This window comes from Aliiruegeria haliotis, from assembly GCF_003003255.1.
GTDB classification, from domain to species: domain Bacteria; phylum Pseudomonadota; class Alphaproteobacteria; order Rhodobacterales; family Rhodobacteraceae; genus Tropicimonas; species Tropicimonas haliotis.
Genome location: NZ_PVTD01000016.1, coordinates 1 through 57,671, shown reverse-complemented (window position 1 = coordinate 57,671; position 57,671 = coordinate 1). Strand labels below are relative to the sequence as shown.

The 57,671-nt window shown below is 62.5% G+C and carries 48 protein-coding genes and 1 pseudogene (1 of these 49 running past the window's edge); 26 read left to right on the top strand and 23 right to left on the bottom strand.

Features of this window, described 5'->3' with window-relative positions:
- On the bottom strand, positions 1-14 hold part of the coding region annotated (locus tag CLV78_RS22290) for a transposase (protein ID WP_146136761.1) (this coding region is incomplete at its 3' end). 364 nt of the annotated region lie to the left of the window's left edge; 14 of 378 annotated nt are visible.
- A gap of 344 nt (positions 15-358) precedes the next feature.
- A complete protein-coding gene (locus tag CLV78_RS22285) occupies positions 359-1,111 on the bottom strand; it encodes a FadR/GntR family transcriptional regulator (protein WP_146136760.1) in 753 nt (250 codons plus the stop codon).
- Between the two features lie 278 nt (positions 1,112-1,389).
- Between CLV78_RS22285 and CLV78_RS22280 the strand changes: the two genes are divergently transcribed.
- The 6 genes from CLV78_RS22280 to CLV78_RS22255 all read left to right on the top strand — a co-directional run bounded on the left by CLV78_RS22280 (position 1,390) and on the right by CLV78_RS22255 (position 8,026).
- Positions 1,390-2,940 (top strand): sulfatase, encoded by a 1,551-nt coding sequence (locus CLV78_RS22280; protein ID WP_106208168.1) that lies wholly within the window; start codon positions 1,390-1,392, stop codon positions 2,938-2,940.
- Positions 2,937-4,034 carry a mandelate racemase/muconate lactonizing enzyme family protein gene (locus CLV78_RS22275; RefSeq protein ID WP_106208167.1) on the top strand — a complete coding sequence of 366 codons (1,098 nt, stop codon included), beginning with the start codon at positions 2,937-2,939 and terminating at the stop codon, positions 4,032-4,034. The genes CLV78_RS22280 and CLV78_RS22275 overlap by 4 nt, the downstream gene beginning before the upstream one ends.
- Positions 4,035-4,100: 66 nt before the next feature.
- On the top strand, positions 4,101-5,057 hold the full coding sequence (locus tag CLV78_RS22270; protein ID WP_106208165.1) for a tripartite tricarboxylate transporter substrate binding protein: 957 nt from the start codon (positions 4,101-4,103) through the stop codon (positions 5,055-5,057).
- A gap of 75 nt (positions 5,058-5,132) precedes the next feature.
- Entirely contained in the window at positions 5,133-5,597 is a 465-nt protein-coding gene (locus tag CLV78_RS22265) for a tripartite tricarboxylate transporter TctB family protein (RefSeq protein ID WP_106208163.1), read from the top strand.
- A 3-nt stretch (positions 5,598-5,600) separates the two neighbouring features.
- Positions 5,601-7,121: a tripartite tricarboxylate transporter permease gene (locus tag CLV78_RS22260; protein ID WP_106208161.1), complete on the top strand. Its 1,521-nt coding sequence runs from the start codon at positions 5,601-5,603 to the stop codon at positions 7,119-7,121.
- A complete protein-coding gene (locus CLV78_RS22255; protein ID WP_158263638.1) occupies positions 7,118-8,026 on the top strand; it encodes an aldose 1-epimerase in 909 nt (302 codons plus the stop codon). The genes CLV78_RS22260 and CLV78_RS22255 overlap by 4 nt, the downstream gene beginning before the upstream one ends.
- A gap of 112 nt (positions 8,027-8,138) precedes the next feature.
- Here CLV78_RS22255 and CLV78_RS22250 read toward each other — a convergent pair whose 3' ends face one another.
- The 4 genes from CLV78_RS22250 to CLV78_RS22235 form a co-directional block, all read right to left on the bottom strand.
- Positions 8,139-9,476 carry a hypothetical protein gene (locus tag CLV78_RS22250; protein WP_106208156.1) on the bottom strand — a complete coding sequence of 446 codons (1,338 nt, stop codon included), beginning with the start codon at positions 9,474-9,476 and terminating at the stop codon, positions 8,139-8,141.
- 371 nt (positions 9,477-9,847) lie between these two features.
- Positions 9,848-11,362, bottom strand: coding sequence for a sulfatase (locus CLV78_RS22245; protein WP_106208154.1), 1,515 nt, complete (start codon positions 11,360-11,362; stop codon positions 9,848-9,850).
- A gap of 23 nt (positions 11,363-11,385) precedes the next feature.
- Positions 11,386-12,348: a DUF4432 family protein gene (locus tag CLV78_RS22240; RefSeq protein WP_106208152.1), complete on the bottom strand. Its 963-nt coding sequence runs from the start codon at positions 12,346-12,348 to the stop codon at positions 11,386-11,388.
- On the bottom strand, positions 12,345-13,889 hold the full coding sequence (locus tag CLV78_RS22235; RefSeq protein ID WP_106208150.1) for a sulfatase family protein: 1,545 nt from the start codon (positions 13,887-13,889) through the stop codon (positions 12,345-12,347). Before CLV78_RS22235 ends, CLV78_RS22240 begins: the two co-directional genes overlap by 4 nt.
- 90 nt (positions 13,890-13,979) lie before the next feature.
- Here CLV78_RS22235 and CLV78_RS22230 point away from each other — a divergent pair, with 90 nt between their 5' ends.
- From CLV78_RS22230 to CLV78_RS22210, 5 genes are all read left to right on the top strand, one after another.
- Positions 13,980-14,759 carry a helix-turn-helix domain-containing protein gene (locus CLV78_RS22230; protein WP_106208148.1) on the top strand — a complete coding sequence of 260 codons (780 nt, stop codon included), beginning with the start codon at positions 13,980-13,982 and terminating at the stop codon, positions 14,757-14,759.
- 37 nt (positions 14,760-14,796) lie between these two features.
- The gene (locus CLV78_RS22225) at positions 14,797-16,053 is read left to right on the top strand and encodes an ABC transporter substrate-binding protein (protein WP_106208146.1); all 1,257 of its coding nucleotides are present in this window, start codon (positions 14,797-14,799) and stop codon (positions 16,051-16,053) included.
- A gap of 76 nt (positions 16,054-16,129) precedes the next feature.
- Complete coding sequence (locus CLV78_RS22220) at positions 16,130-17,026, top strand: carbohydrate ABC transporter permease (RefSeq protein WP_245925248.1); 897 nt, start codon at positions 16,130-16,132, stop codon at positions 17,024-17,026.
- A gap of 4 nt (positions 17,027-17,030) precedes the next feature.
- Positions 17,031-17,858, top strand: a complete 828-nt coding sequence (locus tag CLV78_RS22215; RefSeq protein WP_106208144.1) for a carbohydrate ABC transporter permease — start codon at positions 17,031-17,033, stop codon at positions 17,856-17,858.
- Positions 17,859-17,868: 10 nt separating this feature from the next.
- Positions 17,869-18,963, top strand: coding sequence for an ABC transporter ATP-binding protein (locus CLV78_RS22210; protein WP_106208142.1), 1,095 nt, complete (start codon positions 17,869-17,871; stop codon positions 18,961-18,963).
- 451 nt (positions 18,964-19,414) lie between these two features.
- Here the strand turns inward: CLV78_RS22210 and CLV78_RS22205 are convergent, their stop codons facing one another.
- The gene (locus tag CLV78_RS22205; RefSeq protein ID WP_106208140.1) at positions 19,415-20,347 is read right to left on the bottom strand and encodes a LysR family transcriptional regulator; all 933 of its coding nucleotides are present in this window, start codon (positions 20,345-20,347) and stop codon (positions 19,415-19,417) included.
- Positions 20,348-20,439: 92 nt separating this feature from the next.
- Between CLV78_RS22205 and CLV78_RS22200 the strand changes: the two genes are divergently transcribed.
- From CLV78_RS22200 to CLV78_RS22185, 4 genes are read left to right on the top strand one after another with little or no spacing between them, the layout of a single operon-like run.
- Complete coding sequence (locus CLV78_RS22200) at positions 20,440-21,990, top strand: sulfatase (RefSeq protein ID WP_106208138.1); 1,551 nt, start codon at positions 20,440-20,442, stop codon at positions 21,988-21,990.
- Positions 21,983-22,978: a Bug family tripartite tricarboxylate transporter substrate binding protein gene (locus tag CLV78_RS22195; RefSeq protein ID WP_106208136.1), complete on the top strand. Its 996-nt coding sequence runs from the start codon at positions 21,983-21,985 to the stop codon at positions 22,976-22,978. The genes CLV78_RS22200 and CLV78_RS22195 overlap by 8 nt, the downstream gene beginning before the upstream one ends.
- A gap of 24 nt (positions 22,979-23,002) precedes the next feature.
- Complete coding sequence (locus CLV78_RS22190; RefSeq protein WP_106208134.1) at positions 23,003-23,512, top strand: tripartite tricarboxylate transporter TctB family protein; 510 nt, start codon at positions 23,003-23,005, stop codon at positions 23,510-23,512.
- A 9-nt stretch (positions 23,513-23,521) separates the two neighbouring features.
- Complete coding sequence (locus tag CLV78_RS22185; RefSeq protein ID WP_106208132.1) at positions 23,522-25,021, top strand: tripartite tricarboxylate transporter permease; 1,500 nt, start codon at positions 23,522-23,524, stop codon at positions 25,019-25,021.
- Positions 25,022-25,477: 456 nt separating this feature from the next.
- On the opposite strand, the gene CLV78_RS22180 is transcribed toward CLV78_RS22185, so the two are convergent.
- Together CLV78_RS22180 and CLV78_RS22175 are read right to left on the bottom strand one after the other, a co-directional pair.
- Positions 25,478-26,308 carry an aspartate dehydrogenase gene (locus CLV78_RS22180; protein WP_211301057.1) on the bottom strand — a complete coding sequence of 277 codons (831 nt, stop codon included), beginning with the start codon at positions 26,306-26,308 and terminating at the stop codon, positions 25,478-25,480.
- A gap of 5 nt (positions 26,309-26,313) precedes the next feature.
- A complete protein-coding gene (locus tag CLV78_RS22175) occupies positions 26,314-27,546 on the bottom strand; it encodes a urate hydroxylase PuuD (protein ID WP_106208130.1) in 1,233 nt (410 codons plus the stop codon).
- 99 nt (positions 27,547-27,645) lie between these two features.
- Here CLV78_RS22175 and CLV78_RS22170 point away from each other — a divergent pair, with 99 nt between their 5' ends.
- Positions 27,646-28,578 carry a LysR family transcriptional regulator gene (locus CLV78_RS22170; protein ID WP_106208128.1) on the top strand — a complete coding sequence of 311 codons (933 nt, stop codon included), beginning with the start codon at positions 27,646-27,648 and terminating at the stop codon, positions 28,576-28,578.
- Here CLV78_RS22170 and uraH read toward each other — a convergent pair.
- A complete protein-coding gene (gene uraH, locus CLV78_RS22165; RefSeq protein WP_106208126.1) occupies positions 28,563-28,916 on the bottom strand; it encodes a hydroxyisourate hydrolase in 354 nt (117 codons plus the stop codon). The two genes, CLV78_RS22170 and uraH, sit on opposite strands and share 16 nt — an antisense overlap.
- 147 nt (positions 28,917-29,063) lie before the next feature.
- On the opposite strand from uraH, the gene puuE reads away from it, so the two are divergent.
- The 4 genes from puuE (at position 29,064) to CLV78_RS22145 (ending at position 33,796) form a co-directional block, all read left to right on the top strand.
- The gene (gene puuE, locus CLV78_RS22160; RefSeq protein WP_106208124.1) at positions 29,064-30,476 is read left to right on the top strand and encodes an allantoinase PuuE; all 1,413 of its coding nucleotides are present in this window, start codon (positions 29,064-29,066) and stop codon (positions 30,474-30,476) included.
- A complete protein-coding gene (locus tag CLV78_RS22155; protein ID WP_106208122.1) occupies positions 30,473-30,958 on the top strand; it encodes an ureidoglycolate lyase in 486 nt (161 codons plus the stop codon). Before puuE ends, CLV78_RS22155 begins: the two co-directional genes overlap by 4 nt.
- Positions 30,959-31,015: 57 nt before the next feature.
- On the top strand, positions 31,016-32,458 hold the full coding sequence (locus tag CLV78_RS22150) for a uracil-xanthine permease family protein (protein ID WP_106208120.1): 1,443 nt from the start codon (positions 31,016-31,018) through the stop codon (positions 32,456-32,458).
- Positions 32,459-33,043: 585 nt separating this feature from the next.
- Positions 33,044-33,796, top strand: a complete 753-nt coding sequence (locus CLV78_RS22145) for a sulfite exporter TauE/SafE family protein (protein ID WP_106208174.1) — start codon at positions 33,044-33,046, stop codon at positions 33,794-33,796.
- Between the two features lie 139 nt (positions 33,797-33,935).
- Here CLV78_RS22145 and CLV78_RS22140 read toward each other — a convergent pair whose 3' ends face one another.
- From CLV78_RS22140 to bhcA, 7 genes are all read right to left on the bottom strand, one after another.
- Complete coding sequence (locus CLV78_RS22140) at positions 33,936-35,420, bottom strand: nucleobase:cation symporter-2 family protein (RefSeq protein ID WP_425427977.1); 1,485 nt, start codon at positions 35,418-35,420, stop codon at positions 33,936-33,938.
- A 74-nt stretch (positions 35,421-35,494) separates the two neighbouring features.
- Positions 35,495-37,774 carry an NADP-dependent malic enzyme gene (locus CLV78_RS22135; protein WP_106208116.1) on the bottom strand — a complete coding sequence of 760 codons (2,280 nt, stop codon included), beginning with the start codon at positions 37,772-37,774 and terminating at the stop codon, positions 35,495-35,497.
- 20 nt (positions 37,775-37,794) lie between these two features.
- Positions 37,795-38,781: a type I glyceraldehyde-3-phosphate dehydrogenase gene (locus CLV78_RS22130; protein WP_106208114.1), complete on the bottom strand. Its 987-nt coding sequence runs from the start codon at positions 38,779-38,781 to the stop codon at positions 37,795-37,797.
- A 70-nt stretch (positions 38,782-38,851) separates the two neighbouring features.
- On the bottom strand, positions 38,852-39,820 hold the full coding sequence (bhcD, locus tag CLV78_RS22125) for an iminosuccinate reductase BhcD (RefSeq protein WP_106208112.1): 969 nt from the start codon (positions 39,818-39,820) through the stop codon (positions 38,852-38,854).
- A 96-nt stretch (positions 39,821-39,916) separates the two neighbouring features.
- Positions 39,917-41,080 carry a 3-hydroxy-D-aspartate aldolase BhcC gene (gene bhcC, locus CLV78_RS22120; protein WP_106208110.1) on the bottom strand — a complete coding sequence of 388 codons (1,164 nt, stop codon included), beginning with the start codon at positions 41,078-41,080 and terminating at the stop codon, positions 39,917-39,919.
- Positions 41,081-41,094: 14 nt separating this feature from the next.
- A complete protein-coding gene (bhcB, locus tag CLV78_RS22115; protein ID WP_106208108.1) occupies positions 41,095-42,045 on the bottom strand; it encodes a beta-hydroxyaspartate dehydratase BhcB in 951 nt (316 codons plus the stop codon).
- Positions 42,046-42,058: 13 nt separating this feature from the next.
- Entirely contained in the window at positions 42,059-43,249 is a 1,191-nt protein-coding gene (gene bhcA / locus CLV78_RS22110) for an L-aspartate--glyoxylate aminotransferase BhcA (protein WP_106208106.1), read from the bottom strand.
- Between the two features lie 168 nt (positions 43,250-43,417).
- Between bhcA and bhcR the strand changes: the two genes are divergently transcribed.
- Positions 43,418-44,266: an HTH-type transcriptional regulator BhcR gene (gene bhcR, locus CLV78_RS22105; RefSeq protein WP_106208105.1), complete on the top strand. Its 849-nt coding sequence runs from the start codon at positions 43,418-43,420 to the stop codon at positions 44,264-44,266.
- Here the strand turns inward: bhcR and CLV78_RS22100 are convergent.
- From CLV78_RS22100 to CLV78_RS22090, 3 genes are all read right to left on the bottom strand, one after another.
- Positions 44,247-45,119, bottom strand: a complete 873-nt coding sequence (locus CLV78_RS22100; protein WP_106208103.1) for a bifunctional allantoicase/(S)-ureidoglycine aminohydrolase — start codon at positions 45,117-45,119, stop codon at positions 44,247-44,249. The genes bhcR and CLV78_RS22100 overlap by 20 nt on opposite strands.
- A 441-nt stretch (positions 45,120-45,560) precedes the next feature.
- Positions 45,561-45,992 (bottom strand): MaoC family dehydratase, encoded by a 432-nt coding sequence (locus CLV78_RS22095; RefSeq protein WP_106208101.1) that lies wholly within the window; start codon positions 45,990-45,992, stop codon positions 45,561-45,563.
- A 14-nt stretch (positions 45,993-46,006) separates the two neighbouring features.
- A complete protein-coding gene (locus CLV78_RS22090; protein ID WP_106208099.1) occupies positions 46,007-46,477 on the bottom strand; it encodes a heme-degrading domain-containing protein in 471 nt (156 codons plus the stop codon).
- A gap of 367 nt (positions 46,478-46,844) precedes the next feature.
- On the opposite strand from CLV78_RS22090, the gene CLV78_RS22085 reads away from it, so the two are divergent.
- The 5 genes from CLV78_RS22085 (at position 46,845) to CLV78_RS22060 (ending at position 55,058) form a co-directional block, all read left to right on the top strand.
- Entirely contained in the window at positions 46,845-48,935 is a 2,091-nt protein-coding gene (locus CLV78_RS22085) for an FAD-dependent oxidoreductase (RefSeq protein ID WP_106208097.1), read from the top strand.
- Between the two features lie 154 nt (positions 48,936-49,089).
- Positions 49,090-50,661 carry an acyl CoA:acetate/3-ketoacid CoA transferase gene (locus CLV78_RS22080; protein ID WP_106208095.1) on the top strand — a complete coding sequence of 524 codons (1,572 nt, stop codon included), beginning with the start codon at positions 49,090-49,092 and terminating at the stop codon, positions 50,659-50,661.
- Positions 50,658-51,425: an enoyl-CoA hydratase/isomerase family protein gene (locus CLV78_RS22075; protein ID WP_106208093.1), complete on the top strand. Its 768-nt coding sequence runs from the start codon at positions 50,658-50,660 to the stop codon at positions 51,423-51,425. The genes CLV78_RS22080 and CLV78_RS22075 overlap by 4 nt, the downstream gene beginning before the upstream one ends.
- Positions 51,426-51,427: 2 nt before the next feature.
- Positions 51,428-52,954, top strand: a complete 1,527-nt coding sequence (locus CLV78_RS22070) for an aldehyde dehydrogenase family protein (RefSeq protein WP_106208091.1) — start codon at positions 51,428-51,430, stop codon at positions 52,952-52,954.
- 517 nt (positions 52,955-53,471) lie between these two features.
- Positions 53,472-55,058, top strand: coding sequence for a GMC family oxidoreductase (locus CLV78_RS22060; RefSeq protein WP_211301056.1), 1,587 nt, complete (start codon positions 53,472-53,474; stop codon positions 55,056-55,058).
- A 519-nt stretch (positions 55,059-55,577) separates the two neighbouring features.
- Here the strand turns inward: CLV78_RS22060 and CLV78_RS22055 are convergent.
- From CLV78_RS22055 to CLV78_RS24660, 3 genes and pseudogenes are all read right to left on the bottom strand, one after another.
- Positions 55,578-56,348 carry a 3-ketoacyl-ACP reductase gene (locus CLV78_RS22055; RefSeq protein ID WP_106208087.1) on the bottom strand — a complete coding sequence of 257 codons (771 nt, stop codon included), beginning with the start codon at positions 56,346-56,348 and terminating at the stop codon, positions 55,578-55,580.
- 24 nt (positions 56,349-56,372) lie between these two features.
- Positions 56,373-57,530 (bottom strand): acyl-CoA dehydrogenase family protein, encoded by a 1,158-nt coding sequence (locus CLV78_RS22050; RefSeq protein ID WP_106208085.1) that lies wholly within the window; start codon positions 57,528-57,530, stop codon positions 56,373-56,375.
- Between the two features lie 9 nt (positions 57,531-57,539).
- Positions 57,540-57,671 (bottom strand): annotated as a pseudogene (locus CLV78_RS24660) (electron transfer flavoprotein subunit alpha/FixB family protein); the annotation flags it as partial.

The following is a 57,671-nucleotide window of genomic DNA, read 5'->3' as shown; positions in this document are numbered from 1 at the left end:
GCCCAACTGCTCATGTGCTCGAGTTATCATGCTGGATTCGCAAGATGAATCCCTCAACTCATTTGTGAAACAAAGCCGGATCTCGCGGTAGAATCTACTTTCGCTGGGGTTACCCGCCTTTGTTCGTGAAAGTGGCCACGAGGGACGGATCTGCGAATGGGGCTTGAGCCTGAACTGTGCGCGGGGTCGACGCCTGCCGCTCATGGAGGAAGATGAAGGTCGCAAGGCGCATTGACGATCCGCATGAACCGGGTGTCAGGGATGCGGCCAGCGCTCTATGTCGTCGGAGGCACCGTACCTCAAACCCACGCGAAGCGCTCTTCGGGAGCGGCAAGGAAGAACCAGGTTCAGTTCAGCCTCACGGCGATGACACTGAACTGGGGAACCGCTCGCTCCCTTTTGTGGGTTCTTTCTCGACTGGCGAAAATAGCCACTTTACGCGTTCCAGGTGGCGTTCCATGGCGATCGCTGCACCGTCGCCATCTCGCATGCGCAGGCACTGGTAAATGACCTCGTGATCTTTGATCGCAGCATCGCGGTTCTCCGGCTGCCGAGCGAGCCTGCTGGGCGCGTCGTCCAGCAACCGGAACCAACGATCCCAGAACGCGTTGATCAGCAGGGCGTAGTACGGATTGTGAGTGCTCTCGGCAATTGTAACGTGAAACTGGCGATCGAAGGTATGCCTTCTGACGAACGGGCGCTGTTCCCGCTTCATGCCGTCCACGGCCTCCCCAATCAAGCTGATCTCCGCATCCGTGGCGGTGAGCGCGGCAAGGCGAACGGCAGCACATTCGACGACCTTCCGTACCGCGATCAGATCAAATGGCTCGGAGGTCCAGTCGTCCAGGTCGAGGTCGACGCCCACGTTGGCGCGAGCTTTTGCCTCGGTCACATAGGCGCCAGACCCGACACGAATGTCCACGACGCCACGGAGTTGCAGGGACACCAGCGCTTCGCGGACCACACCGCGGCTGACGCCATGCTGTTTGACCAGTTCACGCTCCGATGGAAGCCGCTCGCCGGGGGCAAATTCGCCTGTGTCGATTCTGTTTTTTATCTGCTCGGCAACGGTGAGAAACAACCGACTGCCATCCTTGCGAAGCTCTTCCACCGGGGGCGTTCCTCTCTCAGGGGCTCCCGGAAAGATAAACCAATCGTCGTCAGCGCTCAACTGGTCTGTCCAAATGAACCAATTTTTTCATATTGGTCCGTTTTTTCTTGAATTGGTTTGTCCAATATGCAAGAGAAGGTGCGACACTTCGGGTCTGACCGAGGGTCGCAACGACATTGGTTAGGCCAGGTGGGTTGCGTCTTCAGGGTATATGCCGGGTTGGGGCGGGCGCATTGGCCGGTGCAGGTCGGATGCGGAGAAAAAGCGGGAGGGGAATTGTGCGTACGGTCTTCTTTTTGATGGACTCCCTGTCCCGCCACTCGCTGGGCGCGTATGGATTCCAGTCGGTTCGCACGCCAAACTTCGACAGACTCGCACGGCGGTCCGTAACCTTCGATACCCACTATGTCGGTTCTATGCCCTGCATTCCGGCCCGGCGCGACATGCACACAGGACGGTTGAACTTCCTGCATCGGAGCTGGGGTCCGCTGGAACCCTTTGACGATTCCTATGCCGAGATCCTGCGCAGCAGCGGAACCTACACCCACCTTGTGACCGATCACTACCACTACTGGGAGGATGGGGGTGTCTGCTACCACCAGCGGTTCAACTCCTACGAGTTCGTTCGCGGGCAGGAAAAGGATGGCTGGGTGCCGATGGTGGAAATCCCCAAGGAGGATTGGCGCGCGCAGTATAGCCGAATTCAGTTTGATGAATTCCGGAATGGCAACTCAAAACTCATAAACTATTCAAATCGTACCAGGATCCAGGAGGAACCGGACTATCCGCTGGTGCGGGTGCTCGATGGGGCAATCGACTTCCTCAACCGGAACCGCATGGCCGACAACTGGTTCCTTCAGGTCGAGTGCTACGACCCGCACGAGCCATTCACCGCACCCGAGCGCTTCCGCAAGGACTATCCAACGGGATATGACGGGCCGATCCTCGACTGCCCCCGCTATGATCGCCTAAGCGATGAGGCGCCGGAGGAAGTGGCCGAGATGCGGGCCAACTACGCAGCACTCATCGCCATGTGTGACGAAAACCTCGGGCGGCTGCTGGACTATTTTGATGAACATGATCTTTGGAAGGACACGGCGCTCATCGTGACTTCGGACCATGGCTTCCTGATTGGCGAGCATGACTGGTTCGGCAAGAACCGGATGCCGTTCTACGAGGAAATCAGCCACATACCACTGTTCCTCCACCACCCGGATTTTGCCGACCAAGCCGGCACGCGGCGGTCTGCGCTGACCCAGACTATGGACGTGATGCCGACGATCCTCGACACATTCGGCCAGCCCGTCCCGGCGGATGTGCAGGGCGCCTCGCTTCTGAACGTGCTGCGCGAGGATGTGCCGGGTCGCGAGGCATGCCTCTTTGGCATGTTCGGCGCGGCGCTTAACATCACCGACGGGCGCTACACCTATTTCCGCTATCCCAACTCCATCCCGGAACAGGAACTGTTCGAGTACACGCTGATGCCGACGCATTTGCGCTCGCGTTTTGCGGTCAGGGAGTTCGATGGTGCTGAACTCGCCGGGCCCTTCGCATTCTCCAAGGGCGTGCGGCTCTTGCGGTTGCCGTCCAACATGGGCGCTGCGGACGGGCTCCTGAAAGGTGCGACGATCGAGGATTGCCACACGGTTCTCTACGACCTCCAGAGCGACCCGGGTCAGACGATGCCCGTTGACGATCCGGAGGTCGAGGCGCGGCTGCTGCGATCGATGGTGCGGCTGATGGCGGACCATGACGCGCCAGCCGAGGCGTATCGGCGGTTCGACCTCGTCGAGCTCGCGGCGGAGATGCAGGAGGAAACCGCGGCATGAGGATCACCAAAATGGTCTGCCGGCTGGTCCGGCGCGACTTCCCCCCTGGGGTCAAGAACGCCCGGCGCGCGATGACCAAGAAGACCGTGGCGCTGGTGTTCCTCGAATCCGACACCGGGCTACTTGGTGTCGGTGAGGCCTGGACGGAGTTCGGCAGCCCGGAGGCGCTTGTCTCGATCTGGGAGGACGACATCAAGCCGATGGTTGTCGGGCAGGACCCGTTCTTTCTTGAGGCAATCTGGTCGGATGTGATGTCCCGCACGGAAGAGAGCAACCGCCGTGGCATCGTCGGCGCGGCGATGAGCGCGGTGAACATGGCGCTGTGGGATCTGGTCGCCCGCGCCATGGGGCAGCCGCTCTACAAGGCGCTCGGGGCGTCGCGCGACAAGGTCTACACCTACGCCAGCGCCGGACTCTACGCGGATGGAAAGACACCGGAGGATCAGGGGCGGGAAGTCGCGGGCTGGCTGTCGCAAGGATTTACCGGCGCCAAGATCAAGGTCGCCGGCGGGCCGCTTGCGGTGGACGTGCAGCGGGTGGCGGCTGTCCGGGAAGCGATTGGCCCGGACGCCCGTTTCATGATCGACGCAAATTACATGCTCACCACGACCGAGGCACTGCGGTACCAGCGGGCGATGGCGCCCTACGATCTCTACTGGTTCGAGGCACCGGTCTCTCCGCGCTCTGTTGACGGTATGGCGCGGATCAATCAGAGCGGACCAGCCCCGCTGGCGGGCTGCGAGAACATCTTCGGTGTCGATGCATTCCGGCGCTACCTTGAAACCGGCGCGGTGTCTTTTGCGCAAGCCGATCTCAGCATCTGCGGCGGCATCAGCGAAGCGCGGCGCATCGCGGCACTGGCCGAGGCCTGGCACGTGCCCTTCACGCTGCACGCCGCCGGAAGCTGCGTGCTGATGTCTGCCAGCATCCACATGGCCGCATCGCTGCCCAATTGCGAGTCGGTCGAGTTTCACCAGATCCAGCAATGGCTGTTCGACATGGCTCCGGAGGGCGCTTTCGACGTGAAGGATGGCCATGTTGCGCCGCTGGAGAAACCCGGCCTCGGGTTGGAGCTGACCTACGACGACTTCTGACCACTCACGGCGGTGCGCAACCATGCGTGCCGAAAGACTTCATCATGACATGGGAGGAGAACCGACATGAAGAAGACGCTAAAGACCCTGGGACTTGCCGCCATACTGGCAATGGGCTCGGCAATGGGAGCCCTTGCGGACTACCCCGAAAAGCCGATCAAGTTCATCGTGCCCTACGGACCGGGCGGCGCATCCGACGTTGTCTGCCGGATTCTGGCCAAGCATCTTGGCCCGATCCTCGATACCAACATCGCAGTCGTCAACGTCGACGGTGCCGGCGGTGCGCTGGCCTGGAACGAGCTGAAACAGGCGCGCAATGACGGCTACACGTTGTCGATGTGGGTCAATTCCATGGCTGTCGGCGAGTCCACTGGCAAGCACCAACTGACGCACGAGCAGTTTGAGCCGATTTCCCAATGGGGCGCGATGTATGTCACCATGTTCGCCAAGGGAGAAGGCGGCAAATACGAAACGCTGGAAGACTTCGCCAACGACGCGAAGGCAAATCCGGGTCAACTCGGCATCGCCATGGGCTATGGTACGCCGGCACACTTCGTTTCGGGGCAGATCCGCGACGCGCTTGGCATTGACGTACAGCTTGTCAACGTTGGCGCAGGGCAGAAAAAGAAGGCCGCGGTTCTCGGCGAACACGTCGCTGCCGGGATCGAGCCTCTTCCTGGCACCATCGGTCAGCACCGGGCCGACCAGCTCAGGATCCTGGCGGTGTTCGCGCCCGAGCGCCTGACCATCCCCGGCTTCGAGGACCTGCCCATCGCGCGCGATTATGGCGCGGACGTTGTGGCGGCGAACACCTATGCCGTGATCGGGCCCAAGGGTATGGATCCCGAGCGCGTCAAGGTCATCTCGGATGCCATCGCCGCGTTGGCGGATGATGCGGAGTACCAGGAAGCAATCGCAAACGTGAGCTTTGCCTTCGACTACCTGGGTACCGAAGACACCGTAAAGGCGATGGACAAGATCCGCGCCGAAACGTTGGAAACCGGCAAGAACCTCGGTTTCTAGGAACCGTGTAGCAGTGTCGGCCGGGGGAAGACCAAAGGCGCCCCGGCCGGCGACACGTCAGTCGGGGAGCGCGGAATGAAGAACTGGCTTACAGCGCCGGACAGGGCTCTGGCAATCGTCGTCATCCTCGTGGGTGCTTTCCTGTATCTGGAGACCTACAGTTTCCCCTCGACAGACTGGGAGCAGCTCGGCGTCGCCTTCTGGCCCCGGCTGGTCCTGATTGGGTTGGGCGTTCTCGCACTTTTCATGGTCTGGAAGGGCACGCTCGAGCCGGGGGAAGAGGTCACCTTCTGCGGTCGTTCATTCGTTTTTCTGGCGGGCGGGCTGGCGTACTACTTCCTGTTGAGAAGCGTCGGATATCTGGTGCTGACGCCACTCTTCGTCTTTGTCTTTACCGCCTATCTGGGATCCACGGATCGCCGTGGCCTAACCGTCGCGGCGCTGTCGGCGGTGCTGGGAACCGCCGCAATCTACATCGTTTTTCACTACGGTCTGCTGGTCGAGTTTCCCGGCGGCGTCCTCGAAGCCTTCGGAGAGTAACAGATGGGTGAAATGATCGGTTTCGACTCCGCGGTTCTCCTGGAAGCGCTGTCACGTGTCCTCGACCCGTTCAATATCCTCATCGTCTTTCTGGGGGTCGCCGGCGGTATCATCATCGGCATCATCCCCGGCATGGGCGCGACGATGGCCATTGCCATCCTTATACCCTTTACCTTCACGATGTTGCCGGAGACCGGCATGGCGCTGTTGGTCGCCGTCTATATCGGCAGCGTCTCGGGCGGCTGCCTGACGGCCATCCTGATCCGATTGCCCGGCACACCCGCTTCGGTGGCCACCTTGCTAGACGGCTTTCCGATGGCCACCCAGGGTAAGGCCGGGCAAGCTATCAGCAATGCGGTTGTGGCCTCCTTCTTTGGCACGATCATCTCCGGCATCATTCTGATCTTCTCCGCGCCACTCCTTGCGGCCTTCGCTCTGAAGTTCCACTTCGCGGAATATGTCGCCGTCTGTGTCTTCGCGCTCACGGCAATCTCTGCCGTGTCCGGCTCATCGATGGCCAAGGGGTTGCTGACCGGCATGCTCGGCGTGTTGCTGGCGACGTTCGGGATTTCCGAGGAAGACGGCGTGCCGCGCTTCAATTTCGGCTCGGACATGTTCCTCGGCGGCTTCACCTTTCTGCCTGCCCTGATGGGACTTTTCGCGGTCTCCCAGATCATGGTCGAGGTCGCAAACATGAAAAGCGCGAAGAAGGTCAAGGCCATCTCAATCGAGAGCATTTTGCCGAGCCTGACGTCCATTCGCCAGAACCTCGGGAACTACCTGCGGTCGGGGCTGATCGGCACAGTGATTGGCGTGATCCCAGCGGTTGGCGGCGCCACCGCGGGGCTCATCAGCTATGCTCAGGCCAAGAACGCCTCCAAGGAAGGCGAGAAGTTTGGCACCGGCCACATACCTGGCATCGTCGCCTCCGAAACCGCCAACAATGCTGCGATCGGCGGGGCACTCATCATCATGCTGACGCTCGGCATCCCCGGTGATCCGGCGACGGCGGTTCTGATCGGGGGGCTGATGATCCACGGCCTGGAGCCAGGCCCGCGGCTCTTCATGAGCTACCCGGAGGTGCTCTACGCGATCTACCTCACCGTGTTCCTCGGCGCGTTCTTCATGATGTTCGTGTTGCTGGCCTTCATGCGGCCGCTGGCAAAGGTGATGGAACTCCCCAAGGAGATCCTGCTGCCGCTGCTGTTCGTTCTGGCGGCGACGGGCGTCTACTCCACCAACAACCGCGTCTTCGACATCCTCGTGATGTGCGGCTTCGGCTGTCTTGGCTATATCCTCGAACGCATGCGCTATCCGCTCGCGCCACTTGTGCTCGGCTTCGTTCTTGGCCCGCTGATCGAAGGCAACTTCCGCAAGATGCTGGGGCAATATGGCGATGTCTGGCCGCTCTTTACGCAACCGATCGCGCTGATGTTCATGGTCCTGACACTGGGCTCGATCCTCTGGACGATCCGCACACGCTGGAAGGCGGCCAACGCCTCGGCGCAGGAGCCATCCCCTTGAAATATGGCTCGGGCAACATCGAACTGCGCGCCGGGCAACTATCGGCAACGGTGCGGCCGGAGTACGGCGGGCGAATTCTTCGCTTTTCGACCATCGATGCGCAGGGAACGTGGGACTGGTTCCTTCCAACCGATCCTGCTGCGCCGATGGACCGGCAGGCGCCGCAGAAAGCCGGGTGCTATCCGCTGGTGCCATTCTCGAACCGGTTGCGCGACGGGCAGTTGAACTACCGGGGCCGGAACTATCCGCTTGCTGCCCATCCGCAATGTCCGCCGCATGCCATGCACGGTGACGGCCACCTCGCGGAGTGGGATGTCGCCGACCAGGGGCTATCCCATGTCACAATCACATTCGATCACAGACCGGGCCACGGAACATGGCCCTTTCCCTACCGCGCGCGCCAGTCGATTTCGCTGACTGACACCGCGCTGACAATTGATTTCAATCTGACAAATACCGGACCGGATCCAATGCCAGGAGGGATCGGGCTTCACCCCTATTTCCCGCGCATTGGAAACCCGCTCGTGAAGATGGGGGTTGGCGCTTGGTGGCCCGCTCCGGAAGACCTGATCCCGCTGGCGATGGAGCCCGCGTCCGAAGATCTCGACTACAGCGATTTCCGTGACCTTCCCGCCAATCGCTTCACCCACTGCCTCGATCAGTGGGATCGGAAGGCCGCAATCCAATGGCCGGAACATGGGCGCGCCTTGACCGTATCGGCCACCGGTGCACTGGACCGTATCCTGTTTCATGTCGTCCCTGGTCTGCCGTTCTTTTGCATCGAGCCGATCAGCCATACGATCAATGCCTTCAATCTTCAAGAAACCGGTGTTCCGGGAACAGGCACCCGTGTGCTTTCGGGCGGAGAGAGCCTGACAGGAACCGCGATATTCTCTGTTGCTTGACTGGCCTACTGACAGGGCGGGGCGAGTTTGCCTCTGCTGGAGAAGTATGGCCGGGAATGGCGGACGTATCGCTTGCCTTCTGAGATCCTCCAATGGTGAAACGGTGGGGCACCTACCCGACGAATGCCGAGACCAACAGGAGTGACAGGGCGCCACCGAACGCTCCCAGTAGCAGGACCACCCAGCCATGGGTGATCGTGAAGGCAAGTGACCGGATCGAGAAGGCACTGCACACGATCATGACCGGCAGCCCGATCGGCGAGCACAGGGAGTTGAGCGCCCAGCCGAGTATCAGCGCTGCGTAGATCGGCGGCGCATCTGCTCCCAACGTGGAAACGTAGGGACCCACCACCGGGTAGGCGAGCAGGAAGGCGATTGCCGGCTGCACGCCAATGAACCCGACGGAGACCAGGAATAGAAGGATGAGTGCTGGCGCCAGGCCGCCAGACTTGGAGAGGAGTCCGGTTGCCATATCGCTCCACTCGGGCGGGAAATGAGTCAGCAACAAGCTTCCGAGAACAAGCGAGGACCCCAGAATCGTGGCCTCGTTTATCGAGACGGAATACCCTTCTGAAACGAGGTCGGGCCGTCGCAGGCGCCACACTGGCCAGACCAGTGACGTCGCGAAGATACATGTGAAGGCGGCGCGACTCGGGGGCATTTCGAACACCACGGCAAGCGCGATGGTAGCAAGGATCGGCGCCAGGATGAGGCCCGTTCCGGTCAGCAGGCTTGCGTCGAATTTCAGCGATGGGTTGGGGCGGGCTGCTTGGCTCTGAGCATTCCCGGCATGGGGGCGCAGATTTTGATCCGTCATCCATATCTGCAAACGCCCGGCAAGCCAGACCGCCAACCCGCATCCAAGAAGGTAGGGCGCCAAATCCAGCCATGAGACAGCCGGTAGCATGCTGGTGATGACCACCGACGGGATCGCAAGCGGCGACAGGATCGGGTTGAGAGCGAACCCCGAAATGATCGTTCGCGCTATCGTAAGCCGTTCCGGCAACGGCGCCGTGACCTTGCGGGCGAAGGTACCGGAGACAAACTGCAAGGCCCCGTTCAGAAACACCACTGCCAACAGGCCCGTGCTGAGCGAAACAACCGCGAACTGCCGGTTTGGGCGTGCCTGCGACAACGCCTGGCCGAGAGCATTGATAGCGGGATCGTGGCTAGCGGCCGTGCGCAGGCTGCCGCTGACAAGCAGGAATGCGGCGGGAAAGATGGCTGCCAGCAGGTTTGCCGGTATGGCCCCTGTGGCCATCTCCGCGGTGCAGACCACAACCGCCGACAGAAAAAACACGCGCGCGATGCGGTTCAACTTAAAAAAGCTCAGGGCCACGAGCAGCGTGAACAGCGCGGCGCTGATTGGCGCAAACCGCGTTCCGGCAAGAACATCAAGAAGCAGAAGACCAACACCTGCCAGTGCAAGCGTGGCGCGGAGGGCTCTCATTCTGGATCTCTGCCGGACTCGGGTGGCATCACACGTGGGTTTCCAGTTTCACGGCGCAATGCACGCCGCCCGTTTTAAGACCGCGGACGCTCGCGGACCGAGAAAGGCATTTCCGTCTGGAACACCTCCAGAATGTGGGTGCCGTTCGGAAGTGCCTTTGTATCGCAGCGCGGCATGATCCGTTGTCGTTTTTCCCTTGAACAACAGACACATTTAGCCCCCAGAAGGCAAGCTGCCCTGTCGTGCGGTTTCGTTTGAAGAGAGCGATGCCCTCGTTTTTCAAGGAAACGGGTTGTTTTGATGCACGGGCCGCAAACTCGCCGGATCGGGAGGTCACAGAACGCCGAACTGAACCGTCAGAAACCGCTCGTTCACCCAACATGCGACGACATTCCATATCGGCGGAACTGTTCCTCCGGGGCGCTCAGGTCGTTGAACCAATGGGCGAGATCCGCAACCAGCCGGGCTTCGATCTCGGGGGCGTCGATGGGCTGGATCTGTTGCGGATCGGTGGCGAGATCGTAGAGCCTCGTATCCGTTTCCACGTGCGCACCGGGGCCATAGGTGTTGAACATCGCCGAATCCGACCGCACCGGGACCCTGAGAACCGGGACGCCATCGGTAAAGGGCAGGGGGCCGTACAGGCTGGCCGCGGAAAGCTCGTGCCGCGAGAAGAAATCGAAGATATGCGTCGGCATCAGCGTGTGTTGGAACTGCCCGCACTCCTCGTCGATCACGCCGCGGAAATAGGTATACCGTCCATCGGTGATGTTCACCGGCCCGCCGAAATAGCCGAAGATGACTGTCTTGTGCCCCGGAGCCCCATCGAGCATCGGCAGGAGCGAGCGCGCCTCTGTGTCCGGCGGCGGCCCGTCGAAGAGGTCGAGGAAGGTCGCGCAGAGGTCGGGCGTCTGGGTCAGCGCATCGACGCGCTGGCCGGGCGTGGGTCTGCGTGGATCGTGCAGGAACAGCGGAATATGAGCAATCTCCTCATAAAGATGCATCCGGTTCTTGGCCCAGAACTCGTGCTCCCCGAGCAGGAAGCCGTGATCGGTGGTGGCGACGAGCGCAGTGTCCTGCCAGAGGTTCTCCGCGTCGAACCGGTCGAGCAGATCGCCCAGAAGCGCATCGCAGTGGCGGATCGAGGCTTCGTAGTTCGCTCGCAGTTTGGCATTCTCGGCGGGGCTGTCTTCGAGCCGGCCGTAGCGGGGCCAGTCGAGGATCGCACTGTCCCAGTCCGAACGGCTCCTGTCGCGGTACTTCTGTGGGGCATGGAAGGGCTCGTGCGGGTCGAAACACTCGATCTGGAGGAACCAGTTGTCGGCGCTCTTGTTGCGGTCAATGAAGGCCAGGCCGGCGTCTATCGTCCGCTTGGAGGGGAAATCCTTCGCGGCTATGATCCGCTCTCGGTTGAGCATGTTCTGGCGTTTGTAGCGCCGTCGAACGTCGGCATACTGGATCGGGTGGAACCGGGCCTGAAGGTCGTCTGTGTCCGGCTCCACGACGGGCACCCAAGGATCGCCTTCTTGCCCACGAATGAGGTCGTAGCTGTCGTAGCGCGAATGGTAGGTCGCGCCGCCGTCTTCCCAGTAGCGAAAATGGTCGGTCGCAAGGTGCGAGTACGTGCCCTTTTCGCGAAACAGGGTCTCGGTGAAGCAGATATCGAACGGCTCGATCGGGCCCCAGGAGCGGTGCAGGAAGCCCAGCCTGCCGGTGAAAATGTCGCGGCGCGCCGGCATGCAGGGCATGGAACCGACATAGTGCCTGTCGAGAGTTGCGCAGCGCTCTGCCAGCCGGTCGAAATTGGGCGTCTCGATCTGCGTGCCGCCATTGGGGCCGAGCATGTGGCGGTTGAGGCTGTCGAACAAGAGGAAAACGGTGCGCATGTGGGCCACCTGGTTGCGTCGGCTCAGGGGTGCCGGAACTGGAAATGGAGGCTGGATTTCCAGGTTTCGCCGGGGGCGAGCAGGGTGCCGGACAGGCTGGTGCCATCGGCGGCGAGGCCGCAGTTGCATGGCTCGACAGCAAGGATATTGCGCCTGCGGCGCGGATCGCGCCAGATCTGGAGCCAGGGCAGGGTGTCCGCGGAGACATCCATGGACACGGTCAGCCCCGGCCAGTCGCCGCGCGGCGGCCGGGCAATTGTCACGCGCTGGCCGGTCGTGTTGGCATGGCATCGCGGCGCGCCGGGGGCGGTACCGAACAGCGCTTCGCCGAGCTGTTCGATGGTGGCCTCGCCGAGCGTCACGGTGCAGCCCGGGGCGGCGAGCGGGAAGCCGAAATTGGCATGGTAGAGAATAAACATCTCCGCCGGCGCCGCGCCGATACTGCGGATCGTGTCGGTGATCGTCAGGGCGGTGCCGCCGATGGGGGCCGCGATCCGGCGGTGCAGCCGCAGGACGCCGCCGCCGGGATGCGGGCGGGTCACTTCGCCTTCGGCAAATAGCTCCGGCCGGGCGGCATCCCAATCCTCGCCCAGCCCCAGCAGCCGCGCGGGCGACAGCGCGAGCGTACCGTGTTTGGGCAGGCCGTTTCGCGGCGCGCGGACGTTCTCCAGCCCACAGGTCACCAGAAATCCGGTCAGCGCCCGTTCGGCGTTGCCGACGTCGCCCGACGGGTGCCGCCAGCCGACGGGCAGCCCCCTGAACCGGACCGATGCAATGTCGAAGGCGCCGGTTTCCTTGATCGTCAGATCCAGCCCGCCGCCGGTCGACATCTCGATCAGCTTCTGGCCGCTGTCGGGACCGTCCGCGAGGACGATCCGGCGGGTATGGGCCAGCTGGCGCAGGTCTCCCACCAGCGACGGCAGACGCTCCCGGGCCGGTCTCGGCAGATCCGGAAGCGGCCGGAAGGTGTCGGCGATCTCGTTCACGCGCCGCAGTGCTCTGCAAGAGCGGCGGCACTGTCATGCTCTGGCACGTCACCAATCTCGGCCATGCGCGCGTCCAGACGGGCCAACATGTCGGCAAAGACCTCCGAGTAGGCCGGATCGCAGGCAACGTTGAGAAGCTCCAGCGGGTCCTTCTCGCAATCGAACAACTCCCATTCCGGTGGCTCGTCGGGGCCATGCGCACCGGGCTGACCGAGGTCCGAATTGTACCAGTAGATCAGCTTGTAGCGATGGGTGCGCAGCCCGTAATGCGCCCAGGCGTTGTGATGCTCGTCCTTGTGCATCCAGTACCGGTGATAAGCGGCATCGGGCCAATCCTCCGGCGCCTCCTGTTCGAGGATCGGGCGCATCGAGCGGCCCTGCATGTAGGACGGCATCGGCAACCCGGCGTAGTCGAGAAAGGTCGGCGCGAAATCGACATTGGTGGCAATGTCGGTGCAGGTGCTGCCGGGGCGGATGCCGTCGGGATAACGGATCAGGAAGGGCATCTGGAGCGATTCCTCGTACATGAACCGCTTGTCGAACCAGCCGTGGTCGCCAAGGAAAAAGCCCTGATCGGAGGTGTAGATGACGATGGTGTTTTCTGCGAGGCCCTGTTCGTCCAGCCAGTCCAGCATCCGGCCCACGTTCTCGTCGATGGCGTGGATGGTTGCGAGGTAGCGCTTCAGATACCGTTGGTACTTGAAGAGCGCCAGTTCCTCTTCGGTCTCGAAGGTGAAGTTTTCGCCCGTGTGCTTGTCGATCAGCACCAGACCGCGCGGATCGTCCGGATGCGGCACGCGGCGGGTGCTCCAATAGGGCACGCTCAACTCGCCCACTTCGGAGCCGCCCTCGGGCTGGACAAGGCCAAGATCGGTGTAGGTCATGTCCATCCGCACGCGCATTTTCGCGGCTTCGGCAGCGCGGGCGCGGTTCTCGTAGGTGTCGTTGTAGGTTTCCGGCACCTTGATGTCCTGCCCCTCAAACATGTCTCGGTCGCGCGGATGCGGCTCGAAGGGACGATGCGGCGCCTTGTGGTGGCACATCAGGAAAAAGGGGCGATCCTTGTCACGGTTTTCCAGCCAGTTCAGGCTCTTGTCGGTGATGACGTCGGTGGCATAGCCCGGCTCCACGGTTTCCTCGCCCATCTCGATCATCACCGGGTCGAAATAGACGCCCTGTCCGGGCACGACCGACCAGAAGTCGAACCCTGTCGGCTCGTGCGGCTTGCCCTCGCCCAGATGCCATTTGCCGATCATGGCCGTCTGGTAGCCATCGCGGCGCAGATGTTTGGCGACATTGGGCCAGCGGTTGTCGATATGGGTGTCCAGCGTGGTGACGCCGTTCACATGGTTATAGGTGCCGGTGAGGATCGAGGCACGGCTTGGCGTGCAGATCGAGTTCGTTACGTAGCAATGATCGAGCCGCATCCCCTCGTTGGCGATTCGGTCGAGATTGGGCGTGTGGTTCAATCCGTGCCCATAGGCCGAGATAGCCTTCGAGGCGTGATCATCTGACATGATAAACAGGATGTTAGGTCTCATCTGCGGCTCCCCGGGTCGTCTGGCTGGCGTCAGATGTGTTGACGCAATTCCCATATATGGTAGTAACAACTTTAAATATGGGATTCAAGAATGTCCGGATCGGTCAAGAGAGTGGTGGCGATACTGGAGGCCCTGCGGGTCTCCGGCGCCGGTGATGCCGAAGGCGGGATGACCTCTCAGGAGGTTGTCGAACGCTCTGGTTTGCCCGCATCCACGGGCTATCGGATCCTCACCGAGTTGCAGGACCTCGGGCTGGTTCACCGCACGGCACAGCGCAAGTTGCAGGCGAACTTCATATTCGAGCGTCGGCTCACCCATCCAACGCTCGACCCCGAGCAACTTGCCATTGCGTGTTCAGAGCTGTCCCGGAATCTCATCGCGGCCTCCGAGATTGTTGTTCTCAGCGGTCAGAACATGTTGTGGCACATCGTCGAGCAGCATTCCGAGCAGGTGATCCGCCTGCGAGCCTTTCCCGGTTTCACCCGGACATCCTACGAACTGGATTCCATCTCGCGGCTGGCGCTGGCCCATGTGCCGGTGCCCGACTTGGAGAAGAACTGGGACATGCACGCCTTTTACACCGCCGGGGTCAACCGCGAGCAGTTGGATCCGGACGGTGCGCGCGACCTGATCGCCGCCGTGGATCGGAAGGACATGCAGTTCGACATGATGGGGAATTCGAAAGGTATCCGCCGCTTTTGCATGGCCATCCACGACAAGGCCGGGGCGCTGTCGTGCCTTTTGACAGTGGCCGAGGGCGCGATGCCCGTGCGGGACGAAGCCGCGCATGTGGCCGAGATCCGGGCGCTGCTGACGGAACAGAAGAATCGTATCGAACAGAACGCGGATCTGGCGGTGGACACCGGCTGATCGTGAAAGACACCAGAGTTTCAGTAGGGAGGAGACTATGAAACCAACAGCAATCGCATTGGCCACGGCGGCCATGCTGACCGCGGTTCCGGCCATGGCCGAGGACCTTGTCCTGTCGATCGGCTCGCGGGGCTACGGCCCGGCAGTCGAACGCAATCTCGCTCGATATGCCGAGGTGAACCCGGATGTCAGCATCGAGTGGAACAAGGTTTCCGACGTCCCGGGAGAGACCCGCAAGCTTTATGTTACCGGCCTGTCCGCCAAGAGCCCGACGCCCGATGTCTATGCGCTGGACGTGATCTGGGCTGGTGAGTTTGCCCAGCGGGGCTGGCTTGAGCCGCTGGGCGGCCTGCTGGCGGACGAGACCATCGCCGCTTTTAACCCGTCGCTGCTCACGGCATCGACCGTGGACGGCAAGGTGCATGCCCTGCCGCTCTACACGGACGGCATCCACTTCTTCTATCGCAGCGACCTGCTTGAGAAGTACGGGCTGGACGTGCCCAAAACGTGGGAAGAAGTGCTGGAAGCATCGAAAACCATCACCGAGGGCGAGAAGAACCCGCAGTTCTACGGCTTCGTGTCCATGTGGGCCAAGATCGAGGGTCTGTTCATGAACTGGCTGGCCTTCACCAATGGCAATGGCGGCGGCTTCTATGATGCCGACGGCAATGTTGCCGTCAACTCGCCTGCCAATATCGCGGCCACGCAATACATGGTCGACCTGTTGCACGAGCACCGTTATGCGCCGGATTCGATCCTGAACATGCGGCCGGATGATGCCCGCACGCTGTTCCAGCAGGGCCGCGCCGCCTTCCTGATGGTGCAGGGCTTTGTCCATGCGCCGCTGAGCGCTGATGACAGCCCCGTGGCCGGCAAGTTCGACTTCGCGCGCATCCCGTATTTTGAGGGCAACGAAGACGCCAACACCACCACGATGGGCGGATGGTTCCTTGGCATCAATCCAAACTCGGAAAACAAGGAAGCCGCTGCGGAATTCCTCACCCACTTCACCGCCTACGAGCAGCAACTCACTGCCGCCGTCGAAGACAACCGTGCGCCGACGATCCCGGCCGTCTATGACGATCCGAAAATGTCAGAAGCGGAAGTGCTCGCCAAGTTCGGCAAGAACTATGATCTGGGCGTGGTGCGTCCGTCGGCCGGCACGGGCAGCAACTATCCCAAGGTGTCCGAGATCATGCAGCTCGCCGTCACCAATGCGCTGCATCGCCAGAAAACCGTCGAAGACGCGCTGAACGACGCCCAGGCGGAAATTGAGGCAGTCCTGGCCGACTGACGGCCGCGACCTCCCGACAGGCAAGTCCCGGCGGTCCACCATGCCGCCGGGAACCTCTCCAACCGACAGGCATGACATGACCACCAGCGTCACCTCTCCGCTCGATCGGCGCCGCCACCTGACCGGTATGGCCTTCGTGACCCCCACCTTGCTGGTGATCACGGCGATCCTCGTCTACCCGATCCTTCAGTCCATCGTCCTGAGTTTCGGCACGTCGAGCCTCGATGGCTCCGAGCCCTACCAGTTTGTTGGTCTCAAGCACTATGCGGCGCTGGCCCAGACCGAGCGGTTTTGGAACGCGCTTGGTGTGACGCTGACCTTCACCGCTTTGTCGATCCCGCTCGAACTGATCATGGGGATCGGTCTTGCGGTGCTTCTGAACGAGAGCTTCCGCGGAAAAGGGATCGCGCGCCTCGCGGTGCTCTTCCCATGGGCGCTGCCGACGGCGCTCAACACGCTGATGTGGCGCTGGATGTACAACACCGACTACGGCCTGTTCAACGCCGTCGCCCTTCAATCGGGCGTCGTCGACCGGCCGATCAACTGGCTCGGCGACGAGACGCTGGCGATGCTGTCCATGGTCGTCGTTGCCGTGTGGAAAACCTCGTCTTTCATGGCGCTCATCATCCTGGCCGGCCTGCAATCCATTCCGCGAGAGCTCTACGAGGCCGGTCGGATGGACGGCATGACCCGCTGGCAGGAGTTCCGCGAGATCACGCTGCCGCTGCTCAAGGGGCCGATCCTCGTCGCGCTGATCATCCGCTCGATGGATGCGCTGCGCACCTTTGAACTGCCCTTCAACCTGACCGACGGCGGGCCGGTTACGGCCACGGAAAGCCTCTCGCTCTATGCCTACAAGGTCATGTTCGACTTCATCGAGTTCAACTTCGGCGCGGCGATTGTCGTCGTCCAGTTCCTCGTGATCTTCGCCATGAGCCTGATCTACATCCTCACCCTGAGAAACAAGGATTGAGCCGATGACCAGGAACCGCCCTCGCATCGGCCTCTACACGCTGGCCATCATAGCCTCGGTGATCTCATTCCTGCCGATCATCTGGCTGATCCTGACATCGATCAAGACCACCGCCGGCATCTATGCATGGCCGCCGCAATACCTGCCCGCGCCGGTGACCTTCCAGAACTATATCGACATCTTCACCAAGTCGCCGGAGCTGCTGCTGTACGTGCTCAACAGCTTAATCGTCGGGCTTGGCACCACCATCGTCTCACTGTCGCTGGGCGGCATGGCGGGCTATGCGCTCTCCCGGCTCGGGATGCGGCGCGCCGGCGTGCTGATGGTGTTCATCCTCGCGGTGTCGATGTTCCCGCCGGTCTCGCTGCTGCCGTCGCTGTTCCAGACCTTCCTGAACCTTGGCCTGCTCAACACCTATACCGGCCTGATCATTGCCCATACCGGGCTGTTCCTGCCCTTCTCGGTCTGGATGCTGGCGAGCTATTTTGCGACGCTGCCGAAAGAGATCGAGGAAGCCGCGCGGATGGATGGGATGGGGTTCTTCCGCATCTTCTGGTCCATCGTGATCCCGCTCTCGTGGCCAGGCTTCGTGGCCACCGGCCTGATCGTCTTCATCCACTCCTGGAACGAATTCCCGCTGGCGCTTGTGCTGATGACGCAAAACGCCATGCGCACCGCGCCGGTGGGGATCTCGCTCTACCCGGGTGAATACGCCTTCCCCTGGGAGACGATCTCGACCGCCACCGTCATCGCCATCGTGCCGATCCTTGTGATCACGGCCATCTTCCAGAAACAGATCGTCGGCGGGCTGACCGCTGGCACCGGAAAGTGAGACAGACCCAATGACCGAAGTGAAACTGGAACGCATCGGCAAATCCTATGGCGCGGTCGAGGCCGTTCAGGAGTTCGATCTGACCATCGAGGATGGCGAGTTCCTGGTGCTGCTCGGCCCGTCCGGCTGCGGCAAGTCCACCACGCTGCGGATGATCGCCGGGCTGGAGAGCATCACCACCGGCGACCTCACGATCAGCGGCACGCGGATGAACGATGTGGATCCCAAGGACCGCGGCGTGGCCATGGTGTTCCAGAACTACGCGCTCTATCCGCACAAGACGGTTTTCGACAACATGGCCATGGCGCTCAAGCTTCAAAAGGTGCCGGTGGAGGAGATCAGAGATCGTGTCGGACGCACCGCTGAAATGCTCGGCCTGACCGAGTATCTCGAACGCAAGCCGGCCGCGCTTTCGGGCGGCCAGCGCCAGCGCGTCGCAATCGGCCGCGCCATTGTCCGCACGCCGAAGGTGTTCCTGTTCGACGAGCCGCTCTCGAACCTTGACGCCAAGCTCCGGGTCAAGATGCGGATGGAGTTGCAGGAGTTGCACGACAGCCTCGGTGTGACCTCGATCTACGTCACCCACGACCAGATCGAGGCGATGACGCTGGCCGACCGGATCGTCATCATGAACGGCGGCGTCGTTGCGCAGGTCGGCTCTCCGCGCGAGGTCTATGACAGTCCGGCCGACGAGTTTGTGGCAGGCTTCATCGGCAGCCCGTCGATGAACTTCATCGACCTGCGGCGTGGCGCCGGCGGCGGTTGGTCTTCCACCGAAGGCGGGTTGAGGTTCGAGTCTCTGCCATTCTCCTTGGGGGACCGCTCGGAGATACGTCTCGGAATCCGGCCCGAACACGTCGTAATCACACCGCACGCGGAGACCGGTGCGAACGGGGGTTCCTTCGAGGCAGAGGTCCGTCTCGCGGAATTGCTCGGTGCGGATGCGCTGCTCAATCTCGACATTGAAGGATGCCGTCTGACGGCGCGCGTTGGCGGTACGGGGCATTCAAGGGCAGGGGATCGCGTGCAAGCCACCTTGCCGACACCCCTGCTGCACGCGTTTGACATTCCCACCGGGAAGGCCCTGCCGCGCTTGGTTTCGTAGAGAGCGCCCGACCCGGCGCACGCCTGAATGCGCCTGTCGGGCGGTGCATGGGGGAACGGAGTCAGCGGACGATTCAACCGCCTTCAGTCCGGGGGGCTGAACGTCATGGAACTCATGGCGATCTGACGGGCAAAAATCATTGCCGACAAGGTATCCGCAGGTGCAACCACGCTCGTTAGATCGTCGCGCTCAACATGCTCTCACCGGCGGCGGAAACTCTATTCAGACATGGCCCACATGAATGCGACCGGACGGCCGATCGTACTGGCGACACGGCTTCGGGACGAACAACGCCTGTGTGAAACTCCTCTGCGAACACTTCGTGTCGATGGGTTTCGACCGGCGGGTCGCCGAACTCCCGATCTGGAACACTCGCAACCGGGTCCATCAACGAACACTCGGGGCATCAGTCGATTTGCATGCCTCTGCCACCGGCAGACCTCTCCCGGTTTCACGAGATCAGGTATTCCGGGCGATGGTGGGAGATCGCCATTCGCGTGATCTCGATGCAACGCTGAATGGACTTGAGTGAGAGGGCTGATCGCCGAAGCAGGATATTGGTCTGAAGCGACCAGAGCGGCGCGTCCAGCGGTATCCTGCAAATCCCCATCAATTCGGCCTGTTCGACCAGGATGTCGCTGATGATTGCTATGGATCCCGACAGACGAACCATTTGCATCAATGCTGTGAAAGAGTTGGAGCGGAGGACAAATGCAGGCGGTTGCAGCCCGAATTTGCCAAGGTGGAACTGGGCGCGCTGGATAAGCGCATCGTCTTCGTAGAAGCCTGACCAGTCGTGATCGAGAAGCCGGCTTACAGGCAAGGGCCCGCCTTGCGCAAGAACATGGTCGACACTTGCGACAGCGGTCATGGGCACTCGGGCTAGCGGGATTGTCACGAACTCGGGGTCCAGCGGGACATTGTGCCCTTCGGCGGCAATCATGATGTCGATGCGACCGTTCTCAAGCTGTTGCCAGAGTTGGTCAGTGATCCCTGTCACCAGGTCCAATGCAAGGTCGGGAAACTCGTAGCGCATGTTGCTCAGAACCTTGGGCAGCACGGTCGTTGCCCAGGTTACTCCGCCGCCAATACGCAGCAGCCCGCGTTCTCCCGTCTCCAGCCCTGCGATTTCCAACTGTGCGTATTCCGCACTTTTCTTGAGGTTGTAGGCATACCGGTAAAGCGCATCGCCCGCCTCGGTCGGCACCATTCCTTTCGGTGTTCGGACAAAGAGTGCGGCTTCGAGTTGCTCCTCGAGTTGCTGCAGGCTCTTGGTGAGGGCCGGCTGCGTCAGTCCGACCGTCTCGGCGGCCTTTCGCAAACTGCCAGTCTCGTAAATTGCCTGAAACAACACCATTGGGCGCGAGTAGAACGGATGAAACATGATCGGTGATTACCTGTAGTTATCACGATATGACAATTTTCAATTAGATTTTATCGCAATGCAAGCAGATGCTGTCGCCACGGAGGACTCGAATGCGTACTGTTTTCGTTCTGTTTGACAGCCTGAATCGCCTCGCGCTGCAATGCTATGGTGGCACGGCCGTTGCCACGCCCAACTTCGACAGGTTTGCCGCAAGGTCGGCCCGCTTTTCCAAGCACTATGTCGGTTCGATGCCCTGCATGCCGGCGAGACGCGACATGCACACGGGTCGGCTCAATTTCATGCACCGCAGCTGGGGGCCGCTGGAGCCCTATGACAATTCCTTCTCGGAAATGCTGCGGGCAAAGGGCGTCTATACGCATCTGATCACCGATCACCTGCATTACATGGAGGATGGCGGCAGCGGCTTTCACACTCGCTTCAGCAGCTACGAGTTTCATCGTGGCCAAGAATACGATCCATGGAAACCGCTGGTCGAACCGCCGATGGACCATATCCGCGAGACCTTTTCCGAGAAGCACTACGATTTCGAACGTGCCCCGAAGCGCCTGAACTACGCGATCAACCGGCAATTCATTAAAACCGAGGAGGATTTCCCGGCGGTCAAGTGCTTCAACAGCGCCTTCGAGTTTCTCGACCTGAATCGCGGATCGGAAGACTGGATGATGATGCTGGAATGCTTCGATCCGCACGAACCCTTCTTCGCGCCCGAACGTTTCCATACCGAAGAAACGCGCTACACCGGCAAGATCCTCGACTGGCCACACTACGACAAAGTGGTCGAGAGCGACGCAGAAATCGATGCGATCCGGGCCAACTACTGTGCGCTGGTGGCGATGTGCGACCACTATTTCGGCAAGCTGCTCGACTATTTCGATGAACATGACATGTGGAAGGACACTGCCCTAGTCCTGACCACGGATCATGGATTCCTGCTCGGCGAACAGGATTGGTGGGGCAAGTGCCGGATGCCCTATTTCGAAGAGATCTCGCACATCCCGCTGATGATCCACGATCCGCGCCATCCCGAGCCGGGTGGACGCAAGGTTGATGCGCTGACCCAGTCGACAGATCTGATGCCAACCCTGCTCGGTCTGCACGGCATCGCCCCACCGCCGGAGGCACGTTCCATCGACCTCGCACGGGTCGCCAATGGCAACGCTGCATGCGGACGGGCTTCGGCAATCTTCGGTATCTTTGGCGGTGCCATCGGTGTCACCGACGGCACACATGTGATGTATCTATACCCGGACGATGTCGAGCGGGACGGGCTGCGAGAACACACGCTCGTTCCCGCTCACATGACCGAATACTTCACCGCTGAGGAGCTCGCTACAGCCGAACTGGTGCCGCCCTTCGACTTCACCAAGGGTGTGCCGCTGGTCAGCTATGCGGCGCTGAAGGATGCCAAGCGTGTGCCGATGAACGATGGCAAAGGCTTCGGCGATATCGGCACAAGGCTCTATGACCTCGTTGCCGACCCGGGTCAGAAAAACCCGATCAAGGATGAACTTGTCACGGCGCAACTTCGCCACTTCATCGAGCAAACGCTGGCCGACCACGACACGCCACAAAGTGTCTATGACTGGTATGGGCTGTCCATGCCGAAGCGAACCACGCATGGGAGGAGTGCATATGCGTAAACCACTGACAATTTTGGCCGCTGCGGCCGTATCAACCTTCGCCGTCGCGCAATCGGCGATGGCGGAGTTCCCGGAGCGCAATATCGAGGACATCTATCCCTGGGGCCCCGGCGCGACGATGGGCGTGAGCCAGATCATAGCCGATGCCATGGGCGATGAGCTGGGCGTGAACGTCTCGGTTGTCTCGACGCCCGGCGCGGCCGGAACCAAGGCGTTCAAGACGGCGATGGAGCGCCCCGCTGACGGCTACACGCTGTTCGACGGATATGTTGCGCCGCTGGTGCTTCAGCCGCTGCTTGGCAAGGCCGACTGGACCTACAAGGACTTCGTCCCGCTCTGGTCGGGCACCTCGAACGCCTTTGCCATCGTGGTTCGTGCTGACGAAGACCGCTTCGATGATTTCGAGGGCTTTGTGAAATACGCCCAGGAGAACCCGGGCAAGATGCGCTACACCACCGGTGGCACCGGCAACCTTCCGCATATGGTTCTGGCCAAGGTCATGCAGACCTCCAACATCGTTGCCAAGCCGGTTCCCTATCCGGAGATGCAGGATGGCGTGAAGGATCTGCGCGGAGGCGTGCTCGACTTCCTGACTTCAAATCCCGGCTTCTACAAGACCAACAAGGACCACCTGAAGGTGATCGCGGTTCTCTCCGAACTGGACGCCGCCTCCGAAGTCTATGACGGCGCGCCACGTGTGATGGATTTTGGTGTCGATCTGGGCATGTCCGGCCTTGCACCGATGGGCTGGAACTGGTGGCTGGTCAAAAAGGGCACGCCAGAGGATGTTGTGGAAAAACTGCGCACCGCGATGGGCGCGGCGGTGAATGACCCCGAGGTGAAGGAAAAGATCCTAAATGTGGGTTTCGTTCCGCTCGGCTACTCTCCGGACCAGTATGACGAGATTGTCGCCCCGGTTGCAGAGCAACTGCAGAGCGGGATCGACGCCATCGCCTGGGAAAAAGAGCAACTCGACGCGCTGAAGTAGCGCGCGGAGAAAAGGGAAACGCCGATGTCAGATACCAGACCTCCCGACTGGATCGAAATCGGCGTTGCCCTCGCTCTGCTGGTCCCGCCCATTGTCGTGGTCCAGCAGAGCCGAACCTCGCTCGCCGAGCAGGACGTCGCATCGGGCGACGCGATGACAAACGCAGCGCTCTACCCGCAGATCGTGGCGGCGCTTCTTGGAGTTCTCGCACTTTGGCACCTCGGATCGGTTCTGCTCGCGACCCTGCGGGGGCTACCGGCGGGCAAATCCCGTGACGACGCAGCGAATGCGCCGGCCTGGATGCCGGTCGCCTCGGTGGTGGGTCTTGCAGGATACCTGCTGGCGCTGCCCGTACTTGGCTATCACATCACCACTCCGGCCTTCATCTTCGCCATCCTTATGATGTTTGGCGTTCGGCTCGTGCAGGCGGCGGCCTTCGCGCTCGCTTTGTCGCTGGCAACCGCCTTCGTTTTCGAGGTGCTTCTGAACGTCGTGCTGCCCGTCGGCATCTTTGGCATCGCCTTGCCCGTCTGAGAGGAGAGAATGGAACTTCTGACCACTGGCGCCAGCCTGTTTCTATCACCCCTCACGGTTTTTCTCACGGCGGCTGGCTGCTTCCTGGGATTGATGATCGGCGTCTTGCCCGGCCTCGGCCCGCTGATGGGGATCATCCTGCTTTTGCCTGTGGCTTTCCACCTGGAACCCGTCGCGGGAATGGGCCTGCTGATCGCTGTATATGTCGGCGGCTCCTGCGGCGGGGCGATTTCCGCGATCCTGCTGCGCATTCCCGGTACACCGCTGGCGGCCGCGACCCTTCTCGACGGCTACCCGATGGCCCGGAACGGAAGGGCACAGGACGCGATTGGCATCGCCATCTCGGCCTCGGCAATCGGCGGGCTGATCGGCGGGGCAGTGCTGATCTTCTTTTCGCCCTTCCTCGCGGAGTTCGCGTTGAGTTTTGCACCTCCGGAATACTTTGCCATGACCTTACTGGGGTTGATGGCAATCGTGGTCGTGGCCCGGGAATCCGCTGTGAAAGGGTTCATCACGGGTGCGTTCGGCCTCCTGCTCGCCACCATCGGCACCGATGATTTCACCAATGCCTATCGCTTCACCTTCGGCACGCACAACCTGTACAACGGCTTCCACATCGTCGCCATCGTGGTCGGTCTGTTCGGAATCTCCGAGGTCATCTACCAGATCCGTGGCGGCAGCTTCCTGACCAAGCCCGACATCCCTCCAGTCCGCGCACCGTTCAGGGCGCTCGGGATCGTGTCCCGGCATGTGCCCAACCTCGTGCGGTCGAGCCTGCTCGGCAGCACGTTCGGAGCACTGCCGGGGGCCGGTGGTGTCATCAGCGCCTTCACAGCCTATGCCATTGCCAAGGCTCGTCCCAAGCGTGGCGAGGTCTATGGCGAGGGTGCGGAAGGGGGCGTTGTCGCGACGGAGTCCGCCAATAATGCCTGCTGCGGGGGTGCGCTGATTCCAACCCTGTCGCTCGGTATTCCCGGTGACGGTTCTACCGCCGTCCTGATGGCAGCGCTGTTCCTGCTCGGCTTCTTCCCTGGTCCGGAACTGTTTGAATACAATGCGGATGTCGCCGGCGGTATCTTCCTCGCCTATATGTCGTCGAACCTGTTCCTGCTCGTCCTCGGCGTGGTGCTGACACCCGTTTTCGTGTCCGTCCTGAGGCTACGAAAGGCGTTTCTGATCCCGGCAGTCATGCTGCTCTCCACCGTTGGTGTCTTTGCCATCCAGTCCGCGGTCTTCGACCTCTGGGTGATGTTCGGTTTCGGAATCGTCGGCTATTTCCTGCGCCGCGCTGACTACCCGCTGGCCCCCATTGTCATGGGCGCGATCCTCGGGCCGATCTGCGAGGCAAACTTCCGTCGCTCTCTGCTAATCTCCGACGATGGAATGTGGATCTTTCTGCAACGGCCCATCAGCGCCACGATCCTTGCCGTGGTCGCTTTGCTTGCAGCGGTTATCGTGTTTCGGGCCGTCCGACGCAGTGTCGATCCGGAGAGAGCCCCGGTTGTGTAGACAGCCGGAACTGTTGCTCGAGCCAGGCGACCGCCGGACGTCCCCATCCTGCGAGGCATCAACCCGCAGCTTTCATGAATGGTGTACCGAGCGCGGTCGGAACCGCGTCTCGCACGTCCGCACCAGTTGCAGGGGGCTCTCTGACCGCGCCTGTCTGTCGGTGGCTGTGTCCTCTTCAACGCAGGAAAGAGCCGGATCGCCAGAGCCCGGTGCAGCATAGGCCCATCGTTCTTGAGCGCGGATCAATGGCGCCGACGTCAGCATTGGATCCGCCGTTTCGCGACCTTCGAAGTGGCCGCAGCCCGGCACCGCGCTCGCTGTCCTCTGATTGAGCATGCATGAAACGTGGGCCGATCCGTCGCCCCGACAACGCCTGCCAACACTCCGGCAATTCCGTAGCACCGGGGCAGCCGATGCGTTGACCCGGGTGTGTGTCGGGGTGAGGGCCGGGTAGCGCTACAGGGGTTCCTGGGGATCGTGTCTGAGGATTTCGAGCAGCAGGCTGGCCACGGTGGTCATCGAGGTCCGCGGATTCGCGGGGTTTGGCGAATTGGCGATCTCGATGGTGTAGGTGCAGATCGGCGAGATCACCTCGTAGCTGTGGCTGTTTGCCCGCGCTTCGGGGTCTGCGACGAGTTCCACCTTCATGTGGTCGAAACCGCCGCCGGACAAGGCGATCGCGGCCACCACATTGGCATTCTTCGGGTAGGCAGAGGCCGCTTCCCGGCCCGTGCCGGAGAAGAAGACTGTGCGTGTGGCCAGCGCGTCGAGGTCGACAATCGCGTCTGCGGGCGAGCCTTTCCACGCGGCGGGTGGCTTGATGCCGCGATAGGTAACGCGCGGCGGCCCGTTCAGCGCCAATGCCTGCAACAGGTCGAGCCCGCCAATGGCCCCGGCGGGGATGGTGAGGCGGGCGCCGCCGGTGCGGGCGGCTTGCAGCATGTTCTCGTGCAGATCCGCATCGGCTAAGGCGCCGAGGGATGCCGGAATGAAGGGGATGCCGCGGCGAAGGATGTCGGCGCCGAAGCGAGCCACTGCGGCGTGCCCCGCGCATTCGACGACTACGCCGGTGCGGGCGGCCAGCAGACCCTCCAGCGTTGAAACGACTTGCACCGCCGGACCAGAGCCTGTGGGCGGTGCGTCGTGTTTGGCTTTGTCGAGAGAGGCGGGCCGGACCAGAACGGTGACACGGGGCACGCGGTCGGCCGGCAGCATCCCGATCAGTGAGTGCGCGATGCTGCCGTATCCGATCAACCCAAGGTGCATGGTTTTCTCTTTCGCGGCCACGGGTTTCAGTTGGCCTTTCCGGCGCGATACCAGGCGACAATTATGTTGCGGGACTCCCGATCCATCTCGACCGCATTGGGCGGAGGCATTGCGTTGCTGGCCCCGGCATGCAGGAAGATCTGTTCTGCGTGGCGGGCCACGTCGCTTTCGGTTTCCAGAACGACCCCCTTGGGCGGGGCGATGATCCCCTCCCAGCCCGGTTCGCGGGCGTGGCACATCGAGCAATAGCTGAACACCGTGTCATAGGCGTCCTCGAAATGCGCGGCCGAAGCGAACTTTTGCTCATAGGGTGTGAGGGCGCGGGTTTCAGCCTGTTCATAGGTGTCGGCAACGGGGATTGTGGACAGCAACACGATCAGCAGGAACAGGCCCACGGTGGCGAACCATGTCCAGATCGGGCCCTTGCCGGTCTTGTGCATGGTGTTGAAGTAGTGGCGGATGGTGACGCCGGTCAGGAAGATCAGGCTGGCGATGACCCAGGCATATTGCGTGCCGAAGGCGAGCGGGTAGTGGTTGCTCAGCATCAGGAAGATCACCGGCAACGTGAGGTAGTTGTTGTGGGTCGAGCGCAGCTTGGCGATCTTGCCGTATTTCGCATCCGGCGTGCGGCCTTCCTTCAGATCCTGCACCACGATGCGCTGGTTCGGCATGATGATGAAGAACACGTTGGCTGTCATGATCGTGGCGGTGAAGGCGCCGAGATGCAGTAGTGCGGCGCGGCCGGTGAAGATCTGGTTGTAGCCCCAGGCCATGATCACGAGGATTCCAAACAGGATCAGCATCAGCTTTGTGGGCGTTTCGCCCAGCTTTGATTTGCAGAGCTGGTCATAGGCCAGCCAGCCGATGGTGAGCGATCCACCGGAGATCAGGATGCCCAGCCACAGCGGCATGGCGACCTTCGTGGGGTCGATCAGGAACAGCTCGCCGCCCAGCCAGTAGACGATCATCAGAAGCGCCGCGCCCGACAACCACGTGGTGTAGCTTTGCCATTTGTGCCAGGTCAGGTGCTCGGGCATCTCCGCCGGCGCGACGAGGTACTTGACGGTATGATAGAACCCGCCGCCATGCACTTCCCATTCCTCGCCATAGGCGCCATCGGGCAGGGCGGGGTTGGGTTTCAGCATCAGGTCGAGCGCGATGAAATAGAACGACGCGCCGATCCAGGCCATCGCTGTGATTACGTGGAGCCAACGAACCGCGAAGGCGATCCAGTCCCAGAACAATGCCAAGTCGTACAAGGCAACCTCCCTAGATTCGAGTTCTCATGCACCCTAGGCGAGCTATAATTATTCGTGTATTGTCGCAAGACGCCAAGCTGTATCAAAAAAATCGAAACAATGTCGTACCTGGACAACATTCGCACATTCGTCCGTGTCTACGAACTTGGCAGCATGTCGGCGGCCGGGCGGGATTTGAGGATATCACCGGCGGTCACGTCGTCCCGGATCTCTCAGCTGGAAAGCCACCTTGGCGTGCGTCTGTTTCAGCGCACCACACGCAGCCTGACCCCGACAGAGCAAGGCAAGGCCTTTTACGGCGGGGCCTGCGAGATCCTTGAATCGGTGGAAAGCGCAGAGGCGCAGATCGTCGACATCACCGACAATCCGCGGGGCTCGCTGTATGTCGCAGCGCCGCTTGGGGTTGGGCGTCGGCTGATCGCGCCGCAGGTTCCCGGCTTCCTGGGTGAATATCCCGAGGTACAGGTCAGGCTGCGGCTGACGGATCGCAAGGTGGACCTGACGACAGAGGGACTGGACCTTGCGTTCTTCCTCGGCCAGCCGGAAGACAGCAATCTGCGCATTCGCAAGATCGCCGATGTGGAACGTGTACTCTGCGCCTCACCGGCCTATGTGGCGGCGCGCGGCAACCCGGCCACGGGGGAAGAGCTGGTGTCGAAGGGGCACGAATGCCTGAGCCTGCGTTTTCCCGGCGCGCAAGAGTTTCAATGGCGGCTCATGACAGCCGAGGGCCCGCGGCGCTTCCGTGTGTCCGGGCGGTACGAATCCGACGATGGTGATGTGCTGACTGACTGGGCGCTTTCGGGGCAGGGCATCGCGATGAAACCGGTGTTCGAGGTGGCCGACCATATCGCGGCGGGCCGGCTTGTGCCCGTGGCAACGGGCACCCCCCCGGAACCAATCCAGATGGCGTGTCTTTACACCCATCGTCGGCGGCAAGATCCGAAAACCCGGCTGTTCATGGAATATGTCGTTGGCCGGATCGGCGATGTGGTGCGGGACAGCTCGCTACAGGCTCAGCTGCCGCGATAGGTGGAATATCCGAACGGCGAGAGCAATAGCGGGACGTGATAATGCGACGCCTCCGACATGCCGAACCGCAACGGGATGACATCGAGGAACCGCGGGCTCTCCGGCGGCGTTCCGATTGCATCAAGATAGGCGCCGGCATGGAACACCAGTTCATAGACCCCGGTTTCAAACTGTTCGGCCGGCAGGATCTGCGCGTCGGTGCGGCCATCGTTGTTGGTTACCACGGTCTTGAGGTGCTGGCGGGTGTCACCGTCGATCCGGAAGAGGTCGATCTTCAGACCCTCGGCGGGGCAGCCGCGGGCCGTGTCGAGCACATGGGTTGTCAGATATCCAGTCACGGGTCGGTCTCCTCTCGTTTGCGGGGGTTATGGCGTGTCTGCTTGCGGTTCGCAAAGCACGGCGGGCAAGATACTCCTTTCTGGAAATTTTGATAATTCTTGTGATTGTTTTGGAATATTGTGGTTGGCAACCTGAGAGGAAGAACCGTGACTCGCTACCCCCGTGATCTGACCGGATACGGCCCCACGCCCCCGGCAGCCAATTGGCCGAACGGCGCGAAGATCGCCGTGCAAATCGTGCTGAACTATGAAGAAGGCGGAGAGAACAATATTCTCCACGGCGATCCGGCCTCGGAGGCGTTTCTGTCCGAGATCACCGGCGCGCAGCCCTGGCCGGGGCAACGCCACTGGAACATGGAATCGATCTATGAATACGGCGCGCGCGCCGGGTTTTGGCGGGTGCATCGCCTTTTGGGCGACTTGCCGATAACGGTCTACGGCGTGGCGACAGCGCTGGCGCGGGCGCCGGAGCAGGTAGCGGCGATGAAAGCATCGGGCTGGGAGATCGCCAGTCACGGCCTGAAGTGGGTCGAACACAAGGACATGCCCGAGGACGAGGAACGCGCCCAGATTGCCGAAGCGATCCGGCTGCACACCGAGGCCACCGGCGCGGCGCCGCGCGGCTGGTACACCGGGCGCTGCTCTCTGAATACGGTAGATTTGGCAGCAGAGGTCGGAAATTTTGAATATATTTCAGACAGCTATGCCGACGATTTGCCGTATTGGGTTCGGGCCGGTGGCAAGGATCAGCTGATGGTGCCTTACACACTGGACTGCAATGACATGCGTTTTGCGATCCAGGCGGGCTTTAGTAATGGCGATCAATTCGAAAGTTATCTCAAGGACAGTTTCGACACGCTCTATGCCGAAGGCGTGGCCGGAGCGCCGAAGATGATGTCCATTGGGCTGCATTGCCGCCTGATTGGCCGGCCGGGCCGGGCCGCTGCGCTGAAGCGGGTGCTGGAGCATTTCATGGGGCACGATGGCGTCTGGTTCGCCACCCGCCTTCAGATTGCCGAGCACTGGGCCAGGGAGAATCCGCCAGTGTCGTTCTCTCGCCCCTCCGAGATGGACCGTGACACCTTTGTCGCCGAGTTCGGTGGCATCTTCGAGCACAGCCCGTGGATAGCAGAAGGCGCCCATGCGCTGGAACTTGGGCCAACCCATGACACCGCTCGGGGCGTGCATCAGGCGCTGGCGCGGGTGTTCCGCAGCGCCAGCGAAGACCAGCGCCTTGGCGTGCTGACGGCGCACCCGGATCTTGCCGGAAAGCTGGCCGCGGCCAAGCGCCTCACGGCGGAATCGACGGCGGAACAGGCATCTGTCGGACTGGACGAACTGACCGACGACGAACGCACGGCCTTTACCCGTCTGAACGACGCCTACACATCGAAATTTGGCTTTCCCTTCATCATCGCGGTGCGGGACAACACCAAGGCAAGCATCATGGACGCCTTCGAGCGCCGCATTCAGCACGACAGGGACACCGAGTTTGCCGAAGCCTGCCGGCAAGTGGAGCGGATCGCCGAACTGCGGCTGATGGAGAACCTGCCGTCGTGACCCGTGTGGTGAAGATCGAGGCGCTTACTGCCGATGCCTTCGCCCCCTATGGCGATCTGCTGGAGGCATCGGGAACGCCGGACAAGTGGATCAACCGGGGAAAATGCGGCCGCTTTCACGACAGGGCGCGGCTGGATTTCTCGGACGGGCGGGCCGGGATCAGCATTTTCCGGGGCGAGCGGGAAACCTTGCCGCTCCAGCTGAAAATGGTCGAGCGGCACCCCGCCGGCAGCCAGGCGTTCGTGCCGATGTCTGCCGACCCGTTCCTGGTGGTTGTTGCGGCCGATGACGCCGGTGTGCCGGTGTCGCCACGGGCGTTTCTGACGGCACAGGGGCAGGCGATCAACTTTCACCGGGGCACATGGCACGGCGTTCTTACGCCGCTGGCGGAGCCCGGGCTTTTTGCTGTCGTGGATCGGATCGGCGCGGGCGACAACCTTGAAGAACACTGGTTCAGCGAGCCGTACATCATCGAACACTGAAGCGCGCTGCTGGCGATGGGTCAGCACATACTTGTCGGTCAGGGGAGGACAACCACTATGGCAGACACATCCATCGGAACTCCGGAGCAGCTCCGGGATCCAAATTACATGCCAGCGATTCAACGCGCCGTTCCTCTGGGAATTCAGCACGTTTTGGCCATGTTCGTCTCGAACGTAACGCCGGCGATCATCATTTCCGGGGCGGCCGGGTTTGGCTTCGGGTCTGACGCCGGGGCACAGGGTTTCCCGGACATGACATACCTGATCCAGATGTCGATGCTGTTTGCCGGCATCGCGACGCTGTTTCAGACCATCGGGCTGGGGCCGGTTGGTGCCCGGCTGCCGATCGTGCAGGGCACCAGCTTTGCCTTCATTCCGATCATGATCCCGCTGGTAGCGGGCAAGGGCGTCGAGGCGCTGCCAGCGCTGTTCGGCGGCGTTGTGATCGGCGGCCTGTTCCATGCCTTCATTGCAACGTTTATCGGCAAGATCCGCTTTGCCCTGCCTCCGCTGGTGACGGGTCTTGTGGTGACGATGATCGGCCTCGCGCTGGTCAAGGTCGGCATCCAGTATGCGGCGGGCGGTGTTCCCGCAATGGACAAACCTGAGTATGGCTCGCTCCTGAACTGGTCGGCGGCGCTGATCGTGGTCTTTGTGACTCTGGGCCTGAAGTTCTACGCGCGGGGCATGCTGGCGGTTTCGGCGGTCGTGATCGGCATCCTGGTCGGCTACCTTTATGCGATGATGGTCGGCATGATCACGGTCGAGGGCATTGCAACCAGCTGGAGCCGTGCCGCAACCGTCTCTTTCCCGGTTCCGTTCAAATACGGCTTCGAAATGAGCGTGGCGGCGATTGTCGGCTTCTGCCTCATGGCCTTTGTCTCGGCGGTTGAAACCGTGGGCGACGTGTCAGGGATCACGAAGGGCGGCGCGGGCCGCGAAGCCACGGAAGCGGAGATCACCGGCGCAACCTATGCCGACGGTGTGGGCACCGCCGTGGCCGGGATCTTCGGCGGGTTTCCGAACACATCCTTCAGCCAGAACGTGGGCCTGATCGCCATGACCGGCGTGATGAGCCGGCATGTGGTGACCATCGGCGCGCTGTTCCTGATCCTGTGCGGGCTGGTGCCGAAAGTGGGTGCCGTGATCCGCACCATCCCCATCGAGGTGCTGGGCGGCGGCGTGATCGTGATGTTCGGCATGGTGGTGGCCGCCGGTATCTCGATGCTGTCGGACGTGCGCTGGAACCGCCGCAACATGGTGATCTTCGCCATCGCGCTGTCGATCGGGCTTGGCCTGCAATTGGAGCCAAAGGCCGTGCAATACCTGCCGGACACGTTGCGCATCCTGATGACCAGCGGCCTGCTGCCGGCGGCGTTGATCGCCATCGTCCTGAACCTCATCCTGCCGGAAGAGCTGTCGGACGAAGCCACCGAAGAGGTCTCGGGCGGCCATGCCGGCCATGCCGAGGGCGAACTGGTCAAGGACAGCCACGTGTGACCTGAAAAGGCACCCCGGCACCGGCCACTCGGCGCCGGGGTGACGGCCTTCGACGGCCCATCCTGTCGGCAGACACCAATCTTTGAGTGCCGATCCTGAAGCAGGCACAGGCGACGCCGCGAGTGAACTGTCCGGCGATGTCGTGTGGTTTCGCCAATTCGCACACGTGCAAATATCTCCAAAGCGTGCGGCACCGACCTGATCGAACCCGGGGGGCAGAATGCTGTGAGGGACGTGGTCAGTCGCGACGGCCCAGACCGCTCGCGGGTCCTGCGCGAAAAGGGCCTTCAACATATCGGCGCCACCGGTGCCAGCCTGCCGTTTTGCCTCGACTGCGCGGTGTCAGAAAACCATCCGCGCCCGATGCTCTCGGGAAGGGTCATCGCCGCGGTGGAGTTGCTCGAATGCAGCATCACAGACCGCATGCCCCCGGACGAGCGAGCAAAGGCGCCGCAGCTTGTTGCGCATTGCTGCCCCCGGAGGCCCCCCCCCCGTGGCGGTTCCGTTCTGGTTGCGACAACCGGGAAAACTGGGGCAAGCCCCGACGGGACCGATGGCAACGTCAGACCAGATTCGAGGCTACGAATGATCGACTACATCCTGCTGTTCGTTGCCGCCTTCGGAGCAGGGATCGTGAACACCATCGCGGGGGGCGGCACGTTCCTGACCTTTCCAGCTCTGGTGTTCACCGGCCTGCCGCCCGTGGTGGCCAATGCAACAAGCACCGTTGCCGTGTTCCCCGGCTACCTTGGCGGCGCGCTGGGGTTCCGGGAGGACATGGCCACGTTCGAGCGGCGCGCCCTGCTGCGTCTGGCTGGGATCACGCTGGCCGGCGGGCTTGTGGGCTCGCTGCTGCTGCTGGTGTCCTCGAACGAGGCGTTCAGCGCGGTTGTTCCGTTCCTGTTGCTGTTCGCGACGCTCGTGTTCCTGTTTGGCGCCGAAATTCGCAGTTGGGCGGCGCGGCACGCGCGGGATGTGACGCCGGAAGGAGCGGTCGGGTTGTTCGCGGTCAGCGTTTATGGCGGCTATTTCAACGGTGGGCTCGGGATCGTGCTGCTGGCACTGTTCTCGCTGTGGGGAATGACCTCGATCCACAGTATGAACGGGTTGAAGACCGGATTGTCCTTCGTTTTGTCCTCGATTTCCGTGCTGACATTTTCCGTGGCGGGCATCGTTGAATGGCCGCAGGCGATCGTGATGATGGTCGCGGCCTCTGTCGGCGGCTATGCCGGCGCGCCGATCGCCCGTGCGGTGCCGGCCTGGTGCGTGCGGGCCTTTGTGGCGGTGATTGGCTTCGGGATGAGCGCGGTGTTTTTCTGGCGGTTGGTGGCGGGCTGACGGGCGCTGGCACGCAGGGTCGTATCGGGTAATCCTCGGCCCGGGGCAGGGGTGACACACGAAAACGGGGAACGGCCGATGCCCTTCCCCGCAGTTTTAATGCCCGAGGCCGCCCTTTGGCGGCCCCGAAGCGGGGATATCAGTGGCCACCGTCGGATTGCTTGGCCGCCTCGCGCAACTCTTCTTCGGTGATCTCTTTCGCGCCGTTCAGGATCAGGTTCAGGCCCACGGCAGAGATCGCCGCCAGAAGGATGCCCGAATGGATCAGCGGTTCGATCGAATGCGGCAGCCACATGGTGAAATTCGGCGCGATCAGCGGGATCATCCCCAGGCCCAGCGAAATTGCCACGATCAACCCGTTGAACCGGTTGTCCTTGAAATCCACCGCGCCAAGGATCCGCACGCCCGTGGCGGCGACCATGCCGAACATCACCAGCCCTGCGCCGCCCAGAACGGCAACCGGAAGCGCTTCGACCAGCGCGCCCATCTTGGGCACCAGCCCAAGCACGATCATGATCGCCCCCCCGGCCACACACACAAAACGCGAGCGAATGCCGGTGACGCCCACAAGGCCCACGTTCTGGCTGAACGAGGTGTAGGGGAAGGTGTTGAACAGTCCGCCGATCACGGTGCCAAGGCCATCGGTGCGCAGGCCGGCGGAAAGCGACGGGCGTTCGATCTTCTTGCCGCACATTTCGCCGAGCGCCAGGAACATGCCAGTGGATTCGATCATCACCACGATCATCACCAGCGTCATCGTCAGGATCATTATCGGATCGAAGATTGGCAGCCCGAAGCGGAAGGGCGTGATCAGCGCGAACCAGCCTGCGTGGCTGACACCGTCGAAATGCATCATGCCCAGCAGGGCGGCGACAATCGCGCCGACGATGATGCCGATCAGCACAGAGATGTTGGATAAGAAGCCGGTGGTGAACTTCATGATCACCACGATGGTGGTCAGAACAACGCCTGAAATCAGCATGTTGACGGGCGAGGCGTATTTCACGTTGTCGACGCTCGGGGCAACCTTGAGGCCCTCGGGGATCTCGGGAATGGTGCCGGCGGCAAGCAGCGCCTTGACCTCATCGAGCCAGGCCAGATGCGCCGGATCGACGATCTTTGGCGCGGTCGGGCCGAAGGGCAGGCCGAAGATCCAGTTGATCCCAACCCGCATCAGCGTGACGCCGATGACAAGAATGATCGTGCCAGTCACTACAGGTGGAAAGAACCGCAGCATCCGGCTGATCAGCGGGGCGATCAGCATCGCAATCAGGCCCGCGCCGATGATGGCGCCAAAGATCATCCGCGCGCCTTCGGTTCCCGGATTGGCCACGGCAATCGACACCATCGGGCCAACGGAGGCAAAGGTCACGCCCATCATCACCGGCAGCTTGATGCCAAACCATTTCGAGGCGCCCAGCGACTGGATGATGGTGACCACGCCGCAAACGAACAGGTCAGCCGAGATCAGGAAGGCCACCTGCTCGGGGTTCAGTTTCAGCACCCGGCCAACGATCAGCGGTACCGCGATGGCACCGGCGTACATTACCAGAACGTGTTGTAATCCAAGGGTAAAAAGCTTTCCTGGCGGCAGTTGCTCATTGACCGCGTCGGTCATCTCCATGGTCGACATATTTGCTCCTCCAAATGTCGGGTGAGGTTTTCGGGGTTTGATGAGGTGGGGAATGGCCGATACGATCAGCCGTAGCTGGACACGTCCGACCCGGCGAGCGCCGCGACATTCAACAGCCCGCGCACGGTGACGCCGGGGGTGACGATATGGGCCTTGTTGCCCATGCCCATCAGGATCGGGCCCACTTCGAGCCCGCCTGCCTCGCATTTCAGCAGGTTGCGCGCGGCGCCGGCGGCGTCGGTGTTGGCGTAAACCAGAACGTTGGCCCGCCCGGTCAGACGGTTACCCGGGAACAGGCGGTTTCGCAGTTCCGGGTCCAGCGCCGCATCCGTGTGCATCTCGCCTTCGTAAACGAAATCGGCGTTCGCGATGTTCAGCCGCTCCAGCGCGCCGCGCATCACCCGGCCGGAGGCGCAGTCCCTGTTGCCGAACTGCGAGCCCGAACACAGGGCAATTTTCGGCTCGATGCCAAAACGCCGGACATGACGGGCGGCGGAAATCACCGTGTCGGCAAGTGTTTCGGCCGTTTGCTCGGTATTGATATGGGTGTCGGCCACGAACAGGGGCCCGTTCTCCAGAATTGTCAGAGAAAGCGCGGCGGTGGGTTTCAGCTGCTGCGTGGCAAGGACCTGCTGCACGTATTTGAGGTGCCAGAGGTATTGGCCGAAGGTGCCGCAGATCATGCTGTCGGCCTCACCTCGTGCCACCATGACAGCGGCGATTGCGGTGCTGTTCGTGCGCATGATCGCGCGGGCCAGATCCGGGGTCACGCCGCGGCGTTCCAGGTGGTGATGATAGAACTGCCAGTAGTCGTTGTATCGCGGGTCGTTCTCGGGATTGACGATGGCGAAATCCTGATCGGTGCGGATTTTCAGGCCGGCCCGGTCCAGCCGGGTCTGGATCACGTCCGGTCGTCCGACAAGGATGGGAAAATCGCCGGTTTCCTCGATCATGGCCTGCGCCGTGCGGATCACGCGCTCGTCCTCGCCCTCGGCAAAGACGATCCGCGCATCCTTCTGGCGGGCGGCGTCGAACACCCGCCGCATGATCAGCGACGACTTGAACACCTGCGCTTCCAGCGATTGCCTGTATTCGTCCAGGTCAATCTGCTTCTGGGCCACGCCGGTTTGCATCGCCGCCCGGGCTACCGCTAGCGCAATGGTTGGCAACAGGCGCGGATCGAAGGGTTTCGGGATCAGGTAATCCGGCCCGAAGGTCAACTGCTCGCCCTGATAGGCTTCGCCCACTTCGGCAGAGGTGGTTGCCCGGGCCAGCGCGGCGACGGCTTCGACACAGGCCAGTTTCATCTCGTCGTTGATGTCGCGCGCGGCCACGTCCAGCGCCCCCCGGAAGATGAACGGAAAGCACAGCACGTTGTTGACCTGATTGGGAAAATCGGAACGCCCGGTTGCGATCATGGCGCCCGGTGCGGCCGCCTGCGCCGCGTCGGGCATGATCTCGGGCACCGGGTTGGCCAGCGCGAAGATGATCGGTTTCGGCGCCATGCTGCGCACCAGATCGGCGGGCAGAAGGCCGGGGCCCGAGAGGCCAAGGAACAGATCGGCCCCCTTCAGCGCCTCCGCCAGGGTTGTGCCCTTGCGGGCCGAGGCAAAGGCCATCTGCTCGGGGCACAGGTCTGTCCGGCCATCATGCAGCACGCCGTCCTTGTCAAAGAGGGTGATCGCGGCGGAGGGCACTCCCATCTTGCGTAGCATCGTGTGGCAGGCGATGCCCGCGGCACCGGCGCCAAGGCCAACCACGCGAATGTCCTTCGGCCGCTTGCCCGCCAGCCGCAGCGCGTTGCTGGCCGCCGCCGCAACGACGATCGCCGTGCCGTGCTGATCGTCGTGAAACACCGGGATGTTCATCCGCTCGCGGCAGATCCGTTCGACGGTGAAACAATCGGGGGCCTTGATATCCTCCAGGTTGATCGCGCCGAAGGTGGGTTCCAAACGGCACACCAGATCGGCCAGCGCTTCGGGGTCGGCTTCGTTGACCTCGATGTCAAAGCAATCCAGCCCGGCGAATTTCTTGAACAGGATCGCCTTGCCTTCCATCACCGGCTTCGACGCCTGCGCGCCTATGTTTCCCAGCCCCAGCACCGCCGTGCCATTCGAGACCACGCCAACCAGATTACCCTTGGCCGTGTAGCGCACCGCATCAAGGCCATTGGCGGCAATTTCCGTGCAGGCCTCGGCCACGCCCGGTGAATAGGCGCGTGCCAGATCCCGGCCGGTGGCCATAGGTTTTGTCGGGCGGATTTCCAGCTTTCCGGGCCGCGGAAACTCGTGATAGTCGAGCGCCGCCTGCCTTTCGGCTGCCGCGTTGTCCGTGTTTGTGGCCATGGTCCCCTCTCCCAAATTCCCTAGCGGCGCGCGCAAAGCCTCCGCGCCATGTCGATCATCCGTGCCGAAAAGCCCCATTCGTTGTCGTACCAGCCGAGCAACCGCAGCTGGCTGTCCTGCTGGACAATCGTTTCCGGCAAGGCGAGGATCAGCGACTCTGGCCGTTCGCGCATGTCGCGAGAAACGCAGGGATCTTCGGTCAGGCCAAGAACGGGCGAACGCGCCGCGATCTCGCGCAACCGGCGCCGGATGTCGGCCCCCGGCGGGCGGGTCAGTTGCAATGTTGCGTCGATGGCCGAGACGCTGAGGCAGGGCACCCGCACCGCCGCAACGCTTGTGCGCGGCCCGATCGACGGCAGAACCTTTGACAGGTCGTCTGCCGCGCTGGTCATGGTTGGCACCATCGATTCCGCACCGGCCCGCCCCCGCGCCAGATCGCTGCGCGGCCCGTCCACGATGGGCTGGCTGCCAGTGTAGCAATGAATGGTCGTCACATGCGCGCGCTCGATTCCGAATGTGGCATCAATGGCTTGCAGCAGCGGCGCGATGGCGTTGGTTGTGCAGGACGAATTGGACACGATGCTTGCGGTGTCCGGCACGTCCGCGCCGGCGCCGAATACGGCAGTGGCATCCACGAAACCCGACGGGCCAGACACCAGAACCGCCCGCGCCCCTGCGGCCAGCCCGCGTTTGGCGATCTCGCGGCTGTCCACCCGGCCGGTGCATTCCAGCACAACATCGGTTCCAGCCAGATCAAGCGTTGCAAGGTTGGATGCTCCGGAAAACGGGATGCGCCTGTCGCCAACCGTCAGGCAGGCGCCATCCGCTTCAACCCGGGAAGGGTAGGGGCCAAAGACGCTGTCGTATTGAAACAGGTAAGCGCAGGTTTCCAACGCCGCGATGTCGTTGATGGCGGTTACTTCGATGTCTGCGGTGTCGGGCCGCGACAGGATCTGCCGCAGAACGGTGCGCCCGATCCGCCCGAACCCGTTGATTGCCACTTTCATCAGATGGTCGCTCCTGCGCAGGCGGGCGTGCATTGGCCAAACCGCGGCCGGGTGATCGGGGCCGGGTGCATCAGAAATCAACTTCGATCGCGATGCCCTGTTGCACGGCAAGGTCAACCACGCTGGCAGCAACCGCCAGATCCTGCAGGCCCACGCCGGTGCCGTCGAACAGTGTGATTTCCTCGGCCGACGTCCGCCCCGGATGGGTGCCGTTGATAACCGCGCCGATCTGCTGCACGTCGCTTTGGGCGATCAACCCCTGGGCCACCGCGTGCTGCGCCTCGCCAATGCTGACGGATTGGGCCACCTCGTCGGTGAACACGGTGGCGCGGGGCAGCAGGGCGGCGTCTAGCTCCTGCTTGCCCTTGGTGTCGGTGCCCATGCAGGCGATATGCGTGCCGGGCGAGACGTGATCGGCCATCAGCGAGGGCGCAAAGGCGGAGGTGATCGAGATCACCACATCCGCCTCCTGCCCCAGCCTGTCCAGTTGGGCCGCCTCGAAGGGCAACCCGGCCTCTGCCGCCACCTTCTCGATATTGGGCAGCATCTCCGGGTGGTAGTTCCAGCCGACAACCTTTTCGAAGCTGCGCTGCTCAAGCGCCGCGCGCAGCTGGAAGGTGGCCTGATGGCCGGCGCCGATCATGCCAAGCACCTTCGCGTCCTCACGCGCCAGATGCTTGATCGACACCGAAGACGCCGCGGCGGTGCGCAGCGCGGTCAACAGGTTGCCGCCCACGATGGCCTTCACCCGGCCGGTGTCCGGATCGAACAGGAACACGGTGGATTGGTGGTTGATCAGATCGAACTTTTCCAGGTTGTTTGGCCAGTAGCCACCGGCCTTCAGGCCCAGCGTCTTGCCCGCGCGATCAAAGCCGCCCTTGAACCCGTAGAGCGCATCCTCGTAGCCGATAGCCTCGCGGACGACCGGGAAGTTATAGGCATTTTTCGATGCCATGGCGGCAAACACGCCCTCCACCGCGTCAAAGGCGGCGGCGCGGGTCATCAGATTGCCAATTTCGCGTTCGGGGACGATCAGCATGGGGGAGTTCCTTCAGGCAAAGGTCCGCGCGCGGCGCTCAGCTTGGCTGGCGCGCGGACAGTCGTTTTTGCAGCAAGGCTGCCGGATGTTTGGGGATCAGTAGGCTTTGCCGCGGGCCGAGACCGGCCACAGGGTTTCAACCTTGCCGCCCCGCACCCCCACATACCAATCGTGGACGTTACAGGTCGGATCGCAATGGCCGGGTACAAGGCGCAGCCTGTCGTTCACCTTCAGCGCGCCGGTCGGGTCCATCACCACGCCGTGTTCGTCGGAGCACTTGACGTAGTCAACGTCGTCGCGGCCGAATACGGTTGGCAAACCGCTGTCGACCGATTGCGCCTTCAGCCCGGCATCCACAATCGCCTTGTCGGCCTTGGCGTGGGACATGACGGACGTCAGGATGAACAGCGCGTTCTCCCATTCGCCATCGTCGATGCGCTTGCCGTCCTTGTCGAGGATGCGGCCGTAGTCGGCATCCATGAAAGCGTAGGAGCCGCATTGCAGCTCGTTGAACACGTTCGACGCGCTTTCGAAGTAATAGCTGCCGGTGCCGCCGCCGCCGACGATGTCGCATTCCAGCCCCTCGGCCTTCAGCGCCTCCACCGCGTCGACCACCATGTCGATGGCGATCTGTGTTTTGCCTTTGCGGTCCTCGTAGCTGTCGAGGTGCTGCATCGCGCCCTGATAGGCCTGAATGCCGGAAAAGGTCAGGTTTTCGGCGGCGTCGATAGCCTTTGCGATCTCGACAACCTGCGGCGTGGTGGTGACGCCGCAGCGCCCGGCGCCGCAATCGATCTCCACAAGGCATTCGATCTTCGTTCCGGCCGCGACGGCACCGGCAGACAGCGCGGCCACATTGGCCAGATCGTCCACACAACAGATCGTGCGGGCGCCAAGCCTGGGCAGGTTGGCCAATCGCTTGATCTTGGTCGGTTGCGTCACCTGATTGGACACCAGAATGTCCTTGATGCCCCCGCGGGCGAAAACTTCCGCCTCCGACACCTTCTGGCAGCACACACCACAGGCGCCGCCCAGCGATTCCTGCAACTTTTGCACATCGACTGATTTGTGCATCTTGCCGTGGCTACGGTGGCGCATCCCGGCGGCCTTTGCGAAATCGCCCATCTTCTTCACGTTGCGCTCCAGCGCATCGAGATCGAGGACCAGGCAGGGCGTTTGAATGTCGGCCTCGTCCATGCCAGGCAGGGCGGGAACGTCGAAGCCAACGTCGAGGTCTTGGAAATCCACATGTGTGTTCATGGCTTGAGTGTCCTTCACTTGATCCATGGCAGGCGGTCGAGATCGACATTGCCGCCGGTGATGATGATCCCGACCCGCTTGCCCGCGAACCGGTCCTTGTTTTGCAGAATGGTCGCCAGGGGCACCGAGGAGCTGGCCTCCATGACGATCCGCAGATGTTTCCAGGTGAGCTTCATCGCGTCGACGATCTCGCCTTCCGAGGCTGTCAGGATATCCGTGACGTGGTTGGAAACGAAATGCCATGTCAGATCTTTCAACGGCACCAGCAGCCCGTCGGCGATGGTTTTCGGTGCGTCGTCGGCAATGATGTGCCCGGCCTTGAAGCTACGATACGCATCGTCGGCTTGTTCGGGCTCGGCCGCGATGATCTGCGTTTCCGGCGCCTGATGGGCCAGCGTCAGGCAGGTGCCCGAAATCATCCCACCACCGCCGATCGGGACCACCACGATGTCCAGCCCGTCGGTCTGCTCCATGAACTCGCGGGCGCAGGTGCCTTGCCCGGCGATAACGCGCGGGTCGTTATAGGGATGCACGAAATCGCCGCCCGTTTCGGCCTGAACACGGGCAAATGCTTCCTCGCGCGACGAGGTCGAGGGCGCGCATTCGGTGATCTTGCCGCCATAGCGGCGCACCGTGTCTTTCTTGGCCTGCGGGGCCGTGCGCGGCATCACAACGTTGCAGGGGATGCCCCGGCGGTTGGCGGCATAGCTCAGGCACGAGGCGTGGTTGCCCGACGAATGAGTAGCAACGCCCTTTTCCGCCTGTTCATCGCTCAGCCCGAACACGGCATTGGAAGCGCCCCGCACCTTGAAGGCGCCGGGCTCCTGAAAGTTCTCGCATTTGAAGAACAGCTGGGCGCCGGTCAGCTCGTTCAGATAGGCCGATGTGCGCACCGGCGTCCGGTTTATATGGGGCCTGATCCGCTCGTGGGCGTCCAGCATGTCCTGATAGGTTGGGATATACATCTTGGCAGGTTCCTCAGGCAGCGGATTTGAGCGCGGCCGACGGGTGCGAGCGATAGTATTCCTGCGCGGCCGCAACGCCCGAGCCAAGCGGAATGTTCAGTCCAAGATCGGCCATACACATCTCCGCCGCGCCCAGCCCGCTGAGGGTCATCACGTCGGTCAGGCTGCCCAGATGGCCGATGCGGAACACCCTGCCGGCCACCTCGCCCAGGCCAACGCCGAAGGCAACGCCAAAGGTGTCGGCGGCATGGGTGACGATATCGGTTGCGTTGAAACCTTCCGGCGTGCGGATGGCGCTGACCGTATCAGAGTAGACATCGGGCGAGGTGGCGCACAGCTCCAGCCCCCAGGCACGCACAGCGGCGCGAACCCCTTCGGCGATGCGATGATGCCGGGCAAAAACGTTTTCCAGCCCTTCCGACAGCAGCATGTCCAGCGACAGCTTCAGCCCGTTCATCAGCCCGACGGGGGGCGTGTAGGGGAAGGCGCTGGCGTTGTAGCCGTTCTGCATGTCCTTGATATCGAAGAAGGTGCGCGGCAATTCGGCGGTTTTCGAGGCCGCCACGGCGCGATCCGAGAAGCCGACGATGGCCAGACCGGCGGGCAGCATGAAACCCTTCTGGCTGCCGGTCACGGCAACATCCACGCCCCATTCGTCAAAGCGGAAATCCATCGAGGCGATGGACGACACGCCATCGACAAACAGCATCGCGGGGTGCCCGGCGGCATCCAGCGCGCGGCGCACGGCGGCGATATCGGATTTCACGCCGGTCGCGGTTTCGTTGTGTGTGGCCAGCACAACCTTGATCTTGTGGCCGGTGTCGGCGCGCAGGATCTCTTCGTAGTGATCCGCCGGCAGGCCGTTGCCCCACGGGCTTTCCACGATCTGCATGTCCAGCCCGTGGCGCTGGCACATGTCGATCCAGCGATGCGAGAACATGCCGTTGCGCGCCGCCAGAACCTTGTCGCCCTTGCTCAGCGTGTTGGTCAGCGCGGTTTCCCAGCCGCCGGTGCCGGTGGAGGGGAAAATGAAGATATGTGCGCTGTCAGACTTCAGAACCTTGCGCACGCCATCAAGGCAGGGATGCAGGATCTTGCCGAAGGTCGGGGAGCGGTGGTCGATTGTCGGCATGTAGCAGGCCTGGCGCACGGCCTCGGGCATGTTTGTCGGGCCGGGAATGAAGACGGGATTCTGGAAGCTCATGGTGGTCTCCTATGGGGCTGTTCCCGACACTAGGGGCGGCCAACGGATCGCGATACTTTTTTGAAATCGCCTTTCAGATTTCGGGTGAACTCAAAAAGTAACGTGTTGTCAAGTGGTTGAATTTTTCATATCGTGAATTTGATTTTCTTGAAAAGTAGGGCGCATCTTATGAAATCACCGAATAATGGGGGGCGGGCGATCCGAAAATCGCGTGGGCGGCCCCGTGATTTCCACGACAAGACGCCACAGAACACGATCAAGTCGCTGGATCGAGCGATGGAGGTGTTCGAATATCTCAGCACCACGCAGGGCAGGGCCCTGTCGGAGCTTGCGGCTGAGATGGATCAGGCCCCGGCCACGATCTATCGCATCCTGATCACCCTGGAAGGGCGCAAGTTGGTGGAGTTCGATCCGACCAGCCAGGTTTGGTACATCGGCCCCCGCGCCTTCGTGATTGGCGCACGGTTCCTGCGGCGCACCAGCCTTGTGGATCGGGCGCGGCCGGTACTGCGCCAATTGATGGAAGACACCGGCGAAACCGCCAATCTGGGGATTGAGCAAAACGGCCGCGTGCTGTTTGTCAGCCAGGTGGAAACCCACGCTAGCATCCGCGCGTTCTTTCCGCCTGGCACGCTGTCGCGGCTGCACGCCTCCGGCATCGGCAAGGCGTTGCTGGCGCAGATGGCACCCGACCGTATCGAACGGTTTCTGAATGCGGCGCCGTTGGAGCGCTTCACCGAATTCACACTGACCGGGCGGGACGAGTTGTTGGAAGATCTGGAAGCGACCCGCCAGCGCGGCTTCGCCCTTGACGGGGAAGAGCGTAACCTCGGCATGCGTTGCATTGCTGCGCCGATCTTTGACGTTCACAACGAGGCCGTGGCGGGAATTTCGGTGTCCGGGCCGACCTCTCGGGTCAGCCCGGAGCAGATCCCGGCTCTGAGCGCGGCCGTTCTGACCGCCGCGAAAAACCTGACTGACGCAATCGGCGGCAGTGCTATTCTGCCGCCGGCCTGACGCTCGACGTGGATTGGTGAGACAGCGTGCCGGGCGGGCGCAGGGCCATATGGCGGTTCACGTCCTTGTATAGCAGATACCGGAACTTGCCTGGCCCGCCTGCATAACAAGCCTGCGGGCAAAAAGCGCGCAGCCACATGTAATCTCCGGCCTCCACTTCCACCCAATCCTGATTGAGCCGGTACACCGCCTTACCTTCCAGAACGTAGAGCCCGTGCTCCATCACATGGGTTTCGGCAAAGGGGATCACCGCGCCCGGCTGGAAGGTCACGATCGTGACATGCATGTCATGGCGCAGGTCCGCCGGATCGACGAACCGGGTGGTGGCCCATTTGCCATCCGTGCCGGGCATCGGTGTTGGGGCGATGTCGTTTTCATTGGTGATCAGAACATCGGGATGGGGCAGGCCGGGCACCGGCTCATAGGCTTTGCGGATCCAGTGGAAGCGCAGCATGTCGCTGCCCGTATTGTGCAGGGCCCAGTCCGTTCCGGCAGGCAGAAAGGCATAGCCGCCCGGCGCAAGCACGTGTTCCGCGCCATCAACAGACAGCACCGCCGACCCCTCCACCACGAACAGCACACCTTCGGCCATCGGATCGGTTTCCGGACGGTCCGACCCGCCGCCCGGCGCGACTTCCATGATGTATTGCGAGAAGGTCTCGGCAAACCCGCTCAATGGCCGCGACAAGACCCAGAGCCGTGTCTTTTCCCAGAACGGCAGAAAGCTTGTCACGATATCCCGCATCGTGCCCTTGGGAATAACCGCATAGGCATCCGTGAAGACAGCCCGATCGGTCAGCAGTTGGTCCTGGCCGGGATGCCCTCCCGTGGGGGCGTAGTAGCTCGGTGGCATGGAGGCTCCTCTGGGTTCTGGCCTCCCAGTATCGTTGCGTTTGCGTATGGCCACCACCCGCCATCGGGAAGCAACTCCTTTCGGGAAAGATTGAAAATTGCCGCGACCTGATGGGAATGCGATCAAATGGCAGGCGATGTTGCGGGGTCCGAAGACAACCTGCCGTCAGGTCCAGCCATAGGTGGGGCTAGGGCTACGGATTTCCGGGAGAGTGATCGCCACCAACGCACACCCTATAGCGCTCCGCCCCCTTTCGACCGAAGACAGGCATGGCGATATGGGGCGATTTTGCACCCGACAGCAGAGGCCACGCCTGGATCGCTAGGCCGCTTCAATCCTCCAGTCAGAAATGGCCGGTGGAAACGTGGGGCACGCCACTGTCAGCGTCCGGTCGAACGCCTCCCGCGAGATCGGAAATCCCCGCAAATATCTAGAATGCCGCTAGTCGGGCACCCAGGTCATGATGTGCGTTGCGACGGCGACTGTCTTGCCGCGCTGGTTGGTCACCGTCACGTCGGAAGTCGAGCGGCGCTTGTCAGGGTCATAGGCCGCCAGCACATATGTGACTTCAATGGTGTCCCCCAGCATAACGGGCGCGACGAAGCGGATGCGGTCATAGCCGAGCGACACCGGGGTGCCGTAGTCGCCGCCGATGCGCCCTTCGCAGGCCTTGGACGAGCAGGTCGACATGTACCCGATGGTCAGCGCGCCATGGGCGATCCTGCCGCCGAAAGGCGTGTTCGACATCATGTCTTCGTCGACATGGTTGGGCGACAAGTCACCCGTGATCCCGGCGAACTGGTAGACGTCGGATTCGGAGACGGTTTTCCTGAACCGGTGGGTTTCGCCGATGGCGAAGGGGGCGCTGTCCATGGTCGGATTCCTTTTCACAGCATTTTGCCGAGCACGCGAACGATCATGGCGTGGTCGTCTTCCGACGCAAGGCCGGAAACGGTGACTGCGCCGACGACACCGACACCGGCGACGCGGATCGGGAAGCTGCCCCCATGCGCGGCGAACTCCAGCGGGTCGAAGCCAAAGTCGGGGCCAACGGATTTACCCTGGGCCTCGAACAGAATGCCGACCAGCATCGAGGACTGGTGCTTGCGCAGGACGATATTGCTCTTGCGCCGCGCCCAGTGATCGTTGTCCGGCGCGCTTCCGGGCAGGGCTGCGTGAAACAGCGTTCGGTCCGCCGTGCGAATGTTGACCACGACCGGCGCCGCTTGCGCGGATGCCTCTGCGACCAGCGCATTGCCAAGCGCGACGGCGGTGGTCTCGTCGAAACGGGACAAGACCAGCGTTTCTTCCTGTCGTTCCAACTCTTCCTGGGTTGGCATTGGGGTCGAGGCGTTCATTTTCACATGTCCTTGTGGTTCCGGAATGGGTATCAGGCAGGCGTGCCCGGCGAGGTGGTTTCCCTGCTTCGATCCTGCCGCGTTGTGCCGAAACTACGCCCCGGAAGGACGTTCCGCCATTCCGAAACCGGCCTATGCTTGCCCCGTGCTGTCATCAGCCCGGAATGTTTCACGACGTTTCCATATTGGTTAACCGATTGACCTGCGATTTGAAACCCAATAGTGGAGGATTCCACAGGATCCTGAGCGGGCGGGACCGACTCCGTGGCCGGGCGCACCATGATCGGCACATCGGTCGGGATGGCTCCGAATGCCCATTGTCGTCGTCGGCCCGAACGCAGCCCCAGGCCATGAATGGAGAGTGCACATGACCATCAACGTTCCTCAGGACATTCTGGACGCGCTGACAGATGTCAAGATGCCCAAGCTGGCGCCGGAACCGCCGTCGGACGCGGTCGTTGAGGCCGGTGCGGTAAAAATCCCTGTCTTCAGGGCTGATTGTGTCGTTGTGGGGAGCGGTGCGGCGGGCCTGCGCGCGGCAGTGGAGATGAAACGCCGCGACGTGGATGTCACGATCATCAGCCAGAGCGCGTGGGGCGGCACGTCCGCCTGTTCCGGCTCGGACAAGCAGACGCTCCATACGGCCAATACCGCGGATCAGGGGGACAACTTCCTTGCCATGGCCGAGTCGCTCCGGGCCGGTGGCGCGATGGACGAGGACACGGCCTATATCGAGGCAGTTGGATCGCAGCGGGCGATGGGGTCGTTGCAGTTCATGGGGTTGCCGTTGCCGCAGGCCGAGACCGGCGCAATCCTGCGGTATCAGACTGATCACGACGAGGTCGGCCGCGCGACAAGCTGCGGGCCGCGCACGTCGCGCCTGATGGTCAAGGTTCTGGCCGAAGAGGCGCTGCGGCTTGAGGTTCCGTTCTACAATCAGACCACGGCGATCCGCATCCTGACCGACGGCGAAGGCAAAGGCCGCAAGGTCTGTGGCATCCTGACGATCCGGGCGCGGGAGCGGAGCGAGACGAACCCGTTCGGGCTGGCCGTGTTCCAGTGCCCGCTGATCGTGCTGGCCGCCGGCGGGCCGGGGGAGCTGTATCGCGACAGCGTGTTCCCCAACGGCTGTTTCGGCTCTCTTGGCCTCGCGCTTGAAGCCGGGGTGGACCTGGTGAACATCACCGAAAGCCAGTTCGGCATAGGCACGCGGCGCGAAGGCTTCCCGTGGAACCTCTCCGGCACCTATGTGCAGACAATGCCCTACATCTATTCGGTGGATGTGGAGGGAAAGGAACACAACTTCCTGGCAAAATACTACCGCACGACACAGGAACTGGCGTCCAATGTGTTCCGCAAGGGGTACCAGTGGCCATTCCACGCGACCCGGATGCTGGACTTCGGCTCCAGCCTTGTCGACCTTGCGATTCACCGGGAAACCAGTGCAGGCCGCACGGTCTATATGAACTTCAACCGAAACCCGGAGCCGGTGGATGGCGACCTTCCGTTCAGCCTCGACCGGCTGGACGAGGACGTCACGCACTACCTGCGGCGGGCCGGCGCCAATCAGGACATGCCGATCGACAGGCTGCGGCACATGAACCCGCTCGCGATCGAGTTGTACCGCCGATACAAGATCGACATCGCCGTCGAACCGCTGGAGTTCGCGGTCAACAACCAGCACATGAACGGCGGTGTCGCTGTCGACATCTGGGGCCGAAGCTCGCTGCCGGGGTGCTATGCTGTTGGAGAGGCGGCGGGAACGCACGGCGTGACGCGACCCGGAGGGTCGGCGCTGAATGCCGGACAGGTGTTTGGCACGCGGGTTGCGGAGCATATCGCGGGCAGCGCAGAGGCGACGCGCGGGGCCGAACCCGCCTTCGAAGCTCCCTTGCGGGATGCCGTGGATTGGCTGAATGGGTTCCTCCGCACGGAAGGAGCGCCTGATCCGGACATTGTGCGCGAGAGCGTGCAGGCGCGGATGAGCGACAAGGCGGGAATTCTGTGCACGCCCGGGGATGTGGCGGAGGCACTTGCGGAGGCACAGGCGTTGAATGCGGAGATCCGGGGGGCGGGGATGGCCTATCACCGCGCCGCGGAGGTGCCGCGCGCCATTCAGTGGCAGCAAATGGCCCTGGCGTCGGAAGCGGTTCTCGCCGCGCTCGACCATTTCATTCGGAATGGCGGTGGCAGCCGTGGGGCGCGGGCGATTTGCGATCCCGACGGCGAGTGCTTGCCAGACACGCCACAGGGGGTGCTGGAGCAGTACCGGTTCCGCCGCGAGCGTGAGAGCCACAAGTCCAATCAGATCCACGTTCGTCTGGACGGTGAAGAGATCCGAATATCGGAACGTGAGAACCGTCGCTTTGACCCAAGCCAAAAGCCCGCCTTCGAGCGGGACTGGCCAGATTGGTTGACCGGCCAGATCTATGAAAAAGGGCCCGCGGGCAACGATTGAGGGCTTTTGTCGCGCCATCAACCTGGCGTGGCAAAGCGAATTAGGTTGACCGAAGGTTAAACGTTCTACTAAAACTTGGAGCAACTAGACGCGTTCCTGATGATGGCTCCGAAATGGGGCTCGTTTGACGGAGTCCGAATGCCGAGGCTGATCGATGAGCAAGACAAAAACTGCTGAAGAGGCCGTGAGGCGTATTCCTGATCGCGCTGTCGTGACGGTGTCGTCTTCCTCGGCGCTGGGCTGTCCGGATCTGCTGCTGCGAAGGATCGGGGAGCGGTTCGAGGCCGAGGGACATCCGCGCGGGCTGACCACGCTGCACCCTATTGGCGCTGGCGACATGTACGGTGTGAAGGGCATCGACCACATCGCGCGGGACGGATTGCTCGAACGGGTCATTGCCGGATCCTTCCCGTCCGGCCCGTCGAGCCTGCCGATGCCCGAGATCTGGAAGATGATCGTCGAGGACCGGGTTGCGGCCTACAATGTCCCGTCCGGGATCGTATTCGACATGCACCGGGATGCGGCTGCGGGCCGCCCCGGGGTGTTGACACAGGTTGGTCTGGACACGTTCGTCGATCCGGTTCGCGAGGGCTGCGCGATGAATGCGCGCGCGGCGGCGGCTCCGATCGTGCATCGCGCGGAGTTCGGTGGGCACACCTGGCTGCATTTCCCCAATATCGCCCCGGATGTCTGCCTGTTGCGGGCGACGACTGCGGATGAGCGGGGCAACCTGACATACGAATACGAAGGCGCCTATCTGGGCGGGCTGGAGCAGGCGATTGCCACCCGCAACAACGGCGGGCTGGTGATTGCGCAGGTGCAGCAGGTCACGGCGGCTGGCTCCTTGCGTCCGCATGACGTTCGGGTGCCCGGCCACCTTGTTGATGTCGTCGTGATCGACCCGGACCAGAAACAGACCTGCGAGACGATCTACGATCCGGCGATCTCCGGGCAGGTCATGCGCCCGTGGTCCAGCTTCACCATTCCGGAACACGGTGTGGAGAAGGTGATTGCCCGACGTGCCGCGATGGAGCTGCAGGCCGGGATGACGGCCAATCTCGGCTTTGGAATAAGCGCCATGGTCCCGCGTGTTCTTCTGGAAGAAGGGCATGAAAGGGCGGTGACATGGGCCATTGAACAGGGAGCGGTCGGCGGCATGCCACTCACGGGATTCGCATTCGGTTGCGCCTCCAACGCCGATGCCTTTGTGCCCGCTCCTAACCAGTTCACCTTCTTCCAGGGCGGGGGGTTCGACGTGGCCTTCCTGTCGTTCATGGAGGTGGACGTGGAGGGCAACGTCAACGTGTCGAAGCTGGGCAAGAAGCCGTACCTCACGGCGGGCTGCGGCGGCTTTGTCGATATCACCTCGCATGGGCGCAAGATCGTTTTCTCCGGCTGGTTCGAGGCGGGGGCCGGGATCGAGCTGTCGGACCAGGGCATCCATGTGCGCCAGCCGGGCAAGTTCACCAAGATGGTCGAGAAGGTCGAGCATGTCACCTTTTCGGGTCGTCGGGCGCGGGAGCTGGGGCAAGAGATCCTCTATGTCACCGAACGCTGCGTGATGCGCCTGACCGAGAGCGGGCCGGTTGCGGTCGAGATCATGCCGGGGATTGATCCGCAGGCTGATATCGTCGGCGCCTCCGAGGGCCGTATCCAGATCGCGGAGAATGCCACGACGGCGCCGCTTGCGTTGCTCTCCACCGGGCCGATGGGGTGGGCGCCATGAGCAATGTCATTCTGAGTGTCACCGGGCCCACCGCCGAGCTGCGGCTCGACAACCCGGACAAGATGAACGCCTTTACCGCAGGTATGGTGGAGCAGCTTGGGCAGCATCTCGAAGAGATCGAGCGCCGGACGGATGTTTCCTGTGTGCTGGTCACGGCAACAGGGGAGCGTGCGTTCTGCACCGGGGCGGATATTCTGGCATGGGGGGCGTTGTCGCCTTCGGAGTTTGCGCGGCATTGGGTGCGCGACGGGCATCGGGTGTTCGACCGGCTGGCGCGGCTCTCCAAGCCGACCATTGCCGTACTGAATGGCCATGCCTTTGGCGGCGGGCTGGAGCTTGCGGCGGCCTGTGACGTGCGCGTCATGGCCCCCCACGCGACGCTTGCCCTGCCGGAGACCGGTGTGGGCATCGTGCCCGGATGGTCCGGCACACAGCGCCTTGCGCGGCTCGTTCCCGAGCCCGTGCTCAAGGAAATGGCGCTGTTCGGGCGTCGGATCGGGGCCGAGCGCGCCTTGCAGGTTGGTTTGGTGGCCGAGGTTGCCGAGGACGTGCGCGCGGTGGCGCTCAAGATGGCCGAGCGGGCAGGGCGCCTGTCGCCGCGGGCGGTGGAGATCACGAAATCCATGATCCATGCTGCGCAGGGCGAAGACCGTGGCGCGATGGTCGAAGCCATCGGGGCGGCCGCGATTGCCGCCACCGAAGACCGTGCCGAGGGCGTGTCCGCCTTCGCCGAAAAACGAAAGCCCAAGTTCCCGGGAACCTGACCATGACCGAGCTCACAGTAATCGCCGCCGCGGACAGGCCACTTCCGGTCGAACCATTCCGGGGGCGTCACCTGATCGACGGTGAGTGGGTCGAGAGTGCGGATCGCGCGACGTTCGAGCGTCATTCCCCGGCGCACGGAATCCTGGTCAGCCAGTCCGCCAAGGGTGGTCTGGCCGAAACGGATGCCGCCATCGAGGCCGCCCGCAAGGCATTCGACGCCGGTCTCTGGAGCCGGATATCGGGCAAGGAGCGGGCGACGATCCTGCTGAAAGTGGCCGACCTGATCGAAGCCAACATCGACGAGATTGCCCGATGGGAGACGCTGGAAAGCGGCAAGCCCATCACGCAGTCGCGCGGAGAGGTCGGCGGGGCAGGGGACCTGTGGCGTTATGCGGCCTCGCTCGCGCGGACGATGAAGGGCGACAGCCACAACACGCTGGGCGAGGACATGCTGGGCGTGATCCTGAAGGAGCCTATCGGTGTTGTTTCGATCATCACGCCATGGAATTTCCCGTTCTGGATCCTGAGCCAGAAGCTGCCATTTGCGCTGGCGGCGGGCTGCACTTGCGTCATCAAACCGTCGGAGATGACGCCGACCACGACGGTGCGCATGGGCGAGTTGTTGATCGAGGCCGGGATTCCCGCCGGGGTGGTGAACATCGTGCTGGGCTACGGTCAGCCGGTGGGCAGCCGCATGTCGGAGCATCCAGAGGTCGACATGGTGACCTTCACCGGCTCCACGGCGGTCGGCAAGACGATCTCCGCCACCGCTGCCGGCACACTAAAGAAGGTCGCGCTGGAGCTTGGCGGCAAGAACCCGCAGGTGATATTCCCCAACGCCGATCTGGACGGCGCGGCGGATGCCGTGACCTTTGGCGTCTATTTCAACGCCGGTGAATGCTGCAACTCCAGCAGCCGGATCATCGTGCACGAGGACATCGCGGAGACCTTTGTCGAGAATGTTGTGGCGCTGTCGCGCAGGGTCGCCTTTGGCGATCCGCTCGACCCGGACACGCAGGTCGGCGCCATCGTCACGCCGGAGCATCAGGCGAAGATCGACGGATATGTCCGCGAGGCGGAGGCTGCGGGCGCGCGGATCTGCCTTGGCGGCGGATCGCTGACGGTGCCGGGCGCCGACGGGCAGTTCTACCAGCCGACGGTTGTGGTCGGTGTGACACCCGACATGCCGATTGCCCGCGAAGAGGTCTTTGGCCCGGTGCTCTCGGTCCTGACGTTCCGGACGCTGGATGAGGCGCTGGCCATCGTGAACGATGCGACCTACGGGTTGTCGGCCGGGATCTGGAGCGACGATGTGCACACCTGTCTCGATTTCGCACGACGTGCGCAGGCGGGCACGGTCTGGACAAACAGCTGGATGGACGGCTTCCCGGAAATGACCTTCGGGGGCATGAAGCAATCCGGACAGGGGCGGGAGATCGGACCATACGGGCTCGATGAGTTTCTGGAGGTAAAGACCCTCGCCATGCGGATCGGCCAGACCCGTTCGCCCTGGGTTCGGGGAAGCTGACCCGGCATCGCTCGCGACGAAACGATCCCAGATGGAGGTGATTGGAATGTGTGGTTCCCTTGGGAGGACGTCGACAACGGCCTCGGCCGACGCCGCGATGACCAGCATGTTGAAATCCAGATACCTCAAGGTCCTTCACCGGTGCACCAGATGTGGCGAAGCCTAAGTGCCGACCGGATGGCCCGCCCGGATGGCGCAGCCGAGCGCCGGACATGGAGGTCGGTGGGGCCCTCGCGCATCCAGCGCATGGCTGAAAAGCCGCCGACCGCCGTCCAGACGTCCGCTTTCGGCAGTCAGGGCCGGGTTGCTGGCGCCGGAGTTGGTCCTGTCAGCCCGAGCCGCTCGGACATCGGGGCCATTGCAGGCCACGGTGGTCGGAACCCGTTCGGAGGGGCGGGCGCATCATTCGCGCGGCGCGACCCACCGATCTATCGGAAACCGCTCGCGGTGATTGAGTTCCACCCGAGCGATCGCGCGCGGGAGCGCCATTGAGATCCGCGAAAACTGGAGACTGGCCATGACGATACAATATGACTTCATCATCGTGGGTGGCGGTTCGGCAGGATCCGTCATGGCGGCGCGCCTGACGGAACACCCAGACACCCGGGTTCTGCTTCTGGAGGCGGGCGCGCGCGACCGGCATCCGCTTTATCACCTGCCGGCAGGATTCGCGAAGATGACCAAGGGCATCGGCAGCTGGGGTTGGAGCACGGTGCCGCAGAAGCACATGAACGACATGGTGATCCCCTATACCCAGGCCAGGGTGCTGGGCGGCGGCTCCACGATCAACGCGCAGATCTACACGCGCGGCAATGCGCTGGACTATGACGAGTGGCGGCAGATGGGGTGCGCGGGCTGGGGCTATGACGACGTGCTGCCGTATTTCCGGAAGTCCGAGGACAACGATACCTTCGAAGATCGCTACCATGGAAAAGGGGGCCCGTTGGGTGTCAGTCAACCTTCAGCGCCGCTCCCGATCTGCGAAGCCTATTTCGAGGCAGCCGGGAAATTGGGCATCCCGCGCAACCACGACCTGACCGGAGCGTCTCAGGATGGCGTTGGGTATTATCAACTGACCCAGAGGAACGTGCGTCGCTGCTCTACATCGGTTGCCTTCCTGAACCCGGCGCGCAAACGGCCGAACATGACGATACGTACCGGCGCACAGGTGACGCGGATCGTCGTAGAGAAGGGGCGGGCGATCGGCGTTGAACTGGCCGGGGAGGGCGTGATCCGGGCCGAGGCCGAGGTGATCCTTTCCTCGGGCACCATCGGCAGCCCGCGCTTGCTGATGCTGTCGGGGATCGGGCCGGCGGATCACCTTGGAGAGCTTGGCATTCCGGTGGTGTTCGATCAGCCGGGCGTGGGATCGAACCTGCAGGACCATATCGACCTGTTCCTGATTGCTGAATGCACCGGCCCGCATACCTATGACCGCTATTCGAAGCCCCACATGTCAGTGGTGGCCGGGTTGCAATACCTGCTGACGCGCAAGGGGCCGGTGGCGTCCAGTTTGTTTGAAACGGGGGGCTTCTGGTATGCCGACCCGGATGCGCGCTCGCCGGACATCCAGTTCCATCTCGGGCTGGGCTCGGGCATCGAGGCGGGTGTGGAGGCCATGCCCAATGGTGGCGTGACGCTGAACTCCGCTTACATGCGGCCGCGCTCCCGCGGGACGGTGCGCCTTGCTTCGGACGACCCGGCCGCAGCCCCCCTGATCGACCCGAATTATTGGCAGGACCCATACGACCGTGAAATGTCCATCCGTGGGCTGAAACTGGCGCGGGAGATCATGGCTCAGGAACCGCTGAAACCCTTCGTCAAGGCCGAGCGCCTGCCGGGGCCAGAAGTGACCACGGATCAGGATTATTTCGACTACGCCTGCAACCATTCCAAGACAGACTACCACCCGGTCGGCACCTGCCGAATGGGAATCGACGACGATGCGGTGCTCGACACCTCGCTGCGGTTCCGCGGAATAGACGGGCTTCGCGTGGTCGATGCCTCCGTGATGCCGACGCTCATTTCATCCAATACCAATGCCGCGACGATCATGATTGCGGAGAAGGCCGCCGACCTCGTGCGGGAGGCTCACGGAAGCTGACGAGGCGACACCTGCGCCGTAAACGCTGCCCGGCACGCAGTGGTTTCGGCGTGCAGTGTCAGTCTGGTGCCGCAGGGACATTCGTTGATGCCGGAGGGTAGCCTCGCCGGTTCGTCAGGCCACGGCCGGGATCGGTTCTGTTTGCAATCGCGCGGCGGCGAACCACGTGCAGCCCAAGGGTTGGGTTCGTCGGTCAGGTGATTGATGCCATGCAGAAAGCGGTCCTCACCGCGTTCGTGCCCTCGACGTCGGCGGAGCGGGCATGTGCAACCGTCAAGGTCAACAGCGATGACAGCGCCGGATTTCAGACTCAGGTTGCCTAGGCGATGCCGAACACAGCCTGTGTGAGGCGGCATGGCGGAGAGTCTTCTGGCGTGATTGCAACCGGCGATCCAGCGCCAGAGCAGTACGCAGACGTCCGGTGTGACGCCGCATACCATCCAGCGCGACTTGGAGCTGTAGCAAGGGAAAGGCACAGCGCGGACCGCCCGCGCCGCGCTCGAAGGCACGGTGTTTGGCTCAGAGCCTTTGCAGGGTCAGGCCACCATCTGGGCGGATGGCCTGACCGACACAGTACGGCATCTCGCCATTCGCCGCCGCTGCGGCAGCTTTCCCGACCTCGTCAGGCTGCCCGAAGCGTGGGACCAGTGTGATCCCGTGATCCTCGATCATCTTGCCATAGGTTTCCAGCACCGGGCGGGACAGGTCGGTCTCGATGATGCCGGGCTGAATGTCGAACACCTGAATGCCTTCGGGTGCCAGCCGCTGCGCGAACGCCTTCGTGACCATGCCGGCTGCCGCCTTGGAGACGCAGTACTCCGCCTTGTCGATGGATGACGCAAAGGCGCTGACAGAGGTGATGTTGGTGATGGTCCACGGCAGGTCTGCCGAACGCTCGCGGGCCAGCAGGCGGTTGGCAAAGGTCTGGGTGAGGAAGAAAACCGCCTTGGCGTTCTTCTCCATCACGTGGTCCCAGCTGTCCGCCTCGGTTTCGAGAATGTCGGCCTTGCGCAATGGGCCGACACCGGCGTTGTTCACCAGGGCGCAGAGCGGCCCGCCCAGCAGGTCTTCGGCGCGGTCCAGCAGCGCGGCGTGATTTTCCGGGTTGCTCACATCGCCCGGCACTTTCACCGCCCGCACTCCCTTTGCCTCGATCGCGGTGCAGGTATCGGCCATGGCGTCGCTTTCACTCAGCCCATTTACGGCAACGTTGAACCCCTTGTCGGCCAGCGCCAGCGCAATGCCGTGGCCAATGCCCCGGCTGGAGCCGGTCACGAATGCGTTTTTCATCTGTGTGTCCTCCCTGTGTGACAATCAGCGGGCGCCGTGCCGAACCAACTCGCGACCGATGATCGTGCGTTGGATCTGGTTGGTGCCTTCATAAATCTGGGTGATCTTGGCGTCGCGGTAGAGCCGTTCTACTTCAAAGCCCTGGATGTAGCCCGACCCGCCGAACACCTGCAGCGCGTTTGATGTCTGGGCCACGCACATGTCGGCGGCAAAGCACTTGGCAATCGAGCAGGCCTTGCCGGCAGTTTGCCCGTTGTCCAGCCGCAACGCGGCATCGCGCACCAGTGCGCGGGCGGCGGCGATGTCCTTGGCCATGTCGGCCAGCAGCCATTGCAGTCCCTGGTTGTCGATGATTGCCTTCCCGAACTGCTTGCGCTGTTGGGCATAGTCCAGCGCGGCTTCGAGCCCTGCTTGCGCGATCCCAGTCGCGAGCGCGGCAATGCCCACGCGGCCTTTCTCCAGCACGCTCATCATGATGTAGAAGCCCCGGTTCAACTCGCCCAGCAGGGCGTCCTCCGGCAGCTTCACATCGTTGAACTTCAGGGCGCCGATCTGGCTTGAGCGTTGGCCGAGCTTGTGTTCCTTGGGGCCGCGTTCAACGCCCTCGCTGTGCAGATCGACGATGAAGATGCTCATCCCCCGGTGCCCGGCGTCGGGATCGGTGCGCGCCAGGACAAAACCAAGGTCGGCCACGGGCGCGTTGTGGATCCACAGCTTAGAGCCGTTCAGCACCCAGCCATCGTCGGTTTTGGTGGCGGTGCTGCGGATCCCGGCCACGTCGGACCCGGCCTCTTCCTCGGTGATGCAATAGGCGATGATTGTCTCGGCACTCAGAACGGGCTTCAGGTAGCGCGCTTGCTGTTCGGAGCTTCCGTATCGCGACAGCAAGGTGCCGATCAACTCGATCACACCGCACTGATCGGCAACGGAGGCATAGCCACGGGCAAGCTCCTCCATGACGATGGAATAGGCCAGCGCGTCCATGCCCGCACCGCCCAGAGTGTCAGGGACTGTGATGCCAAACAGTCCAAGCGCGCCCATCGACCGGTAAAGATCGCGTGGAAAGGCGGAGGATCGGTCCAGTTCTTCGGTGATGGGGCGGATTTCGCCGTCGGCGAAGTCGCGGACGGTATCGGCAAGTTGCGCGTAGGTTTCAGCGTCGTTCTTCGGAAGCAGGATCATGTGGGATTCCTAGAAGCAAGCGGTGAGTTCGGGCATTGCGGCGTGCAGATCGGCGACGAGTCCGTAGTCTGCGACCTGGAAGATCGGGGCCTCTTCGTCCTTGTTGATTGCGACGATGACCTTGGAATCCTTCATGCCTGC

Coding starts and splice junctions, on each gene's coding strand:
- CLV78_RS22060 (WP_211301056.1), top strand. CDS start 53,472: ATGACGATACAATATGACTTCATCATCGTGGGTGGCGGTTCGGCAGGA.
- CLV78_RS22225 (WP_106208146.1), top strand. CDS start 14,797: ATGAAACCAACAGCAATCGCATTGGCCACGGCGGCCATGCTGACCGCG.
- CLV78_RS22100 (WP_106208103.1), bottom strand. CDS start 45,119: ATGCCACCGAGCTACTACGCCCCCACGGGAGGGCATCCCGGCCAGGAC.
- CLV78_RS22185 (WP_106208132.1), top strand. CDS start 23,522: ATGGAACTTCTGACCACTGGCGCCAGCCTGTTTCTATCACCCCTCACG.
- CLV78_RS22190 (WP_106208134.1), top strand. CDS start 23,003: ATGTCAGATACCAGACCTCCCGACTGGATCGAAATCGGCGTTGCCCTC.
- bhcR (WP_106208105.1), top strand. CDS start 43,418: ATGAAATCACCGAATAATGGGGGGCGGGCGATCCGAAAATCGCGTGGG.
- CLV78_RS22215 (WP_106208144.1), top strand. CDS start 17,031: ATGACCAGGAACCGCCCTCGCATCGGCCTCTACACGCTGGCCATCATA.
- CLV78_RS22085 (WP_106208097.1), top strand. CDS start 46,845: ATGACCATCAACGTTCCTCAGGACATTCTGGACGCGCTGACAGATGTC.
- bhcB (WP_106208108.1), bottom strand. CDS start 42,045: ATGTATATCCCAACCTATCAGGACATGCTGGACGCCCACGAGCGGATC.
- CLV78_RS22195 (WP_106208136.1), top strand. CDS start 21,983: ATGCGTAAACCACTGACAATTTTGGCCGCTGCGGCCGTATCAACCTTC.
- bhcC (WP_106208110.1), bottom strand. CDS start 41,080: ATGAACACACATGTGGATTTCCAAGACCTCGACGTTGGCTTCGACGTT.
- CLV78_RS22265 (WP_106208163.1), top strand. CDS start 5,133: ATGAAGAACTGGCTTACAGCGCCGGACAGGGCTCTGGCAATCGTCGTC.
- CLV78_RS22070 (WP_106208091.1), top strand. CDS start 51,428: ATGACCGAGCTCACAGTAATCGCCGCCGCGGACAGGCCACTTCCGGTC.
- CLV78_RS22170 (WP_106208128.1), top strand. CDS start 27,646: ATGTCGTACCTGGACAACATTCGCACATTCGTCCGTGTCTACGAACTT.
- CLV78_RS22055 (WP_106208087.1), bottom strand. CDS start 56,348: ATGAAAAACGCATTCGTGACCGGCTCCAGCCGGGGCATTGGCCACGGC.
- CLV78_RS22205 (WP_106208140.1), bottom strand. CDS start 20,347: ATGTTTCATCCGTTCTACTCGCGCCCAATGGTGTTGTTTCAGGCAATT.
- CLV78_RS22250 (WP_106208156.1), bottom strand. CDS start 9,476: ATGAGAGCCCTCCGCGCCACGCTTGCACTGGCAGGTGTTGGTCTTCTG.
- CLV78_RS22270 (WP_106208165.1), top strand. CDS start 4,101: ATGAAGAAGACGCTAAAGACCCTGGGACTTGCCGCCATACTGGCAATG.
- CLV78_RS22230 (WP_106208148.1), top strand. CDS start 13,980: ATGTCCGGATCGGTCAAGAGAGTGGTGGCGATACTGGAGGCCCTGCGG.
- CLV78_RS22145 (WP_106208174.1), top strand. CDS start 33,044: ATGATCGACTACATCCTGCTGTTCGTTGCCGCCTTCGGAGCAGGGATC.
- bhcD (WP_106208112.1), bottom strand. CDS start 39,820: ATGCTGATCGTCCCCGAACGCGAAATTGGCAATCTGATGACCCGCGCC.
- CLV78_RS22200 (WP_106208138.1), top strand. CDS start 20,440: ATGCGTACTGTTTTCGTTCTGTTTGACAGCCTGAATCGCCTCGCGCTG.
- CLV78_RS22210 (WP_106208142.1), top strand. CDS start 17,869: ATGACCGAAGTGAAACTGGAACGCATCGGCAAATCCTATGGCGCGGTC.
- CLV78_RS22050 (WP_106208085.1), bottom strand. CDS start 57,530: ATGATCCTGCTTCCGAAGAACGACGCTGAAACCTACGCGCAACTTGCC.
- CLV78_RS22275 (WP_106208167.1), top strand. CDS start 2,937: ATGAGGATCACCAAAATGGTCTGCCGGCTGGTCCGGCGCGACTTCCCC.
- CLV78_RS22140 (WP_425427977.1), bottom strand. CDS start 35,420: ATGGAGATGACCGACGCGGTCAATGAGCAACTGCCGCCAGGAAAGCTT.
- CLV78_RS22080 (WP_106208095.1), top strand. CDS start 49,090: ATGAGCAAGACAAAAACTGCTGAAGAGGCCGTGAGGCGTATTCCTGAT.
- CLV78_RS22130 (WP_106208114.1), bottom strand. CDS start 38,781: ATGAAAGTGGCAATCAACGGGTTCGGGCGGATCGGGCGCACCGTTCTG.
- CLV78_RS22090 (WP_106208099.1), bottom strand. CDS start 46,477: ATGAACGCCTCGACCCCAATGCCAACCCAGGAAGAGTTGGAACGACAG.
- CLV78_RS22245 (WP_106208154.1), bottom strand. CDS start 11,362: ATGCGCACCGTTTTCCTCTTGTTCGACAGCCTCAACCGCCACATGCTC.
- CLV78_RS22260 (WP_106208161.1), top strand. CDS start 5,601: ATGGGTGAAATGATCGGTTTCGACTCCGCGGTTCTCCTGGAAGCGCTG.
- CLV78_RS22150 (WP_106208120.1), top strand. CDS start 31,016: ATGGCAGACACATCCATCGGAACTCCGGAGCAGCTCCGGGATCCAAAT.
- CLV78_RS22220 (WP_245925248.1), top strand. CDS start 16,130: ATGACCACCAGCGTCACCTCTCCGCTCGATCGGCGCCGCCACCTGACC.
- CLV78_RS22075 (WP_106208093.1), top strand. CDS start 50,658: ATGAGCAATGTCATTCTGAGTGTCACCGGGCCCACCGCCGAGCTGCGG.
- bhcA (WP_106208106.1), bottom strand. CDS start 43,249: ATGAGCTTCCAGAATCCCGTCTTCATTCCCGGCCCGACAAACATGCCC.
- CLV78_RS22235 (WP_106208150.1), bottom strand. CDS start 13,889: ATGAGACCTAACATCCTGTTTATCATGTCAGATGATCACGCCTCGAAG.
- CLV78_RS22095 (WP_106208101.1), bottom strand. CDS start 45,992: ATGGACAGCGCCCCCTTCGCCATCGGCGAAACCCACCGGTTCAGGAAA.
- CLV78_RS22135 (WP_106208116.1), bottom strand. CDS start 37,774: ATGGCCACAAACACGGACAACGCGGCAGCCGAAAGGCAGGCGGCGCTC.